This window comes from Actinospineispora eucalypti (assembly GCF_039543365.1).
In the GTDB taxonomy this organism is placed as follows: domain Bacteria; phylum Actinomycetota; class Actinomycetes; order Mycobacteriales; family Pseudonocardiaceae; genus Pseudonocardia; species Pseudonocardia eucalypti.
In genome coordinates this window covers 339589-396716 of sequence record NZ_BAABJP010000007.1, presented here as the reverse complement: position 1 = coordinate 396716, position 57128 = coordinate 339589, and the positions used below count along the sequence as shown (strand labels likewise).

General features: G+C 72.9%; 49 protein-coding genes, 1 tRNA gene and 2 pseudogenes (2 of these 52 only partly in view). 24 read left to right on the top strand and 28 right to left on the bottom strand.

The annotated features are described in order from the left end of the window. Both ABEB12_RS09405 and ABEB12_RS09400 read left to right on the top strand, forming a co-directional pair. Positions 1–226 carry the 3' end of a helix-turn-helix domain-containing protein gene (locus ABEB12_RS09405; protein WP_185066653.1) on the top strand. The gene continues 626 nt to the left of window position 1, outside the view, so the window shows 226 of its 852 coding nt (coding positions 627–852); the start codon falls outside the window, past its left edge; it ends in the stop codon at positions 224–226. 4 nt (positions 227–230) lie between these two features. Further along, positions 231–629 (top strand): VOC family protein, encoded by a 399-nt coding sequence (locus tag ABEB12_RS09400; RefSeq protein ID WP_185066654.1) that lies wholly within the window; start codon positions 231–233, stop codon positions 627–629. A 581-nt stretch (positions 630–1210) separates the two neighbouring features. Here the strand turns inward: ABEB12_RS09400 and ABEB12_RS09395 are convergent. Continuing rightward, a complete protein-coding gene (locus ABEB12_RS09395) occupies positions 1211–1789 on the bottom strand; it encodes a mycothiol transferase (RefSeq protein WP_185066655.1) in 579 nt (192 codons plus the stop codon). Between the two features lie 33 nt (positions 1790–1822). Between ABEB12_RS09395 and ABEB12_RS09390 the strand changes: the two genes are divergently transcribed. Next, positions 1823–3016 carry an MFS transporter gene (locus tag ABEB12_RS09390; protein WP_185066656.1) on the top strand — a complete coding sequence of 398 codons (1194 nt, stop codon included), beginning with the start codon at positions 1823–1825 and terminating at the stop codon, positions 3014–3016. A 5-nt stretch (positions 3017–3021) separates the two neighbouring features. Here the strand turns inward: ABEB12_RS09390 and ABEB12_RS09385 are convergent, their stop codons facing one another. Next, on the bottom strand, positions 3022–6354 hold the full coding sequence (locus ABEB12_RS09385; protein ID WP_185066657.1) for a S41 family peptidase: 3333 nt from the start codon (positions 6352–6354) through the stop codon (positions 3022–3024). Positions 6355–6404: 50 nt separating this feature from the next. Between ABEB12_RS09385 and ABEB12_RS09380 the strand changes: the two genes are divergently transcribed. Then, positions 6405–7571: a PQQ-dependent sugar dehydrogenase gene (locus ABEB12_RS09380; protein ID WP_185066658.1), complete on the top strand. Its 1167-nt coding sequence runs from the start codon at positions 6405–6407 to the stop codon at positions 7569–7571. 50 nt (positions 7572–7621) lie between these two features. Here ABEB12_RS09380 and ABEB12_RS09375 read toward each other — a convergent pair whose 3' ends face one another. After that, entirely contained in the window at positions 7622–8347 is a 726-nt protein-coding gene (locus ABEB12_RS09375; protein ID WP_185066659.1) for a hypothetical protein, read from the bottom strand. A 430-nt stretch (positions 8348–8777) separates the two neighbouring features. Here ABEB12_RS09375 and ABEB12_RS09370 point away from each other — a divergent pair, with 430 nt between their 5' ends. After that, the gene (locus ABEB12_RS09370; protein WP_185066660.1) at positions 8778–10046 is read left to right on the top strand and encodes a hypothetical protein; all 1269 of its coding nucleotides are present in this window, start codon (positions 8778–8780) and stop codon (positions 10044–10046) included. Positions 10047–10265: 219 nt separating this feature from the next. Here the strand turns inward: ABEB12_RS09370 and ABEB12_RS09365 are convergent, their stop codons facing one another. Genes ABEB12_RS09365 through ABEB12_RS09355 form a run of 3 tightly spaced genes read right to left on the bottom strand, consistent with a single transcriptional unit; the run spans position 10266 to position 12617 of the window. After that, positions 10266–10958, bottom strand: a complete 693-nt coding sequence (locus ABEB12_RS09365; RefSeq protein ID WP_185066661.1) for a PIG-L family deacetylase — start codon at positions 10956–10958, stop codon at positions 10266–10268. Positions 10959–10973: 15 nt separating this feature from the next. Beyond that, entirely contained in the window at positions 10974–11624 is a 651-nt protein-coding gene (locus tag ABEB12_RS09360) for a TetR family transcriptional regulator (protein WP_185066749.1), read from the bottom strand. Positions 11625–11681: 57 nt separating this feature from the next. After that, the gene (locus ABEB12_RS09355) at positions 11682–12617 is read right to left on the bottom strand and encodes a fatty acid desaturase (protein ID WP_185066662.1); all 936 of its coding nucleotides are present in this window, start codon (positions 12615–12617) and stop codon (positions 11682–11684) included. A 214-nt stretch (positions 12618–12831) separates the two neighbouring features. Here ABEB12_RS09355 and ABEB12_RS09350 point away from each other — a divergent pair. Next, positions 12832–12903, top strand: a tRNA-Gln gene (locus ABEB12_RS09350). 2 nt (positions 12904–12905) lie between these two features. Here ABEB12_RS09350 and ABEB12_RS09345 read toward each other — a convergent pair. The 4 genes from ABEB12_RS09345 to ABEB12_RS09330 form a co-directional block, all read right to left on the bottom strand. After that, positions 12906–13571 carry a hypothetical protein gene (locus ABEB12_RS09345; RefSeq protein ID WP_185066663.1) on the bottom strand — a complete coding sequence of 222 codons (666 nt, stop codon included), beginning with the start codon at positions 13569–13571 and terminating at the stop codon, positions 12906–12908. 117 nt (positions 13572–13688) lie between these two features. Continuing rightward, entirely contained in the window at positions 13689–14606 is a 918-nt protein-coding gene (locus tag ABEB12_RS09340; protein WP_185066664.1) for a DUF4142 domain-containing protein, read from the bottom strand. A 14-nt stretch (positions 14607–14620) separates the two neighbouring features. Beyond that, positions 14621–15955 (bottom strand): ferric reductase-like transmembrane domain-containing protein, encoded by a 1335-nt coding sequence (locus ABEB12_RS09335; protein WP_185066665.1) that lies wholly within the window; start codon positions 15953–15955, stop codon positions 14621–14623. Between the two features lie 346 nt (positions 15956–16301). Then, on the bottom strand, positions 16302–17942 hold the full coding sequence (locus ABEB12_RS09330) for a glutamate--tRNA ligase family protein (protein ID WP_185066666.1): 1641 nt from the start codon (positions 17940–17942) through the stop codon (positions 16302–16304). Positions 17943–18265: 323 nt separating this feature from the next. On the opposite strand from ABEB12_RS09330, the gene ABEB12_RS09325 reads away from it, so the two are divergent. After that, entirely contained in the window at positions 18266–18547 is a 282-nt protein-coding gene (locus tag ABEB12_RS09325; protein WP_185066667.1) for a hypothetical protein, read from the top strand. 261 nt (positions 18548–18808) lie between these two features. Here the strand turns inward: ABEB12_RS09325 and ABEB12_RS09320 are convergent, their stop codons facing one another. Next, positions 18809–19309, bottom strand: coding sequence for a hotdog fold thioesterase (locus ABEB12_RS09320; protein WP_185066668.1), 501 nt, complete (start codon positions 19307–19309; stop codon positions 18809–18811). A 60-nt stretch (positions 19310–19369) separates the two neighbouring features. Here ABEB12_RS09320 and ABEB12_RS09315 point away from each other — a divergent pair, with 60 nt between their 5' ends. Beyond that, positions 19370–19840 carry a winged helix-turn-helix transcriptional regulator gene (locus ABEB12_RS09315; protein ID WP_185066669.1) on the top strand — a complete coding sequence of 157 codons (471 nt, stop codon included), beginning with the start codon at positions 19370–19372 and terminating at the stop codon, positions 19838–19840. Positions 19841–20180: 340 nt separating this feature from the next. On the opposite strand, the gene ABEB12_RS09310 is transcribed toward ABEB12_RS09315, so the two are convergent. After that, positions 20181–21278 carry a hypothetical protein gene (locus ABEB12_RS09310; RefSeq protein ID WP_185066670.1) on the bottom strand — a complete coding sequence of 366 codons (1098 nt, stop codon included), beginning with the start codon at positions 21276–21278 and terminating at the stop codon, positions 20181–20183. A 5-nt stretch (positions 21279–21283) separates the two neighbouring features. Continuing rightward, positions 21284–22174 (bottom strand): DNA methyltransferase, encoded by an 891-nt coding sequence (locus ABEB12_RS09305; RefSeq protein ID WP_221499084.1) that lies wholly within the window; start codon positions 22172–22174, stop codon positions 21284–21286. Positions 22175–22254: 80 nt separating this feature from the next. Here ABEB12_RS09305 and ABEB12_RS09300 point away from each other — a divergent pair, with 80 nt between their 5' ends. The 3 genes from ABEB12_RS09300 (at position 22255) to ABEB12_RS09290 (ending at position 25911) form a co-directional block, all read left to right on the top strand. Further along, entirely contained in the window at positions 22255–22956 is a 702-nt protein-coding gene (locus ABEB12_RS09300; protein WP_185066671.1) for an alpha/beta fold hydrolase, read from the top strand. A gap of 314 nt (positions 22957–23270) precedes the next feature. Next, the gene (gene glmU / locus ABEB12_RS09295) at positions 23271–24914 is read left to right on the top strand and encodes a bifunctional UDP-N-acetylglucosamine diphosphorylase/glucosamine-1-phosphate N-acetyltransferase GlmU (RefSeq protein ID WP_185066752.1); all 1644 of its coding nucleotides are present in this window, start codon (positions 23271–23273) and stop codon (positions 24912–24914) included. A gap of 16 nt (positions 24915–24930) precedes the next feature. Next, positions 24931–25911, top strand: coding sequence for a ribose-phosphate diphosphokinase (locus tag ABEB12_RS09290; RefSeq protein ID WP_185066672.1), 981 nt, complete (start codon positions 24931–24933; stop codon positions 25909–25911). A 255-nt stretch (positions 25912–26166) separates the two neighbouring features. Here ABEB12_RS09290 and ABEB12_RS09285 read toward each other — a convergent pair whose 3' ends face one another. Continuing rightward, positions 26167–26313 (bottom strand): hypothetical protein, encoded by a 147-nt coding sequence (locus tag ABEB12_RS09285; RefSeq protein ID WP_185066673.1) that lies wholly within the window; start codon positions 26311–26313, stop codon positions 26167–26169. A gap of 1639 nt (positions 26314–27952) precedes the next feature. Here ABEB12_RS09285 and lysA point away from each other — a divergent pair. The 7 genes from lysA to ABEB12_RS09250 all read left to right on the top strand — a co-directional run bounded on the left by lysA (position 27953) and on the right by ABEB12_RS09250 (position 33759). Further along, positions 27953–29293, top strand: a complete 1341-nt coding sequence (gene lysA, locus ABEB12_RS09280) for a diaminopimelate decarboxylase (RefSeq protein WP_185066674.1) — start codon at positions 27953–27955, stop codon at positions 29291–29293. Positions 29294–29457: 164 nt separating this feature from the next. Continuing rightward, positions 29458–30084 (top strand): 50S ribosomal protein L25/general stress protein Ctc, encoded by a 627-nt coding sequence (locus ABEB12_RS09275; RefSeq protein WP_185066675.1) that lies wholly within the window; start codon positions 29458–29460, stop codon positions 30082–30084. Then, entirely contained in the window at positions 30053–30664 is a 612-nt protein-coding gene (pth, locus tag ABEB12_RS09270) for an aminoacyl-tRNA hydrolase (RefSeq protein ID WP_185066753.1), read from the top strand. Before ABEB12_RS09275 ends, pth begins: the two co-directional genes overlap by 32 nt. A 209-nt stretch (positions 30665–30873) precedes the next feature. Further along, entirely contained in the window at positions 30874–31839 is a 966-nt protein-coding gene (locus ABEB12_RS09265) for an MsnO8 family LLM class oxidoreductase (RefSeq protein WP_221499085.1), read from the top strand. Between the two features lie 21 nt (positions 31840–31860). After that, a complete protein-coding gene (locus ABEB12_RS09260; protein ID WP_185066676.1) occupies positions 31861–32073 on the top strand; it encodes a hypothetical protein in 213 nt (70 codons plus the stop codon). Continuing rightward, positions 32070–33053: an amidohydrolase family protein gene (locus ABEB12_RS09255; protein WP_185066677.1), complete on the top strand. Its 984-nt coding sequence runs from the start codon at positions 32070–32072 to the stop codon at positions 33051–33053. Before ABEB12_RS09260 ends, ABEB12_RS09255 begins: the two co-directional genes overlap by 4 nt. Positions 33054–33117: 64 nt before the next feature. Next, positions 33118–33759 carry a pyridoxal 5'-phosphate synthase gene (locus ABEB12_RS09250; RefSeq protein ID WP_185066678.1) on the top strand — a complete coding sequence of 214 codons (642 nt, stop codon included), beginning with the start codon at positions 33118–33120 and terminating at the stop codon, positions 33757–33759. Here ABEB12_RS09250 and ABEB12_RS09245 read toward each other — a convergent pair. After that, positions 33745–35415 (bottom strand): long-chain-fatty-acid--CoA ligase, encoded by a 1671-nt coding sequence (locus ABEB12_RS09245; protein WP_185066679.1) that lies wholly within the window; start codon positions 35413–35415, stop codon positions 33745–33747. The genes ABEB12_RS09250 and ABEB12_RS09245 overlap by 15 nt on opposite strands. 33 nt (positions 35416–35448) lie before the next feature. Between ABEB12_RS09245 and ABEB12_RS09240 the strand changes: the two genes are divergently transcribed. Beyond that, complete coding sequence (locus tag ABEB12_RS09240; protein WP_185066680.1) at positions 35449–36801, top strand: M20/M25/M40 family metallo-hydrolase; 1353 nt, start codon at positions 35449–35451, stop codon at positions 36799–36801. 313 nt (positions 36802–37114) lie between these two features. Here ABEB12_RS09240 and ABEB12_RS09235 read toward each other — a convergent pair whose 3' ends face one another. From ABEB12_RS09235 to ABEB12_RS09225, 3 genes are all read right to left on the bottom strand, one after another. Further along, a complete protein-coding gene (locus ABEB12_RS09235) occupies positions 37115–38002 on the bottom strand; it encodes an acyl-CoA thioesterase domain-containing protein (protein WP_185066681.1) in 888 nt (295 codons plus the stop codon). A gap of 125 nt (positions 38003–38127) precedes the next feature. Further along, entirely contained in the window at positions 38128–38940 is an 813-nt protein-coding gene (locus tag ABEB12_RS09230; protein WP_185066682.1) for an alpha/beta fold hydrolase, read from the bottom strand. Between the two features lie 8 nt (positions 38941–38948). Further along, a complete protein-coding gene (locus tag ABEB12_RS09225) occupies positions 38949–39347 on the bottom strand; it encodes a DoxX family protein (RefSeq protein ID WP_185066683.1) in 399 nt (132 codons plus the stop codon). A gap of 185 nt (positions 39348–39532) precedes the next feature. On the opposite strand from ABEB12_RS09225, the gene ABEB12_RS09220 reads away from it, so the two are divergent. After that, on the top strand, positions 39533–40756 hold the full coding sequence (locus ABEB12_RS09220; protein WP_185066684.1) for an MFS transporter: 1224 nt from the start codon (positions 39533–39535) through the stop codon (positions 40754–40756). Here the strand turns inward: ABEB12_RS09220 and ABEB12_RS09215 are convergent. From ABEB12_RS09215 to ABEB12_RS42065, 6 genes and pseudogenes are all read right to left on the bottom strand, one after another. Further along, entirely contained in the window at positions 40727–41929 is a 1203-nt protein-coding gene (locus ABEB12_RS09215; protein ID WP_185066685.1) for a serine hydrolase, read from the bottom strand. The genes ABEB12_RS09220 and ABEB12_RS09215 overlap by 30 nt on opposite strands. A 59-nt stretch (positions 41930–41988) precedes the next feature. Continuing rightward, complete coding sequence (locus ABEB12_RS09210) at positions 41989–43992, bottom strand: ABC-F family ATP-binding cassette domain-containing protein (protein ID WP_345702685.1); 2004 nt, start codon at positions 43990–43992, stop codon at positions 41989–41991. Position 43993: 1 nt separating this feature from the next. Next, the gene (locus ABEB12_RS09205; protein ID WP_185066687.1) at positions 43994–45016 is read right to left on the bottom strand and encodes a 4-(cytidine 5'-diphospho)-2-C-methyl-D-erythritol kinase; all 1023 of its coding nucleotides are present in this window, start codon (positions 45014–45016) and stop codon (positions 43994–43996) included. Between the two features lie 10 nt (positions 45017–45026). Next, a complete protein-coding gene (gene rsmA, locus ABEB12_RS09200) occupies positions 45027–45887 on the bottom strand; it encodes a 16S rRNA (adenine(1518)-N(6)/adenine(1519)-N(6))-dimethyltransferase RsmA (protein WP_345702731.1) in 861 nt (286 codons plus the stop codon). A gap of 7 nt (positions 45888–45894) precedes the next feature. After that, a pseudogene (locus ABEB12_RS42070) lies at positions 45895–46161 on the bottom strand (transglycosylase family protein); the annotation flags it as partial. Positions 46162–46536: 375 nt separating this feature from the next. Further along, positions 46537–46659, bottom strand: a pseudogene (locus tag ABEB12_RS42065) (ubiquitin-like domain-containing protein); the annotation flags it as partial. A 625-nt stretch (positions 46660–47284) separates the two neighbouring features. Here ABEB12_RS42065 and ABEB12_RS09190 point away from each other — a divergent pair. Then, complete coding sequence (locus ABEB12_RS09190; RefSeq protein ID WP_221499088.1) at positions 47285–50191, top strand: ABC transporter transmembrane domain-containing protein; 2907 nt, start codon at positions 47285–47287, stop codon at positions 50189–50191. A 60-nt stretch (positions 50192–50251) separates the two neighbouring features. On the opposite strand, the gene ABEB12_RS09185 is transcribed toward ABEB12_RS09190, so the two are convergent. The 3 genes from ABEB12_RS09185 to metG all read right to left on the bottom strand — a co-directional run bounded on the left by ABEB12_RS09185 (position 50252) and on the right by metG (position 53867). Continuing rightward, complete coding sequence (locus ABEB12_RS09185; protein ID WP_185066689.1) at positions 50252–50938, bottom strand: DUF559 domain-containing protein; 687 nt, start codon at positions 50936–50938, stop codon at positions 50252–50254. A gap of 308 nt (positions 50939–51246) precedes the next feature. Continuing rightward, entirely contained in the window at positions 51247–52083 is an 837-nt protein-coding gene (locus ABEB12_RS09180; protein WP_185066690.1) for a YchF/TatD family DNA exonuclease, read from the bottom strand. Beyond that, entirely contained in the window at positions 52080–53867 is a 1788-nt protein-coding gene (gene metG / locus ABEB12_RS09175; protein ID WP_185066691.1) for a methionine--tRNA ligase, read from the bottom strand. Before metG ends, ABEB12_RS09180 begins: the two co-directional genes overlap by 4 nt. An 89-nt stretch (positions 53868–53956) precedes the next feature. Here metG and ABEB12_RS09170 point away from each other — a divergent pair, with 89 nt between their 5' ends. Continuing rightward, a complete protein-coding gene (locus ABEB12_RS09170; RefSeq protein WP_185066692.1) occupies positions 53957–54505 on the top strand; it encodes a dihydrofolate reductase family protein in 549 nt (182 codons plus the stop codon). A gap of 51 nt (positions 54506–54556) precedes the next feature. Here the strand turns inward: ABEB12_RS09170 and ABEB12_RS09165 are convergent, their stop codons facing one another. Further along, positions 54557–55324, bottom strand: coding sequence for a VOC family protein (locus tag ABEB12_RS09165; protein WP_185066693.1), 768 nt, complete (start codon positions 55322–55324; stop codon positions 54557–54559). 103 nt (positions 55325–55427) lie between these two features. Here ABEB12_RS09165 and ABEB12_RS09160 point away from each other — a divergent pair, with 103 nt between their 5' ends. Continuing rightward, positions 55428–56618, top strand: a complete 1191-nt coding sequence (locus ABEB12_RS09160; RefSeq protein WP_185066694.1) for an esterase-like activity of phytase family protein — start codon at positions 55428–55430, stop codon at positions 56616–56618. 506 nt (positions 56619–57124) lie between these two features. Beyond that, positions 57125–57128, top strand: the beginning of a protein-coding gene (locus ABEB12_RS09155) for an LLM class flavin-dependent oxidoreductase (RefSeq protein ID WP_345702683.1). The gene runs 1016 nt beyond the window's last position; 4 of the gene's 1020 nt are visible here — the first part of the coding sequence; it begins with the start codon at positions 57125–57127; its stop codon lies beyond the right edge, outside the window.

Below are 57128 nucleotides of genomic sequence, written 5' to 3'. Positions count from 1 at the left end.
GAGCCCGAAGCAGACGGCCAGGGTGGTCCGGTTCGGCCGGGCCGCCGCACTGGTGCGCACCCGCCCGATCGGCGGGTTGGCCGAGGTGGCCTACCGGTGCGGCTACTTCGACCAGGCGCACCTGACCAACGAATGGCGCGCGCTGGCCGGTTGCACGCCCAGCGTGTGGATCGCCGAGGAACTTCCCTTTCTCCAAGACGACCCGGGCCTCGCCGAACCATCCTGACCGCATGACCACTCCACAGCCGACGGTGTGGCCGGCGCTGCGCTACGACGACGCACCGGCCGCGATGACCTTCCTGACCGAGGTGCTCGGCTTCCGCGAGGCGCTGCGGGTGCCCGACGACACCGGCGACATCGCGCACGCCGAGCTGCGCTGGCCGGAGGGCGGCGCGGTCATGCTCGGCTCCACCAGGCACCGGGACGGCCTGCACGGCGAGATGCGCGCGGGTGTTTGCTCGGTTTACGTGGTCAGCGACCGGGTGGACTCGCTGTACCGGCAGGTCAAGGCCGCCGGCGCGGACGTGGCCAACGAGCTGGAGGACACGGACTACGGGTCGCACACGTTCACCGTGCGCGACCCCGAGGGCAACCACTGGACCTTCGGCACGTACCGGGGCGCTCCTTAACGTGCGTTGGGTACGGGGTCGGGTTCTAGAGACGCTTGGACGGCGCGGCTGGGGACCGCCGCGGTTCGGGAGCGGCCTCGTGCGTCGGGCACGGGTTGGGTCCAAAGAAAGCTTGGACGGCGCGGCTCAGGAGCGCCACGGCTGGGAGCGGCCTCTGGCGTGGGCACGGGGTTGGTCCGAGAACGCTCGGACGGCGCGGCTCCGCGCCTCGCGCGGCTCCGGAGCCGCCGCTCGCTACGGAGCGTGAGCGCAACCCGCCCGGCCGAGCGCCTCTTTCGCCGAGCGCAAGCTCAGTCCCCTTTGATCATGGTCGCCACCGGACTCAGCCAGCACTCGATGCGGAGGACCCCGTCCTACCCGCCAAATCCGAGCCCTCACGAGCACACTGAGTAACCGAGTAAACGAGTAGCCGAGGGCGCCGAGATCTACCTCAGGGGTGTCGCGGCCATGATCAAAGCCCGCTCAGGTAGATGTCGACGGGACGGAGCCGCCGCCAACCGGCCGGAACGCGCGGGCCGGCACCCAGGCCAGCACAAAACCCGGCCGCGGCCGTCCAAGCGATCTTGAAACCCGCGCCCTGCCTAGCCGGCGCTCGCCCGGCGGGCCGCTTCCTCGAGGCGGGTGAGGTGGGCGGTCCAGTACTCCTGGTCCCCGGGCGCCATGTTGTCCCGGTCGGGCCGCGAGCCGACCGACCCGTCCAACCCCTCGCGCAGGATGTCCGCGTGCCCGAGGTGCCGGTTGGTCTCGGCGACCACGTGCACCAATATTCGGTGCAGAGTTACCTCGGTCCGCTCCGGCGGCCACCAGGGAACCCGGCCGACGGCGTGCGGTTCCAGTTCGTCGATGGTGGCGTCGGCGTGCGCCCAGGCCCTCCGGTACAGGCCTGTCACCCACTCCCGGGACTCGTCGGCCGTCGCCCACAGGTCGTCGTTGGGGTCGGCGTCCTCGGCGGTCCAGGGCAGCGGCTCGGTCGCCGGGCGGCCGAAGACCAGCCCGAAGTAGCCGAACTCGATCGTCGCCAGGTGTTTGACCAGGCCCAGCAGGTTGGTGCCGGTCGGGGTGAGCGGGCGGCGGATGTCGTACTCCCCGACGCCCTCGAGTTTCCACAGCATGGACTCCCGGGCGGTCCGGAGGTACTCGTGCAGGGCTGACGCGGTCATGCGGGAAATCGTTCCACCAACGAGAATCGCGGTATGGCACTGCCCGACGAGCGGCACCGGCGGCGGGCCTTGCTGGCGCTGTGCACCACCGAGATCACCAGCTGGGGAGTGCTGTACTACTCGTTCCCGGTGCTGCTGGGACCGGTGACCGGCGCGACCGGCTGGTCGGCCGGCGCCACGCTGAGCGCGTTCTCCGCCGGGCTGCTGGTCTCCGCGATGTGCGCGGTGCCGGTGGGCCGGGCGCTGGACCGGTACGGCCCGCGCCCGGTGATGACCACCGGATCGGTGCTCGGCACGGCCGCGCTGCTCGGGGTGGCCGCCGCACCCGCCCTGCCGTGGCTGTTCGCGGCCTGCGCGCTGGTCGGGGTGGCCCAGTCGATGCTGCTGTACCCGCCGGCGTTCGCCGCGCTGACCCGCTGGTACGGGCCGGCCCGGGTGCGCGCGATCACCGTGCTCTCCCTGGCCGGCGGCCTGGCCAGCACCGTGTTCGCGCCGCCGACCGCGCTGCTCGCCGAAGCAGTGGGCTGGCGGTGGACGTTCGTCGCCCTGGCCGCCGTGCTCGCCCTGCTCACCGGGCCGCTGCACCTGTGCTTCCTGCGGCTGCCCTGGACACCGGCGCACCGGCGGGAGCGGGCCGAGGGCGGGATCAAGCAGGTGCTGCGCACCCGGCCGTTCCTGCTGCTGGTCGCCGCCCTGACGCTGGCCTCGTTCGCGTTCTACGGCGCCACCCTGAACCTGGTGCCGCTGCTCACCGGGCGCGGCGTGGACAACACGGTGGCCGCCACGATGCTCGGCCTGGTCGGCGCCGGCCAGGTGCTCGGACGGCTGGGCTACCCCACCCTCACCCGGCTCACCGGCGCCGGCGGGCGCACCGCCGCCGTGCTCGCCGTCGGTGCGCTGACCACCGCCGCGCTGGCCGCGGTGACCGGTCCGCTGGTCGCCGTCGGCGCCGTCGCGCTGGCCGCCGGGGCCACCCGGGGCACCTACACGCTGCTCCAGGCGACCGCGGTCAGCGACCGGTGGGGCACCGCCGCCTACGCCACCCTGACCGGCATCGCCATCACCCCGGCCACGGCGGCGATGGCGGTGGGGCCGGCCGGCACCGCGCTGCTGGCCGAGCGGCTGGGCAGCTACCCGGCCAGCTTCTACCTGCTCACCGGGTTGTTGCTGGTCGCGGCGGGCATCGCGCTGGGCACCAAGGTCACTCTCGAGCGCGGAACGCGCTAGGCCGGTCAGGCGCGCGCGGGAGACCGAGGTGGGAGCGGGGCCCGGGCCCGGGAGGGCCGGGTGGCCGGGTCGGGAGGCGTCGCGGCCGGGCGCTCGGCCAGCGCGGCCAGGGCCAGGTCCACGGCGGCGGCGAGCTGCGGGTCGCGGCCGGTCACGTGGTCGTCCGGGGTCGTCACCACCTCCACGTCCGGCGCCACCCCGCCGTTCTCCACCTCCCAGCCGACGTTGTCGAACCAGGCCGCGTACCGGGGCTGGGTCACCAGGGTGCCGTCCACCAGCCGGTACCGGCTGTCGATGCCGATCACCCCGCCCCAGGTGCGCACCCCGACCACCTGGCCGATGCCCATCCGGCGGAACGCGGCGGTGACGATGTCCCCGTCCGAACCGGAGAACTCGTTCGCCACCGCGACCACCGGGCCGCGCGGCGCGTCCAGCGGGTACGTGGTCGGCTGGCCGTGCCGCACCACGTCCCAGCCGATCACCCGCCGGGCCAGCTTCTCGATCACCAGCTGCGAGGTGTGCCCGCCCCGGTTCTCCCGGACGTCCACGATCAGGCCCTCGCGCGCTGTCTCCCGGCCGAGGTCGCGGTGCAGCTGCGCCCAGCCGCTGGCCACCATGTCCGGCACGTGCAGGTAGCCCAGCCGCCCCTCCGAGCGGTCGGCCACGAACGCCCGCCGGCTGGCCACCCAGTCCTGGTAGCGCAGCTGCTCGTCGTCGTACAGCGGCAGCACCACCACCCGGCGCAGCACCCCGTCCGGGCCGGCCGCCACGGTCAGCTCGGTCGGTTGGCCGGCCGTGCCGACCAGCAGCGGGGCCGGACCGGTCACCGGGTCGACCGGCCGTCCGCCCACGGCGAGCAGTACGTCACCCGCCCGCACGTCCACCCCGGGGGCGGTCAGCGGGCTCACCGCGCGCGGGTCCGACGACTCGCCGGGCAGCACCCGGGCCACCCGCCAGCGGCCGTCCTCGGTGCGCTCCAGGTCGGCGCCGAGCAGCCCCGGCCGGGCGCCGGTGCTTCCGGAACCCGGCGGGGTGACGTAGGCGTGCGAGGTGCCCAGCTCGCCCTGCACCTCCCACAGCAGGTCGACCAGGTCGTCGTGGCTGCCCACCGCCTCCACCAGCGGCCGGTAGCGGGCCAGCTCGCCGGCCCAGTCCACGCCGGCCATGTCGGCCACCCAGAAGTGGTCGCGCATCAGCCGCCCGGCCTCGTCGTACATCTGCCGCCACTCGGCGGTGGGGTCCACGGTGAGCGCGATCCGGCTCAGGTCGATGTCGAACTCGTCCGCGCTGTCGTCACCGGGCTTGTCCGAGCCGGACCGGTCGGTGCGCAGCACCCGGAGCGAGCGGCGGTCCCGCACGGCCAGCCGGGTTCCGTCCCCGCTCACCTCGAACCCGTCCGCCGGGTCGGCGATCCGGTCGTGCCGGCGCCGGGCCAGGTCGTAGCGCTCCAACACCGGGCGCGGCCCCTCGGTGCCCTCGGCCAGCCCGTCCCCGAGCACCCCGGTGGGCGTGGTGCGCAGCCACAGCAGGCAGTCCTTGCCGGCCCGCAGCCGGTAGTACCGCGCCTCCCCGACCGGCAGCGCGACCACCCGCTCGGGCAGCCCCTCGGCGTCCACCACCAGCTTCGGCGGGGCGTCCTTCTCGTCCTTTTCCTCGCCCTTGTCCTCGTCCTGCTCCTCGGTCTTCTCCTCCGCCTTCTCCGAGGGAGGGGTGTCCTCGGAGCCGTCCGCCGGGCGCCCCTCCGGGGACGGGCCGAACGGGGACGGCGTGCGCGCGGCCAGCGGCACCAGGAACGGCCGGCAGCCGTTCGGGAAGGACAGGTCGAACGAGTGCGCGTCGTAGATCGGGTCGAAACTGCGGTAGGACAGGAAGGCCAGGTACTTGCCGTCCGAGGTGAACACCGGCGAGGTGTCCACGAACCGGGTGGGCGTCACCGCGATGGGCACCGGCGGGGTGTCCCCGTCCCACTCCGACGGCCGGGCGATCAGGATCCGGCGCAACCCGGCCTCCACCGGGTCCGACCAGGCCAGCCACTCGTTGTCCGGGGAGAAGGCCAGCCCGGACACCTCACCGTCCGCGCCCCTGGCCAGCTCGCGCAGCTCCCCGTCGGCCACCCGGAACACCAGCAGCCGGCCGTCGTGGCAGGCCAGCGCCACGGTCTGGCCGTCCGGGGCGCAGGCCACCTCGAGCACCCGGCCGATCTCGCCGGCCCCGTACCGCTCCGGCGGCGGGGGCGGCGCGTTGTCCGGGGCGCGCAGCGGGGCGATCTCCAGCGCGTCCTCCCCCTCGGCGTCGCTGATCCACACCGCGCGGTCGGTCCCCAGCGGCCGGGCCAGCCGGGTGCGCACCCCGTCGGTGGCGGCGAGGGTGCGCGCCGGGCCGTCCCGGTGGGTCAGCCGGTGCACGGTGCCCCGCACCCCGACCACGCTCAGCCGCCCGGAGTGGTCCGGAACGGCGGAGACCACGTGCCGGTCCGCGCTGATCTGGTAGCGGGCGCGCGCGGTGCGCGGGCCACCCAGCCGGACGTCCAGCCGGCGGGGCGCGGCGTCCAGCGAGTCCAGCAGGTACAGCTGACCGGCCGACTCGTAGACCACCCGGGTGCCGTCCGTGGTGGCGTGCCGGGCGTAGAACTGGGGCTCCCCCGGGGCGCCGTGGTCGCTGTGCCGGCGCAGGTCAGTGCCGTCCGGGGCGACCGAGTACAGGTTGCCCCAGCCCTCGTGGTCGGCCAGGAACGCGATCCGCCCGCCGACCAGCATCGGCGCCTCGATGTTGCCGTCCAGCTCGGGCAGCAGCCGGACGAACCCGGCCTCCTGGCCGGCCCGCCACCACAGCTTGCCGGCGGTGCCGCCCCGGTAGCGCTTCCACCACGCCGGCTCGCGGGACATGACCGCGCTGAGCAGCACCGCCCCCTGCTCGCCGATGGCCAGGTCGGCCACCGGGCCGAAGGGCAGGCGACGGGCCGGCCCGCCGTCCACCGGCACCGCCCGCGCCCAGGTGCGGCGGCCCGACGGCTGCTCGGCGGCGCTGATCGCGATGACCTCGTCCCGGTCGGTCCAGCCCAGCGTCAACGTCTTGGCATCGCCCCAGTAGGTGAGCCGGGTGGCCAGGCCGCCCTCGGTGTCCGCCACCAGCGCCTCCGGCGCGCCGTCCCGGTAGGACGTCCACGCCACCCGGGACCCGTCCGCGTGCAGCCGGGGATTGCGCACCGGCTCCTGGTCGGCGGACAGCCGGTAGGCCCGCCCTCCGTCCACCGATCCGAGCCAGATGTCGTTCTCCGCGACGAACACCAGGGTCGAGCCGCGCACATGCGGGAATCGCAGGTAGCTGGGCGAGTTCATGGCCAGACGGTAATAGGGCGGCCTCGGCGGCCGGACGGCAGGATGAACCCATGAGGCGCGCTGTGTTGATCGCCACGTCACTGGTCGCTCTCGGGCTGGCCGGCTGCGGGTCGCCGCCGGCCGCCGGGACGCCGTCGCCCCCCTTGCGGGTGAGCACGGTGGCCGACGGGTTGGACCACCCGTGGGACGTCGGCTTCCTGCCCGACGGCCAGCTCCTGGTCACCGAGCGCGGCGGGCGGATCTCGCTGCTCTCCGGCGGCGCGCCGGGCGCTTCGGTGCGGCCGGTGACCGCCGACCTCGCCGACCTGCACGCGCGCGGCGAGGGCGGCCTGATGGGCCTGCTCGTGCACCCCGACTTCGCCAGCAGCCGCCGGTTCACCACCTGCCAGACGCACACCGAGGGCGGCCGCCCGGCCGACATCCGGCTGGTCACCTGGGAGCTGTCCGCCGACGGCGCGACCGCGCGCCGGGTGCGGGACCCGCTGGTCGGCGGGCTGCCGCTGAACCCGTCCGGCCGGCACTCCGGCTGCCGGCCCGCCCTGGCCCCCGACGGGTCGGTGCTGGTCGGCACCGGCGACACCGCGCGCGGTGCGTTCTCCCAGGACCGCACCAACCTGGGCGGGAAGGTGCTGCGCATCGACCTGGCCACCGGCGGCCCGGCGCCCGGCAACCCGTTCGCCGGCTCGGCCAACCCGAACGAGCGGCTGGTGTACAGCTACGGCCACCGCAACGTGCAGGGGATCGCCATCCGGCCCGGCACCGGCGAGGCGTTCAGCACCGAACACGGTCCCACCATCGACGACGAGGTGAACCTGCTGCGCTCCGGCGCGAACTACGGCTGGGACCCGTCCCAGGGCGGCACGGTCGGCGGCTACGACGAGGACGTGCCGATGACCGACCTGCGCCGCTTCCCGGGCGCGGTGCCGGCCCGGTGGAGCTCCGGCCAGGAGACCGAGGCCATCGCCGGCGCGGAGTTCCTCGCCGGCCCCCGGTGGGGCCCGCTTCAGGGGGTTCTCGCGGTGCCCGCGCTGAAGGGTTCGAAACTGCTGCTCATGACGTTGGGACCGGACGGCGTGGTGACCTCGGTGAGCACGCCGTCCCAGCTGAACGGCACCCACGGCCGCCTGCGCTCCGCGCACCTGTCCCCCACCGGCGACCTCTACCTGACCACCGACGACGGCGACAACGACCAGATCCTCCTGGTCACCCCCGGCTGAGCGCGACGCCCGCCGGCTTTCGTCGGCGGTCGAGCCGACTCTGGGTGTGGCTAGCCGGCGGCGGTTTCGCGGGAGCGGTCCGTGCGGTCCCAGCCGGACCAGTCCTGCTTGGCCCCAGGATCCCCGGAGGACCGCGGGCCGGGCTCGGGCGGCTCGGCGTCCCTGTCCTCGTCCTCGTCGAACTCGGACCAGTCGAACTCGTCGCCCTCGTCGTCCCGCTCGGTCGACGCCGCCGGTGGCGGCTTGGCCGACGGTGGCGGCGGGGGTGGCGGTGCGGCCGGGGGCCGTGGCGGCTTGGGGGCGGGCGGCTTGGGGGCGGGCGGCTTGGGGGCGGGCGGCGGCGGGCGGCGGTCCTCGCGGCCGGAGTCCCGGGACGGGCCGATGGACCGGGCCTCCGCACTGAAGAACTCGTCGTCCGGGTCCTCCAGGTCGGCGACGCTTTCACTCTCGGATAAGCGCGGCGGCGGCTGGTACCGGTTGGTCGGCTGGATGCCCTGCACCGGGCGCAGCGAGGACGGCGGCGGGTCGCCCGGCAGATGCGGCAGCCACCGTTCCGCGCCCTCGTCCGCGCCGGTGGCCGGCGCCCACAGGTCGGAGGAGTTGAAGGTGGCCGAGTCCGGTCCGCCGAACGGGTTGGCCAGCGGCGGGTGGTACCCCCCGCTGTTGCTCACCGACTCGCGGGGACGCTCCGGCGGTGGCCGGCGTTTCGCGGAATCGGGGGTGACCGTCCCGGTCGGCTCGGCCGCCGCCTTCGGCCCGACCGTCCTCGGTGGCATCCGCTGCTCCCGCTCCGGCGCTCCCGGCCGGCCGGGTCCCCGGCCCCGCGGCCCGCTCGGCGGGAGCGACGGCCGACGCGCGTCGCCGGCCGGCGGGAGCGGCCCACCAGGGTCGGCGGTGGGCGGCATAGGAGGCCGGCCGGGCTGGGCCGACGAACCGTGGGGACCACCCGACGGAGCCGGAGGAACCGGCGGACGGCCCGGTTGAGCCGGGGGCCGGACCGCTTCGCCGCCCGGGCGGGAGCCCGTTTCCACCGGGTCGGGCGTCGGCCTGACCGGCGGACCGGTGGGACGCCCCGCGTCGGGCCCGGACGGCGAACCCTGGCCCCGACCGGCAACGCCAGCGGGTCCAGCTCCGGCGGCACCGGCCGGAGCAGTGCCTCCCGCACCGCGGGCCGGCCCGGCGGCGAGAGGCCCGGAGGGCGATCCCGTGCCGCCACGGCCGGAGGGCGTGCTCGGCGGGTTGGCGGGCCGGGCGGCGGCGCCGGGCCGAGGGTCGCCGCCCCGGGACGGAGCCTCCGGACCACGAGCCGGCGGCGGCCCACCGGGCGGCACCGGCTGGCCCGAGCCGGGCGGCACCGCGCGGGTGGGCGCATCGACCACTCCGCGAGCGTCCGGTGCGGGCGAAGCGGCCTTGCGTTCGCTCCGGTCGCCCGGCTTCCCGCGCTCGCCCGCCGCCGGGGCCTTCCCCGGCTTCGCCGCCGAAAGGTCGAGCTTGGACGTCATCGGATCAACAGCCGGCTTCGCCGCCGACAAGTCCATCTTCGACGTCGCCGGATCAACGACCGGCTTCGCAGCCGACAAGTCCAACTTCGACGTCATCGGATCAACAGCCGGCTTCGCCGCCGACAAGTCCATCTTCGACGTCGCCGGATCAACAGCCGGCTTCGCAGCCGACAAGTCCAACTTCGACGTCGCCGGATCAACAGCCGGCTTCGCCGCCGACAAGTCCATCTTCGACGTCGCCGGATCAACAGCCGGCTTCGCAGCCGACAAGTCCATCTTCGACGTCATCGGATCAACGACCGGCTTCGCAGCCGACAGATCCAACTTCGACGTCACCGGATCGGCCGGCGCCGGCTCGGCCGGTATCCCGGCCTTTCGCCTGGCCGAGCGGGAGGACTTGGCGGACCGCCGGCCGCGCTTGGCCTCGGCGCGGGTCGGCTCGGCGTCGGCGCCCGCCGAGGCCGGCTCCGGCGGACCCTCGTCGGTGACCACGGGGACCACCTCGGTGGGGGCGTCGTCCGGATCCTCCTCGACCGCGTCCTCGAGCATGTCCCGCCGGCGCCGGGCGCTGCGTTCCACGGCGGCGGCGACCACCACGGAGAGCATCAGCCCGAACAGCAGGGTGGCGGCGAACACCTTCCAGCCCGTGGTGCGCACGGGCGGCCCGACCACCGGCTTGGCCGGGGTGTCCAGCCGCATCCGCGAGCCGGCCGGCACCGACCGTTCGAGCTGGTGCTCGTCCAGCTTCTTGGTCAGATCTCCGCCGACCCGGTTGACGTCCTGCAGCGCCTTGTCGGCGGAGTCGGCGTCCGCCCGCACGGTGATCATGGAAGACCCGGGGCGGGCGGTCACGGTGAGCGGCGGGTGCACGTTCCGGGCGCGCCCGGCGCCGGAGGGTTGGACCTCCTCGGCCAGCTGGGCCGCCATCGTGGCCGCGTTCGCGTACCCGCCGTTGGCCGGGCCGTTCACCTGATGGGAGGCGGTCGCCGTGTAAACGGCCGGCATTTGGGTATAAGCGAGCCAGGAGACGCCGACGGAAAGCAGCGCCAGCGGGAGGAGGACATACCACCGCCGAGCCGCCATTCCGAACGCGGCGAACACGCCCACCCGCCACACCTCATTTCGGGTCGACTACAGACGCAGAGAGTACCCGTTTGAACACACCCGGTAGCTCGAGGGCTCGAGCAATCCTTCAGCCTGCCGAAAGACCGTAGGGGCTCTCCGTGCTGGACACGCTAAGCGGGGCCAGCCCGAGTACCAAACGGGTGACATGGAACGCCTCCGCATATCGCGCGCGGCACTGTACCCCACGCAGCCTGGCCAACCCGGCCAGAGACTCGGCGTCGAAGGTGGGGCGGTCCCGCTGCGAGCCGTAGTGCTCGAGCATCTTGTCCACCTTCTCCCGCAGCACCGGTTCGGCCAGCGGCGAGTAGAGCCGGGGTTGATGCAGGTCACCCTCGTGCTGGGCGATCTCGTAGCCGAGCACCAGGTGGTCCGGGAAGGCCACCGGAACCAGCTGGGCGACCACCCGCCGGTCCGCGTGGCCGTCGCGCTCCGAGGGCGCCAGGATGAGGCCCGGCTCGGCGCGCACCCGCAGGTCCTCGAGCACCCGCTTGACCCGTTCCCAGCGCGGGGTGAGCTGGCCCTGGGGCAGGTCCAGGACGCTCACCCGCAGCCGGGCGCCGGGGCAGAAAGCGGCCAGCGCGGCGCGTTCCTCCTCCTCGCGCAGGCTCCCGCCGCCGGTGAAGACCACCGCGTCGATCATCGTCCCGGGATGGGCCCGGCACAGTTCGAGCAGCGTGCCGCCGCAGCCGACGACGATGTCGTCGCAGTGGGCACCGATCAGCGCCACACCGTCCAGCCGCTCGGGAAGCAGGGTCAGCACGTCGGGAACAGTAACTCACTCCGTCGGGGGATGTTCCTCACCCATCCGCGAAAGTCCGAACCACGCCAGGTTCACCAGATGGGCGGTCACCTCGTCGCGTCCGGGCCGCCGCTCCTCCAGCCACCACTGACCCACCTGGGCGACCATCCCGACCAGAGCCTGGCTGTAGAGCGGGGCGGTGGCCGGGTCCATGCCGTGGCGGGCCAGCTCCCGCGCGAGCACGTGCTCCACCTGCCCGGCGATGTCCCCGAGCAGGCTGGAGAACATCCCGGAACCACCGGTCGGCGGGGTGTCCCGGACCAACACCCGGAAGCCGCTGGTGTGCTCGTCCACGTAGCCGAGGAAGGCCGAGGCGGCGCGCCGCAGCAACTCTCGGGGGTGGCTGCCCGGCGGAGCCGGCACCGAGCGGGCGCCCAGTTCGGCGCCCTCGGGAGATACCGGCGGGTCGGCGAGGGCGGTGGCGAACCGGTCCAGCAGCCGCCGGGTCTCCCGGTCGACCACCACGGCGTACAGGCCTTCCTTGCCGCCGAAGTGCTCGTACACCACCGGCTTGCTCACCCCGCCGCGCTGCGCCACCTCCTCCACCGAGGAGGCCGCGAAGCCACGCTCCGCGAACAGCTCGCGGGCCACCTCGATGAGCTGTTCGCGGCGCTCGCCGCCGGTCATCCGGACCCGCGCGCCCGAGCCGGACGCCCCGGCGCGCGTGCCCGGCATCAGCTCTGGCTACTTGGTGCTCAGCTTGGCCAGCCGGGCCGGGGTCGGCCAGCGCACGTCCCGCGCCCAGCCGAACTTCTCGAACATCCAGATCAGCCGGGCGGAGATGTCGATCTGGCCGGGCAGCACGCCGTGCCGGGCGCAGGTCGGGTCCGCGTGGTGCAGGTTGTGCCAGGACTCACCCATGCTCAGGATGGCCAGCGGCCAGAAGTTGCGGGACCGGTCGCGGGACGCGAACGGCCGCTTGCCCACCATGTGGCAGATCGAGTTGATCGACCAGGTGACGTGGTGCAGGATGCCCATCCGGACCAGGCCGCCCCAGAAGAACCCGGTCGCCGCGCCCCACCAGGACCAGGTGACCAGCCCGCCGATGAGCGCCGGGAGCACCAGGCTGGCCACCACGAACCAGGTGAAGTTCTTGCTCACCCGCATGATCGCCCGGTCGGCGAGCAGGTCCGGGACGAACCGGCGCTCGTTGGTCTCCGCGCGATCGAACAACCAGCCGAAGTGGGCGTGGATGAAGCCCTTGACCACGGCGGCCGGCGAGGTGCCGAACAGCCACGGCGAGTGCGGGTCACCCTCCTTGTCGGAGAAGGCGTGGTGGCGCCGGTGGTCGGCCACCCAGCGGATGACCGAGCCCTGCACGGCCAGCGAGCCGGCGATGCCGAGCACCACCCGCAACCAGGTCCGCGCCTTGAACGACTTGTGGGTGAAGTGCCGGTGGTAGCCGACCGTCACGCCCAGGCAGCCGATCACGTAGAACGCGACCATCATGGCCAGGTCGTGCCAGTAGACGATGCCCCAGGCCCAGGCCATCGGAATGGCGGCGAAGAACGCGAGCATCGGGACGATGACGAATATGTAGATCAAGACGTGTTGCCAGGTCGGTCGCTTGCCTTCGACGATCGGCATGGGGCCTGCGACGGCCTCGGCGGTGCTGGCCATGGAAGAGGGTCACCTCGGAGAGTCGGTGCGGTCGGATTCGCGGTCGCATCCGGCTACGTCTGGCGTAACCTACGCCAGCGTAAGTTAGGTGAGCCTGCGCCGTAACCCCGGGGCAACGATTCACGGCGTGTCTTTGCCCACCGGTGTGTCGGCCCCATCCCCTCGCCGCTCCCCATTTGAGCAGTGAGAAGATGGAGCCGACCGACACACCCGATCCGCCGTGGTGTAACTGGCAGCACATCGGATTTTGGTTCCGATAGACCAGGTTCGAATCCTGGCGGCGGAGCGCTACCTGCGTGGCCTGGTAAGGAACAGTACCTCGGTGCAGATCGGCTCGAAGCCGCTGGCCAACAGGGTGCGCAGCACCCGGCTGTCGTGCAGCGGGGCCGAGCCGAACAGCATGCTCCGGTCCGGCACGCAGACCTTCGCGGCGGAGAGCAGCTCGCGGCCCACCCGGCCGCCACCGCCCTGGTCCACCCGGATGTGCACGTCCCACCGGCCGCCGGGACCGTGCGCGAGGGCAAAGCGGCCGGCGGAGCCGGTGCCCTGGTAGCTGAAGCAACTCACGTTGTCCCGGTAGGCCGCCCAGCCCGGTTCGGGCTCGCCACCCTCCTCGACCTTGCCGTGCAGGTAACCCGACCGGTGCGAGGCCGAGGTCAGCAGGCTGGAGTAGGTCGGCGGGTTGCCCAGCCGCTCGGCCAGCTTCTGGACGAAGCCGAAGATCCCGCCGGTCACGTTGGCCGGGTTCCCCGACGGGGTGATGCTCAGGTTCTCGTCCACCCAGTCCTGGGGTACGTCGGCCGCCACTTCCACGTGGCCGGCGAAGAACGCGACCATGTCGCACGGCCCGCTCATCGGCCCGACCACCACTGCCCGGCCGTCGGCCGCGGGGAACGACCCGTGCGCGGCGGAGTGCACGGTATCGGAGAGTGGATGCTGCACGCTGACGGTCATATGGATAAGCCCCCTTGATCGCTTTACAGGGCGGCACGCCGGCGCCGCCCCGAGCTACCCCCCGGTAGCGATTCAGAACCTGTGAAATATATCACAGTGCAGTAAGTTAGGGGACGGTTACCAGCCGCGATTGCCGGCCTTGCGCCGCAGCTTGGGCGGCCGGCGTTCCAGCGTGTCCTCCGGTGAGGCGGTCCGTTGGGTGGGGATCAGGCGGGGCCAGGTCGGCGCGCGCAGGGAGTCGGTGCGCCGGGCGCGGGGGCGCACCGGCGGAACCGGGAAGGACGGCGTTCTGGGTCCGGCCCGGCGGCGGCTCATGCCGCGCAGCGCGGCGGCCGCGACGATCACCGCGAGCCCGAACAGCATCAGCGTGACCGGCAGGTCGAAACCGCCCACCGAGACCAGCCGGGCGGCCGGCGCGGTGGTCGGCGGGAACAGCGAGTAGTCCACGATGCCGGTGCTCTCCAGGTACGTCATGTGCCGGGCGATGAACCCGCTGGCCTGGATGGCGAACTTGCGGACCACCTCGTTCTGGGTGCCCGAACGCACCCCCTCGACCAGCGGCATCACCTCACCGTGGGCCGAGCGGACGATGTTCACGAAGGTCTTGTCGTAGGCCCCCGTCGGCGCGTCGGTGATCTGCCCCATCCACACCTTCTGCTGGTCGGACGGCTGGCTGGGCAGCACCACGCCAAGCTTCGCGGACGCCTCCCGCAGCGCGGCGTCCAGCTGCGCGTGCTCGACGCCCAGCTTGCGCCCGACCTCGCGGACCGCGGGGCTGGTGGCGCGCTGCGCGGCCTGCTCCCCCATCGGCCCCTCCCACAGGTTGGCCTGCCGGACCTTGATCAGCATGTCCCGGTCGGAGGAGTTCAGCGGACCCCACTGGGTGCTCTGGGTTCCCCCGCCGAACAGCGAGGAGAACGACTGCGGCGCGGACGGCGAGCGCCCGGCCAACACGATCGACACCAGGATCGCCACCACCGCGCTGCCGAGCACCGCCCAGCGCACGAAGCGGGCGGCGCCGTTCTCGGAATGCACTTCAGGTTCCCTTCTCAGACCATCTCGAACTGCTCGGTATGGATCCGAGCCCGGTCGATACGCAGCTCCTCCAGCGCGGTGACCACGTCGGTCACCATGGCCGGCGGGCCGCAGACGAAGTACTCGAGCTTGCGGCGGGCGCCCCGGGAGGGCAGCACGTCGCGCAGCAGCGCGCCGTCGATCCGGCCGGTGCGCCCGGGCCACTCCTCCGGCGGGTGGCTCAGCGTCTCCACCAGGGTCAGCCGCAGCTGCTGGCCGATCAGGCGCAACTCGTCGCGGAAGAGCAGCTCGTCCACCGTGCTGGCGCCGGAGACCAGCAGCACCTCGCGGGTGTCCCCCCGCAGCGCCAGCGCCCGCAGCATGCTGATCATCGGCGTGATGCCGACCCCGGCGGCGACCAGCACCAGGCCGGCCCGCTTCTCCCGCCCTTCCCAGGTGAACGACCCGTACGGGCCGTCCACCCAGACCGGGTCACCCGGCCTGAGCTTGGCCAACCCGCCGGTGAAGTCACCCACGTTGCGCACGGTGAACTCCACCGACTCCGTGCCGGCCGGAGCGGACGCGATGGTGAACGGGTGCTCCTCCGCGCCGACCCACCGCCCCACCCGCAGCCACGCGAACTGGCCGGGCGCGTAGGGCATGGACGAGGTGTCGAACCCGTGCCGGGGGCGGCGCGGCCGGATCACCAGGGTGTTCACGTCACCGGTCTCGGCCCGCACCTCGTGCACCTCGTAGGCGCGGTGGGCGTCGAAGCTGGGCCGCCACACCCAGCGGTGGCTGAGTACGCCGAGCACCAGCGCGGCCAGCAGGCCGAAGGTGATGCGCAGCGGCGGGTCGTTGACCAGGTGCCGCAGCCACCACACGTGCAGCCCGGTGAGCACCACCACCGAGCCGCCCAGTGCCAGGTGCACCCACCGCCACAGCGCGTACCGGTGCCGCACCCGGTGCCGCAGCACGGCCAGCCCGGTCAGGGCGACCAGGCCGACCGTGGCGCCGATGCCGGCCCGCGATGGCATGGACCACTGCCGGGGGTCGAACAGGGTGACCGCACTGGGGGCCGACGCCAGCACCAGCACCACGTGCAGTACCACCATCAGCAGCAACAGCAGGCCCAGCAGCCGGTGCACGCCGAGCACCGCCTCGATGCCGAGCGCGCGGGTCAGCGAGCGCAGCCGGGAGGGGGTGATCACCGCGCAGACCAGCAGCCCGGTGGCGAGCACCCCGCTCTGCACGGCCAGTTGGTTCAGCAGCGGGTTGTCACTGCCGTTGACCAGGCTGAGCAGCGTCGGGGCAACCATGACCGCCAGGAACGCGACAGCCCAGCACAGACGAGCCTTGCCGGGGAGCATGCGGCGACCATAGGGCGGCCCGCGCGGCGGCAAACCCGGCCTGAGAGGCCGAACGGTGAACTGTCGACCTCGAGCACATGCCGCGCGCCGAGCACCCGCCGACTGCGCCGATCGTCGGCCGGGCACTGCTCCGTCCGGCGCGCTCTCCGCTCAGGTTCGCCTCTCCGCCGGCCGTCGCCGGACCGACGCCACCGCCCGGCGCCGACGTCCACCGCTCACCGACCGATCACCGACGCCCGGCGCCGACGGGGAACCACACCGCCGCCCGCCGCGGGCGCCCACCCGCCTCGCCTGCGCACCCGCCTCGCCTGCGCACCCGCCTCGCCTGCGCACCCGCCTCGCCTGCTCAGCCGGCGAGTGCCCGCACCCGCCTCGCCACCTCGTCGGCGCCCAGCGCGCCAGCCACCGCGTGCAGGTCGGGACTCCGGGGGGAGCCGGTGAGCGCCACCCGGAGCACGTTCGCGGCGTCCCGCAGCATGCCCGGGTAGGCGTCCGGATCCTTCTTGTAGGCCTTCGGGTTGGGCGCGAAACCGTGCCGGGCGGCCAGCTCGCGGATCTGGTTGAACCAGGTCGGCTGGTCGTCCGACCAGGAGTAGTTGTCCGCGAAGTCGGCGGCCATCTTGCGCACCAGCGCCACGTCCAGACCGCCCAGCCGCTCGTCGGCCGGGTCGGTCACCGGGGTGAACAGCGCGCCGAAGAAGAACCCGTACAGCTGCCGGAAGTCCGACCAGCGCACCAGGTCCTTGCGCGGGTTCTCCACCCCCACCCGCTCGACGTCCACCGCCCGCTCGGCCAGCTCGCGCTCGCTGGCCAGCACCTCGACCAGCTCCGGGTCCCGTTGCCGGGCCCACTCGGACACCGCGTCCAGCACGGTCGGCCCGTCCAGGGTGGCGATGTGGTCGGCGCTGATGTCGGCCAGCTTGACCATGTCGACCAGCGGCCCGGCCACCCCGAACTCGGCCAGCCGGATCGGCTCGGCCAGCGCCTGCTCCAGCGGCAGCTCGGCCAGCCGGCCGTTGGCCAGCCCGCGCAGGTAGTACAGCACCGCGGCGGCCGGGTAGCCCGCGTCCAGGTAGAAGTCCACCGAGGCCTCGGGGTCCTTCCGCTTGGACAGCTTCCGCTTCACCCCGCCCGGCTCGGTCTTCATCAGCGGCGCGATGTGCGCGTAGCGCGGCGGCGGGAAGCCCAGGGCCTCGAACAGCTGCAGGTGCAGCGGCACCGAGGAGATCCACTCCTCGCCCCGCAGCACCAGGTTGACCCCCATCAGGTGCTCGTCCACCGCGTGCGCGAAATGGTAGGTGGGCAGCCGGGGGCTCTGCGCGGAGCTCTTCAGGATCACCACGTCGTTGCGGTTCGCCTCGTGCTCCAGGTGGCCCCGGATCGCGTCGTCGAAGCCGACCCGGCCCTCCACGCCCGGCGAGCGGAACCGGACCACGTACTCCTCGCCGGCCTCCAGCTTCGCGGCGACCTCCGCCGGGTCGGCGTCCCGCCAGCGCGCCCAGCTGCCGTAGTAGCCGGTGGGCAGCTTGGTGGCCCGCTGGCGGCGGGTGATCTCCTCCAGCTCCTCGCGGGTGCAGAAGCACGGGTAGGCCCGGCCCTGGCGCATCAGCTCGCGCACGTAGCTGAGGTAGATCCGCTCGCGGGCGGACTGCAGGTACGGGCCGTACGGGTCGTCCCCGCCCTCGTCGGGCCCGATGCCGAAGTAGGCGAAGGCCCGATCGAACTGTTCCGCCGCATCGGCGACCAACCGCGCCTGGTCGGTGTCCTCCACCCGCACGAAGTAGACGCCGCCGGAGCCGTGCGCCACCTCCTTCGCCACCATCGCGGTGTAGACGCCGCCGATGTGCACGAAGCCGGTCGGGCTGGGCGCGAACCGGGTCACGTAGGCGCCTTCGGGCAGCTCCCGGGGCGGGTAGTGCTCCTCCCAGTGGGACGGCTCCGGCAGATCGGCCGGAAAGAGGCTGTCGACGACGCTGCGCTCGAGCATGGGTTGCGTGATCTCCACTGGGCGTTCCGGATGGTGCACGGGCCACCGAGGCGCGGCCGCCGGGCGGGGCGCGCCAAACCTGTTCCGTGCCGGTTGTCGACGATACCGGGTGGCCGGCGCGCCTCTCCCCCGCCCGACGGCCGCCATCCCCCGATTCGTGATCATCAGGACATGAGGGCCGGTTTGGGCGCGCCGGAGCGGCCCTGATGCCCTGATGATCATGGAATGTGCCGGTTGGGGTGCGGTGCCGGTTCAGGGCGGCTTGGACGGCGCGGCTGGGTGGTCTGCCGTGGCTTGGCTGCGGCCCGTTGCGTTTGCCCTCGGTGCTGGTGGCCTTGGCGCCGGCCGCCTCGGTGCTGGCGGCCTCGGGCCTGGTGCCGGTGGCCCTGGTGCCGGTGGCCCTGGTGCCGGTGGCCCTGGTGCCGGTGGCCTCGGGCCTGGTGGCCCTGGTGCTGGTGGCCTTGGCGCTGGCGACCCTGGTGCTGGCGGCCTCGGGCCTGGCAGCCCTGGCGCCGGTGGCCTTGGGCCTGATCACAGGCCGTGACTGGGTTCAGCGAGAGGTTGATCGCCATCTCTGGCGGTTCAGCCGCGAAAATCGACGCTGAACCGCCAGAATCGACGATCACGCCCGAGGCGCGACGAACGGGAGCCGGGTTGGTGCCGGCCAGTCGTTACCCCGTGTAGCCGAACGCGACGCGGCGGCACAAAAGCCGCGGCAGACCGCCCAGCCGCGCCGTCCAAGCCGCTTTGCAACCAGCACCGCACCCAACCGGACCGATCTGGGAGATCAGCATGACATCAGGGCCGCCTCATCCGCCCTGAACCGACCGTCATGCCATGGTGATCATGAAACCGGCGGGCTGCGACTACCCGCGCAGGATGAGGGCGCTGCTGGTGGCGTGCGCGTACTGCCGGCCGGCCGTGTCGCGCAGCTCGGCCTGGGCCAGCGCGGTCCGCCCGCCCAGGTGGAGCACGGTGCCGGTGCAGCGCATCGGGCCGGTGTCCAGGGTGATCCGGCCGAGGAACTTGGTGGTCAGGTCCAGGCTGGTGTAGCCGACGCCGGCGGGCAGCATCGAGTGGACCGCGCAACCCGCCGCCGAGTCGAGCACGGTGGCGTAGATGCCCCCGTGCACTCCGCCGAGCGCGTTGTAGTGGAACTCCGCCGGGGTGAACTCGAAGACCACCCGGCCGGCGTCCGCCTCGACCAGGCGCAGGCCGATGGTCTCGACCAGCGGCGGGCCCGGGATGGTGCCGTCGATCCAGCCGCGCAGCACGGTGAGGCCGTCCCGGCCGACCAGTTCGGCGGCCACGGCGTGCGGGTCCTGCCAGTGGTGGGTGCGCTCGCGGGCGGTCAACTGCTCGGTCACCTGGCCGAGGGTGCACGAGCTGGGTCCTCAATGGCAACTGAACTCGGTATGATGTCGGTCATGCACTTTCGCGAACTGGAAAGCGGCGTGTGCTCCATCGCGCGCACCATGTCGGTGATCGGGCAGCCCTGGACGATCCTGGTGCTGCGCGACCTGTTCAACGGCATGCGCCGGTTCGACGACCTGGTCGATCACCTCGGCATCGCGCGCAACGTGCTCACCCGACGGCTGGCCGCACTGGTGGACGCCGGCATCGTGGAGAAGCGCAGCTACCGGGAGCCGGGCCAGCGCGCCCGCCAGGAGTACCGCCTCACCCCGGCCGGCTGGGACCTGCGCCCGGTGCTGGTCGCGCTCATGGACTACGGCGACACGCACCTGGCCGGCCCCGAGGGCGCCCCGGTGCGGCTGACCCACGCCGACTGCGGCGGCGCGGTCCGGGTCGCGCTGACCTGCGAGAACGGCCACGCGCTGGAGCCGGAGGACCGCCTCCGCCCGCGCCCCGGCCCCGGCGCCCAGGCGAAGAGCGCCTGATCGGGCACCCCGCGCCCTCGGGTGCGGTTGAGGTGCGGTGCGCCGGTACGACGGACGGCCCGGACGGGCACGGCTCGGGCCTGCTGGCGACCTCGGCACGGCCCGTTTCGGCTCGCCTGCCACGGACAGTTACGAACGTGCCGTCGTGAGGCTGAGTTCGCCGCCTTCCGTTCGTCGCGCCAGGGATCAACATATCGCCACGCCCGGTCACAGTCAGTGACCAAAGCCCGCGAACGAACCCAACGCAACCGGCCGTGCCCGAGCGGCACACAACGCAAACCCCGCCGTCCAAGCCGTCCTTCGAACCGGCACCGCACCTCAACCGCACCCGAGAACCTGATCAGGGGCCGATCAGGGCGGGGAACGGGGCCACGGTGAGCATCTCGTCCAGCGTGGCCAGGGTGAACACCCGGCCGTCGGTGTCCCGGACCACCGGGCCGAGGGTGTCGTTCACCCGCGCCCAGCCCATCCCGCCGAGCACCGCGATCAGCGGCACTCCGCCGAGGCGCACCGACTCGTCGCGCAGCCGCTCGAAGCGCAGCGCCTTGTCCCGCGCGGTACCGCCGTTGTTGGTGGCCTTGCACTCCAGCATCGCGCGCAGCGCGCCAGCGCCGTCGTAGACCACGAAGTCCGGCGCCGGGGTCACCTGCACCTCGAACCGGTCCGCGATCTCGCCCTGGTTGTGTGCCCCGGTGCGGATGAAGCTGATCCCGTGCTCCGCGAACAGCGCCTCCACCGCGTCCTCGATCAGGTTCCCGCGCCGGCTGGACGTGGCGTCCAACAGCTGCCGGAACGACCCGCCGTAGTGCCGCTGGTGCAGGAACAGCGCGAACGGCACCCCTCCGTCGGCGAACTTGCGCACCGAGGCCCAGCCGTCGGCGGTGTCCGGCTTGTCCTGCTTGCTGCGCAGCTCCCCGGCCGGCTCGCCGAACAGGGTGCCGTCCATGATCCGGGTCAGCGTGCGCGCCACCACCTGCACCTGCCCGGCGGAGGCCGGAATCCCGCGCCGCTCCATCGAGTCGACCTTGCTGGCGGACACCGGCGGCAGGCCCAGCGGGCCGCCGACCAGCGCACTGGCGTGCCCGAACTCCTCCTTGGTCAGCCCGGCGATGGTGCGGAACACCAGCAGCGTGCGCGGGTCCATGGTGAGCACGGCGGCCAGCTCGTCCTCGCCGACCGAGGCGAACCCCTCGGTGGCCGCGTGCGCGGCGTCGTAGACCAGCTGGAAGTAGTCCGGCTCGTAGAACGGCGCCGGGTGGATGTAGGCGAAGTCCGGGGCCAGCGCCGGCACGTACACCGCCCGGGCCACCTCGGCGAAGATCCGGCTGTGCTCGACGGTTCCGTGCCGCTGCGGCACCAGCCGGAGACCGGCCACCCGGCGGTCCCAGCTGCTCGCCGCGACGATCTCCTCGACGGTGTCCTCCGGCGTGTGGGCCATCCGCGTCAGCCCACGTGCTGGAGCGAACCCGGCACGTCGTCCGGGTCGTCCTCGGCGATCCGCCGGTGCGCCTCGGCGACGAACCGGTCGTGGATCTCGATGCCGGCCGCCCGCCGCCCCAGCCGCCGGGCCACCACCACGGTGGTCCCGCCGCCGGCGAACGGGTCGATCACCACGCCGTCCTTGGGCGAGCCGACCCGCACGAAGAACTCGGCCAGGCCCTCCGGCATGGCCGCCGTGTGCGCCACGCCCCGGTGCTGGTTGTAGGTCTGCGGCACGCTCACCACGTTGCCCGGGTCGGCCCCGCCGTGCAGGTAGGTCTTGGTCCGGTCCCGGCCGAAGCCGGCCTCGGTGTTGCGCCGGCCCAGCCGGTCGGACTTGCGGCGGGCGATCTCCGCCGCGTCGGCCCGGTACGGCACCCGGACCGCGTTCAGGTCGAAGTACGGCTTGCCGCCCTTGGCGAAGTGGTAGACGTACTCGAAGCTGTCCTTGGTGCGCGGGCCGAACCGGCCGGGCACGGCGTTCGGCTTGGCCCAGATGTAGGTCTCGATCCACCGCCAGCCGGACTCCTGCATGGCCAGGACCAGCTGGTACACGTACGGGTGGCGCTGCCCCTTGAGCGGGCCCCGGTTGGCCACCCGGTTCTTGATGTTCAGGAACAGGCTGCCGGTTTCGGTGGTGGCCGCCCGCATGGCGTCGGCGAACGGCATGAACCAGGACACGTAGCGGTCCGGGTGGATGCGGCTGTAGGCGCGCGCATCGGCGTAGGGCGGGCTGGTGAAGAACAGGTCCACCGACTCGGCCGGCAACCGGGGCAACCAGTCCGCCGCGTCCCCGCACACCACGCCTTCGGCGAACAGGCGCGGCAGGACGTCATCGGCGGGGAGCGGGGGCACTCCGGGATGTTAGCGGGCGCCCATGACGCTCTGCGCGAACCGGCTCGCCCCGGCGGGCCCCGGAGTGCTGGACTCGCCGGATGAAGCTTCTTTTCGTGCACGGGGCGTGCGTGGTGGACGGGGAATGGTGGTGGCACCGGATGGTCGGGCCGCTGGCGCGGGCCGGGCTGGCCACGGCGGCGGTGGAGCTGCCCAGCTGCGGGCCCAGGGACGGCGACGGGCCGCTGGGCGACCTGGCGGACGACATCGAGGCGGTGCGGGTAGCGGCGGCCGGCGACGAGCCGGTGCTGCTGGTGAGCAGCTCCTACGGCGGCATGGTGATCACCGGCGCGGCGGCCGGGCTGGGCAACGTGCGGCACCTGGTCTACCTCAGCTCGATGCCGCCGGACGCCGACCAGCCGGTGACCGCGCTGGCCGACCCGGCCGGGCCGTCCTGGCTGGAGCCGGAGCCGGGCGGCACGGCCGTGCGGCTGCGCGCCGACCTGACCGACGAGGACTTCCGCGCGCACTTCCTGGCCGACTGCGACCCGGCCGCCGTGCGCGGCGCACTGGACCGGATCGGCCGGCAGTCCGCCGCCGCGCTGACCCAGCCGCCCGGCGCGGCCGCCTGGCGGGAGCTGCCCAGCACCGCCGTGATCTGCACCGAGGACCGGGCCACCCCGCCGGACCGGCAGCGCCTCTGGGCCGCCCGCGCCGGCCGGGTGCTCGAGCTGGCCGCCGGCCACCACCCGTTCCTGTCCCGGCCGGACGAGCTGGCCCGACTCATCGCCGGAGTCATCTAGCGCGGAACGCGCTGGCCCGAGCGGGCGCCCAGTTCGGCGCACGCGGAAGTTGCCGGAGCGCACAGCCCGGCGGCCAGATCAGGGCCGCGAACCCGGTCCCTTTACGCTACTTCCGGGCCACGACGCGCCACGTGATGGCTGAGGCTTGACAAAACTGCAGCACCGTATCGGGCTACTGAACGTAACCGTCCGCAGCGACCGGGCCGGGAGAGGGGGAAACCGGGGTCACGGGAAAGTGGCCGGCCGGTCCGGCCCTACCATGCTCCGGTCCAGCGGACGTGGCACGAGCAAGCGACGAGGCGGGGGGAACCGCGATGCTGGAAGGTAGCAGGAACGGCACAAACGGGCGGGCGGGTGACACTGGTGACTACTCGGGACACGCGTTGACGTCCGGAACGGGCGCCCTGGACGCCCCCAACCCGGCCGCCGTTGTGGTGCTCGCCGCCGGCGAAGGGCGCCGCATGCACTCCGCCAAGCCCAAGGTGCTGCACGAGATCGCCGGCCGGGCGCTGCTCGGCCACGCCGTGCACGCCGCCGCCGCACTGGCCCCGGAGTACCTGGTCGTGGTGGCCGGCCACGGCCGTGACCAGGTGCGGGAGTACCTGGCCGGGCTGGCCGGCGAGCTGAGCCGCTCCGCGCTGCTGGCCATCCAGGAGGAGCAGAACGGCACCGGGCACGCGGTGGACTGCGCCCTCGAGTCGCTGCCCGCACTGAGCGGGCCGGTCATGGTCACCTACGGGGACGTGCCGCTGCTGGACGCCGCCACGCTGCGCGGGCTGCTCACCGAGCACGCGGCCGCCGGCAACGCGGTCACCGTGCTCACCGCCGAGCTGGAGGACCCGACCGGCTACGGCCGGGTGCTGCGCGACGGGGATGCGGGACCAGGCGGACCGGTCACGGCGATCGTGGAGCACCGCGACGCCACCCCGGAACAGTTACTGATCAACGAGATCAACTCCGGCGTCTACGTCTTCGAGGCCGACGTACTGCGCGACGGCCTGGCCACGCTCGCCGCGTCCGCGCAGGTCAACGCCCAGGGCGAGCAGTACCTGACCGACGTGCTCGGGTTCGCCCACGCGGCCGGGCGGCGGGTCGGCGCGCTGCGCTGCACCGACCGCTGGCAGGTGTGCGGGGTGAACGACCGGGTGCAGCTGGCCGAGATGCGCGCCGAGCTGAACCGGCGGCTGCTGCAGGGCTGGATGCGCGCCGGGGTGACGGTGGTCGACCCGGCCACCACCTGGGTGGACGTGCGGGTGCGGCTGGAGCGGGACGTCACGCTGCTGCCCGGCACGCAGCTGCACGGCACCACCACGGTGGCCGAGGGCGCCCAGATCGGCCCGGACAGCACGCTCACCGACTGCTGGATCGGCGCCGGCGCACAGGTCACCCGCACCCACGGTTCCGGCGCGGAGATCGGCCCCGAGGCCAGCGTCGGCCCGTTCGCCTACCTGCGTCCCGGCGCGCGGCTCGGCGCCTCGGGCAAGATCGGCACCTTCGTCGAGGTGAAGAACTCCGACATCGGCGCGGGCACCAAGGTGCCGCACCTGACCTACGTGGGCGACGCGAGCATCGGCGAGCGGTCCAACATCGGCGCCTCCTCGGTGTTCGTCAACTACGACGGGGTGACCAAGCACCGCACCATCGTGGGCTCCTACGTGCGCACCGGCTCGGACAACACCTTCGTCGCCCCGGTCACCGTCGGGGACGGCGCATACACCGGCGCGGGCGCGGTGATCCGTCAGGACGTTCCCCCCGGCGCGCTGGCCGTTTCCGCCGGTGATCAACGCAACCTGGACGGCTGGGTGACCCGGCGCCGGCCGGGCACCCCGGCCGCGCTCGCGGCGGAGCGGGCGGCCGCCGAGGAGCCCGAGGAGACACCCGACGCAACGCCGCGCCGAGCGGCGAGCGACACTGTAGGTACCCACACCGCGCCGAGCGGGGGACGCCAAGTCGGGTAGGAGGGCTGGTACCAGCATGTCGGCCATGTCGACGATTCCCAAGAAGAGCCTGATGTTCTTCGCGGGGCGGGCACACCCGGAGCTGGCCGAAGAGGTGGCCAAGCACCTGGACGTGTCGATCACCCCGCAGACCGCGCACGACTTCGCCAACGGCGAGATCTTCGTGCGGTTCGAGGAGTCGGTCCGGGGGTGCGACGCCTTCGTCATCCAGAGCCACACCAACCCGATCAACGACTGGCTGATGGAGCAGCTGCTCATGGTGGACGCGCTGAAGCGCGCGTCGGCCAAGCGGATCACCGCCGTCATGCCGTTCTACCCGTACGCCCGCCAGGACAAGAAGCACCGGGGCCGCGAGCCGATCTCGGCCCGGCTGGTCGCGGACATGTTCAAGACCGCCGGCGCGGACCGGATCATGACGGTTGATTTACACACCGCGCAGATCCAGGGCTTCTTCGACGGCCCGGTGGACCACCTGTGGGCGATGCCGCTGCTCGCCGACTACATCCGCGACTCCTACGCCGACCGCGACATCGCGGTGGTCTCCCCCGACTCCGGCCGGGTTCGCCTGGCGGAGAAGTGGTCGGAGAGCCTGGGCGGCTGCCCGCTGGCGTTCATCCACAAGACCCGGGACCCGCGCCGGCCGAACGAGGCGGTGGCCAACCGGGTGGTCGGCGAGATCACCGGCCGCACCTGCATCGTGATCGACGACATGATCGACACCGGTGGCACCATCGCCGGCGCGGTGAAGGAGCTGCTCGCCGACGGAGCCGCCGAGGTGGTCATCGCGACCACGCACGGCGTGCTCTCCGGCCCGGCCAAGGAGCGGCTGTCCACCTGTGGCGCGCGCGAGGTGGTCGTCACCAACACGCTGCCCATCCCCGAGGAGAAGCGCTTCGAGGGGCTCACCGTGCTGTCCATCGCCCCGCTGATCGCCCGCGCGATCCACGAGGTGTTCGACGACGGCTCGGTCACCAGCCTCTTCAACGGCAACGCCTGAGGACGCACTTCACACCGCGGCGCACGCCGCGGTCAGAATTACGCTGCGTAACAGCCGCGTGGCGGGTCGACCCTATTCGGTTCATCGACATCGACGTCCGTCTGGTTTGATCCCGGCCGGGCCAGACTGGTGTCGATGTCGACGAACGGCATCCCGCGTCCGGCCCTCGACGCCGCTCGGAGCTGTCACGATGCGTGATGGAACGCCGGGCCCGGCCGGACGGACGACGCCGAGGTCGCGGGAACTCCCAAGGATTCAGCTGTCGGACTGCTCGTCGTCCTCGTCGTCCTCGTCGTCCTCGAGCAGCTCCTGGGCGTCGTCCTCGATCTCTTCCTCGGACATGTCGGCCCATCGTTTGAGGGCGCCGGACTCGAGCTTGCGCGCTTGCCGTTCATCGGCCACGGAGTGGGGGTCACCTCGCTGTTCGGACGTGGATGACGCCCCCCGAGCGCGTCACGCGCCACCGGCTTCGACTGGCGCGGGCGCCTAAGCTAGCGGCGCTTCGCGGGTCTAGCAATGATCTTGAGACGCAAGTGACAACTGTGCCGTCTGAGAATTCAATCACCACGTCCCAATTCTCACTTTTGTCCCACAGGACGCAAGTGCGACGAATTCCGGGGTTCCGGCGGAAATGCGGAATGTTGCGATATAGCAAATCACGACGACTAGTAATCATTAGCGCCAATGATCGAACAATCATGCGCACAGCTGCGGGAAATCGATCTCAGTAATCGGCTCATTACGCATCGTGAACAGGCCGCTGAATTTCCAAACACATACCGCGAGGTCACAGTTTCGTGACAGGGCTAACGTTGTGTTAAGGAAGGGCCGATTGTTTCCCCAGGCGACACCATTCGGGTGAGCCACCGAGCTGAGGAACGGACCAATGGCTGACTCCGAACAGACCTCCGGAGCCGCGTGCGACGCGCCGGCCAGCGCCCCGGCCAAGACCAAGAAACCCCCTGTCAAGCGGGTTCGCCAGGGCAAGTCCGGCAAGGGCACGCCGAGCATTCCGGCGCAGCGGGGAGAGATGCAGGTGCCCCCGCCATTACGTGATCAAAATGGCCGATTTGCCCGGCACCGGCAGCTGGAACCGCTGCCCGATCTTGCCGGCGCAATGGCTCAGGTGCCCGGCGGCCTGGGCGTCGCTCTGCCGTCCGAGTTCGAATTCGCCGGGGTAAAGTGGACCTTGGCGGACGCCGCATTCGATGGATCACCTATAGGATTTCAACTCGCCTTCGAACTCGCCCACGGCGTCCGCAAGACCTCTTCCGGAACCCTCGCGGCGAGTCACTCGGAAGCGATCTCGACGACTCGCTCCCTCCCCGGCAAACCCGCGCCGGACTCCCCCGTCGCCCTCCGGGCCGATCCCCCGGCGAACCTCCCCGGCGACACCACCACGACCTCCCCCGCGACCCCCGCCGCCGTCCCCGACGACTCCCCCACGATTCCCCCCGCCGTCCCCGACGACTCCCCGACAGCCCCCACCGCCGTCTCCACCGCCGCCCCAAAGACCTCTGACACCGTCCCCGGCCCCACAACTCCGTCCGACGGGCTTCCCGGCGGTTCCGCCGCCGACTCCGCGGCCCTCCCCGGCTCCCCGACAACTCCCGCCGCCGGCGCTCCGGGACCTCGCCACGGCAAACTCCGCGCCACTGCCACCACCGACGCCGCCGGGCGGCGTGTCCCCGGCGAATCCCGGGCAAACCCCGACGCCGAGGCCCGCCCCGCCGGCCCCCCGGCCTCCCCACCCACCGAGCCGGTCCCCGACCCCTCCGTGGCGGCCGCGACGGTTCGCCTGCCGACTCCGTCGACCCCCGCGACCGAGCCCGGGCCCAAGGCGGCGGACGCCACTCCCACGGCCTCGTGATCCGGCGCCGGCCGTGACCCCGGCCACCTGATCGTCAAGAACCCGCCAAGAAACCGGGCCGGGCGCGCAAGGATCGGCTCAACCCTCCGGGCGAGCGGAGCCGGCGCGGCGTAGCAAGACCTGCGAGGCGCCGGCACCCGCCGGCGCAACACTCGCAACCCGGAGGACCCGGTGACCCTCGGCGACCTAGTCCCATCCCTGCGTACCTCGTTGAACGCGCGACTGGAGCCGAACCTCTGGCCACTCACCGCGCGCGCCGACTGCGCCGGCGAGCTGACCCTCGCCGGCGTGTCGGTGGGCCACCTGGCCGCGTTGCACGGCACCCCGACGTACCTGCTGGACACCGAGCACGTCCGCGACCGGTGCCGGCGCTACCGCGCCGCGCTGCCCGGCACCGAGGTGATCTACGCCGGCAAGGCCTTCCTGTGCACCGGGATGGCCCGGCTGGTCGCCGAGGAGGGGCTCGGCCTGGACGTCAGCTCGGCCGGCGAGCTGGCGGTGGCGCGGGCGGCCGGATTCCCGGCCGAGCGGATCGTGCTGCACGGCAACGTGAAGACCGCCGAGGACCTCAAGGCGGCGACCACCGCCGGGGTCGGCCGGGTGGTGATCGACTCCACCGACGAGATCGACCAGCTGGCCGCGCTGACCCGGCACCGGCAGGACGTGCTGATCCGGATCGCGCCGGACATCGACGCGGGCACCCACCGGGCGGTGACCACCGGGACCGCCGACCAGAAGTTCGGCTTCCGGGTGGCCGACGGCACCGCCGCCGACGCGGTCCGCCGGGTGCTCGAGCAGCCCCGGCTGCGCCTGGTCGGGCTGCACTGCCACCTGGGCTCGCAGATCTCCTCGGTGGCGCCGTACGAACGGGCCGCGGAGCGGATGATCGGGCTGTACGCCGAGCTCGGCCGGCGGCACCGGATCACCTTCGACCAGCTCAACCTGGGTGGCGGGCACGGCATCCGCTACACCGACGCGGACCGCGCGCTGGACCTGGCCGCCTACGCCGAGCGGGTCCCCGCCGCACTCCGCGCGGCCTGCGCCGCGCACCGCGTGCCGCCGCCCCGGCTGTCCGTGGAGCCGGGCCGGGCGATCGTCGGCGGTGCCGGGATCGCGCTCTACCGGGTGGCCGTGGTGAAGCGCCGGCCCGGCGGCCGCACCTTCGTCGCGGTGGACGGCGGGATGAGCGACAACCCCCGCCCGGCGCTGTACGGCTCCCGCTACCCGGTGCGGGTGATCGGCCGGCCGCTGCGCGCGGCCTACCGGCCGGTCACCGTGGTCGGCCGGCACTGCGAGGCCGGCGACGTGCTGGCCGAGGTGCCACTGCCGGAAGACATCCACCCCGGTGACCTGCTGGCCGTCCCGGCGGCCGGGGCCTACCAGTACTCGATGGCGTCCAACTACAACATGGTCGGCCGGCCGCCCGTGGTCGCCGTGGCGGACGGCGCCTCCCACCCGCTGCTGCGCCGCGAGTCGGAGGCCGACCTGCTGGCCCGCGAAGTATGCGAATGACGCCCTGACGTATGCTGTGCGGGTTGCCTCGGCGAGGGCGGTCGCTCCCGACCGCCGTGATCGACGCGGTTGACGGCTCTGGTCCGGTTTGATCAGACACGTCAACGTGTCGCGCCGAGGCCGCCGAGACCTTTTGCAGATTCGTCAGTTCGAGGAGTACCCCCGTGGCCGAAGCACGCATCCAAGCCGAAACCCGCACCGAGTTCGGGAAGGGCGCGGCCCGCCGGGTCCGACGCGCCGGGCAGATTCCGGCGGTGCTCTACGGCCGGGGCAGCGAGCCGGTGCACCTCGCCCTGCCGGCGCTGGAGTTCGCGCGCACCCTGCGCGAGCACGGCCGCAACGCGGTGCTCACCCTCGCCCTGGACAGCGGCCCGCAGCTGGCGCTGCCCAAGACCGTGGTCACCCACCCGATCCGCAACTACATCGAGCACGTCGACCTGCTGGTGATCAAGCGCGGTGAGAAGGTCACCGTGGAGGTCCCGGTGCACGTCATCGGCGACGCCGCGTCCGGCACCCTGGTCACCCAGGAGCTGGACCGGCTCGAGGTCGAGGCCGACGTGTCCAGCATCCCGGAGTCGCTGGAGGTCTCCGTGGAGGGCCTGGAGGTCGGCACCCAGATCCAGGCCGGCCAGGTACCGCTGCCGGACGGTGTGGAGCTGCGCACCGACGCCGAGTACCTGGTGGCCAACGTGGTCGCCTCGCCGACCGCCGAGGCCATGGAGGGTGCCGTGGATGCCGAGGGTGCTGGTGTGGTCGAGGATGCGCCTGAGACTCCCGCTGAAGAAAGCTGACCCGGCCGGCACCGCGCTGGTCGTAGGCCTGGGCAACCCGGGCCCCAAGTACGCGGACACCCGGCACAACGTCGGCTTCGCCGTGGTCGACCTGCTGGCCGACCGGGCGGGCGCGAAGTTCCGCCCGCACAAGGGCGTTGCCGACGTGGCCGAGGGCCGGCTGGCCGGCGCCCGTGCGGTGCTGGCCAAGCCCCGCTCCTACATGAACGTCTCCGGTGGCCCGGTCAGCTCGGTGGCCCGCTACTACCGGGTGCCGCCGACCGAGCTGATCGTGGTGCACGACGACCTGGACCTGGGTTTCGGCGTGATCCGGCTCAAGCGGGGCGGCGGCGAGGGCGGCCACAACGGGCTGCGCTCGATCAGCCAGTCACTGGGCTCCCGGGACTACCTGCGCGCCCGGTTCGGCATCGGCCGCCCTCCGGGCCGGATGGACGCCGCCGACTTCGTGCTGCGCCGGTTCTCCTCGGCCGAGCGCTCCGACGTGGACCTGGCCGTCGACCTGTGCGCGGACGCCGTGGAGGCGCTGCTCTCCGACGGCCTCGAGGCCGCGCAGAACAAGTTCCACGCGCTGTCTGGTTAGGACGTGACCCGCGGATCTATGCCGAGCGAGCGGTGATCCAGACGGATGCATCGCAAGGCGGACGACGAGCTCATAGCGGAGCTATGGGCGAGGAGGACAACGCCGCGAGGCGTTCGTCTGGGCGCCGCGCAGCCGGCTGAATGATCTGCGGGTCACGTCCTCGTCTCACCGGGGAATCCCGGTGGCGGCGGCGGGCGTTCCGTCCGGTGATGTTCGGGAACGTGCGGTTGTCGCTGTTGGACCGGTCGCGGACCAGGGCCGATGAGCCCGACGCGGCCGCGTTGCGGCACACCGTCGCCCGGGCCCAGCGCGCCGAGCGGCTGGGTTACCACCGGTTCTGGGTGGCCGAGCACCACGCGGTGCCCGGCATCGCCGGCGGCAGCCCGCCGGTGCTGATCGCGGCGGTGGCCGCGCGCACCGAGACGATCCGGGTGGGTTCGGGCGGGGTGATGCTGCCCAACCACCAGCCGCTGGTGGTGGCCGAACAGTTCGGCATGCTGGATGCGCTGTACCCGGGGCGCATCGACCTCGGTGTGGGCCGGTCACTGGGCTTCACCCCGCCGGTCCGCCGGGCGCTGCGCGCCGACGACTCGGACACCTTCGCCGAGGACCTCACCGAGCTGCTCGGTTACCTGGACGGACGCGCCCCGGTCACCGCCCGGCCCCGGCTGGAGCGCCCACCACCGGTGTTCGTGCTGGCCACCGGCCACGGCCTGGAGCTGGCCGGGAACGCCGGGCTGCCGGTCGTCATCGGCGGCCCGGTGCTCTGGAACTCCGAACTGGTCGACCGGCTGGCCGACTACCGCGCCCGGGCCGGCTCGGCCGGATACCTGATGATCTCGCTGGACGTGCTGGTCGCCGACTCGGTCTCCGCCGCGCGGGAACTGGCCCTGCCGGAGGCATGGGCGCTGGCCGAAGCGCGCACCGTCGGCGCCTTCCCCGCGCTGGCCCCGCCGGACGGCTCGCGGGTGCTGACCGGGCGGCAGCGCTCGGTGGTCGAGTCCGCGCTGGACCGGACCGTCCTGGGGGACGAGGTCACGGTGTCCGAGCGGCTCGAGGAGCTGTTCGCACGGACCGGGGCGGACGAGCTGCTGGCCAGTACCTCGACCTACGGGCTGGCCGAGCTGGCCGAGTCGGACACCCGGTTGGCCGCGCTGTTCGGGCGGCCGGTCTAGGGCGCATCCACCGGACACGCCTTGGTTCGGGATCAGCACCGTGCGGCGCCCAGCCTGCTCGGGCTCGGTCCAGGCGCGTTCCACGTCGGCGAGCGGGACCCCGACGAGTCTGACGACCGCGGGACCGTCGGCGTGCTGTCCACGCGCGACCGCGACCGGCTCAGCCGGCTGGCCACCCGCATCGCCGAGTCCTCCCTTGCCCCGGCGGCTGGGCGGGCAGGATGGCGGCCGTGACCCTCATCGCGATCGAAGAACACTGGATGCTGCCGGAACTGACGTCCGCGCTGGAAGCCATGCCGGCGCGACTTCGCGACGAAAGCCTCGCCTTCAACGAGATGGGCGACAACCGCCGGCGCCTGGAAGACATGAGCGCCGGCCGGCTGGCAGAGATGGACGCCCAGGGAATCGACGTGTCGATCCTCGCCCTGACGCCGCCGGGAGCCCAGCCGCTGCCGCCCGGGGACGCCGTACGCCTGAGCCGCACCGCGAACGACATCGCCGCCTCGGCCGTCGGCAACCATCCGACCAGGTTCCGTTCGCTCTCCACCTTGCCCATGTCGGCCCCGGAACGGGTCGCGGCGGAGCTCGAACGAGCCGAGAGCCTGGGTCACGTGGGCACCATGGTCTACGGCCGGTCCGGCGATCTGTTCCTCGACGACCCGGTGTACGACGACTTCTTCTCGGCCGCGGCGCATCTCGGGCAACCTGTCTTCATCCACCCCCAACTGCCGTCGTCCGCACTGCGCGACGCCTCGTACCGCGGCTTCGACCCGATGACAAACCTCGCCCTCGCCACGTTCGGTTGGGGCTGGCACCTGGACGCCGCGACCGCGGCGCTGCGGCTGATCATCCGGGGCACCTTCGACCGGCATCCCGACCTGCGGATCGTGCTGGGCCACTGGGGCGAGATGCTGCTGTTCTGGCTGGACCGGGCGGACAGCCTTTCCCGCATCGCCGGCCTGCAACGATCGGTGTCCGACTACATACGGTCGAACTTCTTCATCACCACGTCCGGGATGCTCAACCCGGCGCTGCTGAACCACGCGCTGTCGGTGACCTCCGTGGACCGACTGATCTTCTCCACCGACTACCCGTTCCAAAAGCCGACCCGGGAGGAGATCGGTTCCTTCCTCGGCCGGTTCGCCTCCGACGAGGACCGCCGCAAGTTCTCCTCGGAGAACGCCTCGGCCCTGTTCCGGCTCGGCCTCGCCTGATGGAGGGGGAGGCCCACGCCCGCGCGAACCTGGCCGCCGAGCCGCGATCACTAGAGTCCCGAACGTGAGCATGCTGCGCGGTTGGCCGTCCTTTCCCGACCAGATGCCGGACTTCCCCACCGACGATCCGCCGGCCCAGCCGCACCACCTGTTCCGGGAATGGCTGGAGGACGCCGGCCGGCACCTGCTCGCGCCGCACGCGGTGACCCTGTCCACCGTGGACGCCGACGGCGCACCGGACGCCAGGGTGGTCATCCTCAAGGACTTCGACGGCACCGGCTTCGCGGTCGCCACCAGCGCGGACAGCCCGAAGGGCGGCCAGCTCGAGGCCAACCCGGCCGCCGCGCTCACCTTCTTCTGGCCCGGCCGGGGGCGGCAGGTACGGGTACGCGGCACCGCCGCGCCGTGCGCCCCGGAGGTGTCCGCCCGGGACTTCCGGGAACGCTCGCCGGAGTCCCGCACCGAGGCGTTCATCGGGCACCAGTCCGAGGTGCTGAACGACCCGGCCGAGCTGCGCGCGGCCGCCGAACAGGCCCGCCGCCGCATAGCCGAGGACCCGGAGCTGGTCGCGCCCGGCTGGACCCGCTACCTGGTCACCCCGAACAGCGTGGAGTTCTGGCAGGCCAGGCACGACCGCCGGCACATCCGGCTGCGCTACCGCCGCGACCCGGCCGGCGGCTGGCGCACCGAACTACTCTGGCCGTGAGTCGAGCAGGTCCTTGGTGGCGGCCCGGCGGAGCTTGCCCGACGGGGTCTTGGGCAGCGAGCCGGGGGCCAGCACCTCCACCCGGGCCGGGCGGGCGCCGATCGCCGAGAACACCTTCGCGGTGACCTCTTTGCGGATCAGCGACTCGGCCTCGGCGTCGCCCGCTCGTCGGGACTCCACCGCGACCAGGAAGGACTCCCGCTTGCTCGCGCCGACACCGCTGCCCGCGTCCAGCCGCACCGCGACCGCGTTGCCCGCGCGCACCCCGTCCACCTCGCCGGCGGCGCGCTCGATGTCGGTCGGGTAGATGTTCCGGCCGCCCATGATGATCACGTCCTTGAGCCGGCCGCAGACCACCACGATGCCGTCGGCCAGGTAGCCCTGGTCGCCGGTGTCCAGCCAGCCGTCCGCGTCCTGGGTGGCCAGCGGGCCGTCCACGGTCAGGTAGCCGGGGGTGACCGCCTCGCCGCGCAGCTGGATGCCGCCCACCTCGCGATCGCCGAGCACCCGGCCGTCCTCGCCGACCACGCGCGCCGAAAGGCCGGGCAGCGGCGGCCCGAGCAGCGGGAACCGGCGCGCCGGCCGATCACCCGAAGCCGGCACCGCACGCTTCTCCGCCTCCAGAGCCTCTGCGTCAATAATGTCCACCCGCAGGCCGGTCTCGATCGGCGCGAAGGAGACGCCGAGCGCGGTCTCCGCCATGCCGTACGCGGCCACCACGCACTCCGCGCGCAACCCGAAACGGGCGCCGGCGTCGGTGAACGAGGCCACCGCGTCCGGGTCGATCGGCTCGGCGCCGTTCAGCGCGAACCGCAGCGTGGACAGGTCCAGCGAACCGTCCTCGGCCCGGCCCAGCTGCCGGCCCAGCACCGCGTAGGCGAAGTTGGGCGCGGCGGTCACCGTGCCGCCGTAGCGGCTGATCAGGTCGGCCCACAGCAGCGGCCGGCCGAGGAAGTCCGCCGGGGTGACGGTCACCAGTTCCAGGCCCACGGCCATCGGCACGGTCATGAACCCGACCATGCCCATGTCGTGGAACAGCGGCAGCCAGGACACCATCACGTCCCGGTCCACCCGCAACTCGGAGGCCTGCACCATCGCGGTCAGGTTGGCGTACAGGTTGCGGTGGGTGATCCGCACCGCCTTCGGCTCGGCGGTGGAGCCACTGGTCAGCTGGAGCAGCGCGATGTCGTCCTCGCTGTGCGGCACGTCCGGCAGGGCCGGGCCCTCGGCGATTCCCTCGCCGAGCTCTGCGATCGGCCGGACGGTGATGCCGCGCTCGGTGAGCACGTCGGCCAGCGGGTCGAACGGCGGCCCGAGCAGCACCAGCCCGGCGCCGATCATGTCCAGCACCTTGACCGTGTCGGCGGCCCACTCGGCCAGGTCGGTGCGCGGGGTCGGCTGGTGCAGCATGGTGACGCTGCCGCCGGCCAGCCAGATGCCCTGCGCGGCCGGCGCGATCAGCGCGGGCTCGCCGGCCAGGACGGCGACCGAGGTCCCCGGGGTCAGGCCGTTGCCGGCCAGGTCGGCGGCCATCCGGCGGGCCACGGCGTGCACCTCGGCCCAGGTTCGGCGCACCGGCTCACGGGGTTCGCCGGTGGTCATCCCCCTCGGCGATTCGGCGGCGCTGGTCAGCAGCAGGTCCAGGAAGCGGCTCACGGCGGAAGCCTACGGGCGAGTAGCCTCGGGCGCGTGCCCGACTTGCGCAGCGCCGTGCGGAACGCCCTCCCTCCGGCCCGGTCCGACCTGGAGAGCCTGGTCAAGATTCCCAGCATCTGGGCCGACCCGGCGCACCGGGACGACACCCGGCGCTCCGCAGAAGCGGTGGCCGCACTGGCCAGGGACGCCGGGGCGGCCAGCGTGGACATCGTGGCCGCGCCGGAGGGCGCCCCGGCGGTGCTGGCGCACTGGCCCGGCCCACCCGGCACCCCGACCGTGCTGCTCTACGCGCACCACGACGTGCAGCCGACCGGCGGCGACGAGCACTGGACCAGCCCGCCGTTCCAGCCCACCGAGCGGGACGGCCGGCTGTACGGGCGTGGCGCGGCGGACGACAAGGCCGGCGTGATGATGCACCTGGCGGTTCTCCGGGCGTTCCGCGAACTGCGCGGCGGCCCGCCGGTGGGCGTGACGCTGTTCATCGAGGGCGAGGAGGAGTCCGGCTCCCCCACCCTCACCCAGCTGCTCGCCGAGCACCGCGACCGGCTGTCGGCGGACGTCATCGTGATCGCCGACTCGGGCAACCCGGCCACCGACGTGCCGGCGCTGACCACCAGCCTGCGCGGCCTGGTGGACTGCACCGTCGAGGTGCGCATGCTGGAGCGGCCGGCCCACTCCGGCGTCTACGGCGGCCCGCTGGGTGACGCGCTCACCGCGCTGTGCCGGCTGTTGGCCACGCTGCACGACGACAAGGGCCGGGTGGCGGTGACCGGCCTGGTGCACAACACCTCGGACGCCCCGGACCTGGACGAGGCGCAGTTCCGCTCGGACGCGGCCGTGCTGGACGGGGTGGACCTGCTCGGCACCGGCAAGCTGGTGGAACGGCTCTGGCAGCAGCCCGCGGTCGCGGTGCTCGGCGTGGACGCGCCCCGGGTGGCCGAGGCGGCGAACGTGCTGCTGCCCTCGGCGCGCGCGGCGGTCAGCCTGCGCATCGCCCCTGGCCAGGACCCTGCGGTGGCGCAGCGCGCGCTGACCGAGCACCTGGTGGCGCACGCGCCGTGGGGCGTGCACGTCACGGTGACCCCCGGCGCCGCCGCGGCGCCGTTCGAGCTGGACGCGGTCGGCACGGTGTACGACGTGGCCCGGCGCACCTTCGGCGAGGCGTACGGCAACGCGGCGGTCGAGGTGGGCATCGGCGGGTCGATCCCGTTCATCGCCGAGTTCGCCCGCACCTTCCCCGGCGCGGCGGTGCTGGTCACCGGCGTGGGCGACCCGGCGAGCCGCTGGCACGGCATCGACGAGAGCCTGCACCTGGGCATGTTCGAGAAGGCCGTACTGGCCGAGGCCCTGCTACTGGCCGAACTGGGCGAGAGCACCGGCGCGTAGTCCCGTCCCCACCCTCCAGGACGGCCGGCCGGTTGCGCTGCCCCTGGGCACCCGGCCCCACCCTTTCGCTACGCACCGCAATTGCCGGAGCAACGTCCGAACGTGCCTGAGCTACCGTCACCCCACCGAGAGTCGGCTCAGTCCCCTCCGATCATGGAATTCACCGGACTGAGCCAGCGCTCGACGAAACTACCCGCCCGAGCCGGATCGCAGTCTGATCACGATCCGTAACCGAGGCACGGAAGCGGGGCGACGCTCGAGACGCCGGTGGACCGGCCTGGGCTGGGCCGAACAGCCGCAACGAACCACCCGCTCAGCCTCGGCCGGCGCTTCGGAGGACGAAGTCGCCGACCGCGATCGTGCGGTCGGCCTGGCGCAGCTCGGAACGGGCGAAGTACGTCCGCCTGGTGGCATGGGAGAGCGAGGCCGCGGGGGTGATCGGTGCGCCGGTGCCGGCCGGCGCGGCGAACGCTACGTGCCCGGACACCATCCGCAACGGTCCGTCCACGGGCACGGCCGAACAGGCGGCGGCGTGGGCCAGGGCGAAGATCACCCCGCCCTGGACGGTGCCGCCCCGGTTGAACATGGCCGAGCTGGGCCGCCAGCCCGCGCCGTTGCGGGACAGCTCCAGCAGCCGCTCGATCCAGGACCGGTCGCCGTCCGGCGTCTCCGCCGCGCGCAGCAGGTCCCGCAGCACCGCCCGCTCCTGCTCGGTCAGCCCCTCGGCCGGGATCGGGTCCACCGACGGGGCCTCCCACCGGCGCGTCCACGGCAGCGTGCGGGCCTTTTCGGCCGTGTCGCGCACCACGAAGCTGCCCAGCGCGCTGCCCACCACCCGGTCCCCGCTGACCAGTTCGCCGCGCGCGTCGGCCAGCCCGTCCGCCGGCTCGCCGGGCCAGGCCCGCACCCGCAGGTCGGCCGGCACCACCGGCTCGGACAGCTGCACGGTGAGGCTCACCGTGGGGATGCTCTGCCCGCCGGCGTAGCGGGTGCGCAGGGCGGCGGCCAGCGCGAAGTCGGCCAGCATCGCCGCGTCCGGCATGCCCAGCGGCACCGCCGGGCGCGGCCGGTCCGGCGAGTACCGTAGCTCCACCGCCGCCTCGGTCGGCCACACCGGCCCCATGCCGAGCAGCACGGCCAGCGGCGGTGCCCCGTTGGCCCTGGTGACCGCCAGCGCGGTGCGGATGTGTTCGTCCAACATTGGAGCCTGCCCCGCGGATCCTTCAGCCGGCTGCGCGGTGCCCAGATGGCGCCTCGCGGCGTTGTCGTCGGTCGACATAGCTCCGCTATGCCTCCCTCCTCCGCCTTGCGATGCATCCATCTGGATCACCGCTCGCTCGGCATAGATCCACGGGGCAGGCTCCAAGCCGCCAGGAAGTCGTTGACCAGCTTGCCCGCCTCGTCGCGGCACTCCTCGAAGTAGGCGTGCCGGGCACCGGGGAACAGCTCCAGCCGGGCGTCCCGGATGCCCTCGACCAGCAGGTCGGCGTTGGCCGCCGGGTTCAGCCGGTCGTCGGTGCCGTGCAGCACCAGGGTCGGCGCGGTGATGTCGGCGAGCACGGCGGAGGCGTCGTGCCGGGCGCTGGCCACCAGGTGGTGGTGCCGGGCGTGCCGGGGCATTCGCGGGTCGCCGAGGGTGCCGTGCGGGCCGGGGTGGGTGGCCAGCCATTCCGGGGTGTACATCAGGTCCAGCAGCGCCTCACGCGCCCTGGCCGGGTCGGGGTCGGCCAGGGACCGGCGCACCTCCTCGGTGCGCTCCACCGCTCGCGGGCCTCCGGGCGAGGTGCAGCCCAGCACCAGCCGGCGCACCCGGTCCGGGTGGCGGGCGGCCAGCCACTGGGCGACCCGGCCGCCCATCGAGGTGCCGTACACGTCGGCCCGTTCGGCGCCCAGCGCGTCCAGCACCGCGAGGGCATCCACGGCGAAGCCCGGCGTGCTGTACGGCACGTCGGGCTTGTCGCTGTCCCCGGTCCCCCGGTAGTCCAGCGTGACGGTCGTCCGATGCGGCTCGAAGTCCCCGCGCACGCCCTGCCACCACTCGTGGGTGCAGGACTGCCCGGCCAGCAGCAACAGCGGCGGTCCCGTTCCGGCGGTCTGGTAGGCGATCAGGGTTCCGTCCGGGGCGGTCGCTCGGGGCACACCCGACCCTAACGGCCGACCTTCACGATCCGCCGGACCAGGTCGTTGCGCAGGTACAGCGGCAGCCACACCAGCACCCCGACGTAGATCGGGAACAGCAGGGTGGAGAACAGCGGCGCCTCGATGCGCAGCTGGGCGCACAGCGCGCCGCCCAGGTAACCGGTGAGCAGCACGGCGCCCAGGATCGCGGTGCGCGGCACCAGGTACAGCACCAGGCAGACCAGCAGCGTGCCGCCGATGATCCGCACGCTGGAGTCCGGGAAGCCCATCTGCACGGTGGCGTCCACCACGAAGGGCAGCCGGATCAGCTTGGTGACGGAGTCGAAGAGCAGGAACAGGGCGGTCAGCACGGTGATGACCACCGCGGTGACGGTGGCGGCCCGGCTCGGCTGGTGGGTGGTGGTCATGATGTCGGTCCCTTCCGGTCGGTGGAATGCGGTGGAATGAACGGGCAGACCGGCCACCGACGGAAAACTAATCGGGCGCCCCGCCGGCTGTGAGGTAGGTTGCCGACGTGAGCTCCCCGGAGGCGTCCAGACGGTAGCGCGTATCGCGCTGCCCTCTGTAACCCTCCTGATTGGGATCCCCAACAATGCCCGTAGTGGTATTCGTGCTGGCTGCCGCCGTTTTCGCGCAGGGCACATCGGAGTTCATGCTGTCCGGCCTGCTCGCCCCGATCGCCGCCGACCTCGGCGTCTCGGTCGGCGTCGCGGGCCTGCTCACGTCGGTATTCGCGGTCGGCATGGTGGTCGGCGCGCCGGCCATGGCGATGGCGGTCGGCGCGGTGCCCCGGCGCACCGCGCTGATCGGGTTTCTCGGGCTGTTCGGCGCCAGCCACGTGTTCGGCGCGCTCACCCCGGACTTCGGGCCGCTGCTGGCCAGCCGGGGTGTCGCGGCGATCGCCAACGCGGGCTTCCTGGCCATCACGCTGGCCAGCCTGCCCGCGCTCGTTCCGCCCGCCGCGCTCGGGCGGGCCACCTCGGTGATCCTGTCCGGGGTGACGCTGGCCTGCATTGTCGGCGTGCCGGCCGGGACCGTGCTCGGCCAGCTGCTCGGCTGGCGCGCCGCGTTCTGGGCGATCGCCGTCCTCACGGCGGCCGCACTGGTCACGCTGGCCCTGCTCACCCGCCGCACGTCACGGTGTCTCCCGTGTGCGCCGAACCGGGCGCACACTCGGCGAGCGCGTTCCGCGCTGGACGTCTCGGCCGAGGGTCCCGCCCGCCGGGAGTGGCGGACGCTGCGCCGGGCCGGGCTGCCGGTGGTGATCACGCTGGGGGTGCTGGTCAACGCCGCGACCTTCGCCGGCTTCACCTACCTCGGCACGCTGGCCGGGACGCTGTCCGGCGGGTTCGGCGTTCCGGTGGCGCTGGCGCTGTTCGGGGTCGGCTCGTTCGCCGGGGTCACCCTGGCCGGGCGCTACGCCGACCGCTTCGGCCGGCGACTGCTCACCCTTGGCCTGCCGGTGCTGGCCGGGGTGTGGCTGGCCGCCGCCCTGTTCGCCGGGCGGTCGCTGGCCGGGTTGCTGGTGTTCGCGCTGGTCATCGGGGCGAGCGCGTTCGGCATCGGGTCCACGCTGATCGCCGCGATCGTCCGGGCGGCCAGCCCGGACGCGCCCCGCATCGCCGGCGCGGTGGCCACCACCGCGTTCAACGTCGGCGCGGTGATCGGCCCGGCGGCCGCCGGGCTGGTCGTGCACCAGGCCGCGCTCGCACCGAGGGCGTTCTGGATGGGCGTGGCGTTCACCGCCGTGTCGGCGGCGCTCGCCCTGGCCCGGCCGCGCGCGTTGTCAGGCGGAGAGGGCGCCCGGCCGCTGTAGCGCGCGGAAGGTCCGCACGCACAGCCGGGACAGCCGGACCAGGGCGAGGTCACCCATGGCGTTGGACAGCGGGTAGACGCGGTTGCTCACGAACGCGGCGGACAGCCCGGTGGCCGGGTCGGCCCACGCGCCGGAGCCCGCGTAGCCGTAGTGCCCGAACGCGGTCGGCATCCGCACCCCGGGCACGAAGGCCTGGTGATAGCCCAGCCGCCAGTACATCGGGAAGCCCAGCGCCAGGTCCGGCACCCGGCTGCGCGGCGGCCGGGCCAGGTCGTGCACGGTGCCGCCGGTGAGCAGGCGGCGGCCGTTCACCGCCCCGCCGTTGGCCAGCGCGCCGTACAGCGTGGCCAGCGACTCGGCGGTGAACAGGCCGTTGGCCGAGGGCATCTCGGTGTCCAGCACCGGCGGGCAGGGTGGCCGGAAGACCTCGTTCACCCCGGGCGAGAGCATCGCCTCGGCGATCCGCCGGTGCGGCAGGGTGATCGGGAACGGCAGGGCGACGAACCGGGCCAGCAGGTCCGGCATTGGCCGAAGCTCGCCGATGGTCGCGGCCACCCTCTGGCTGTCCGGGTCGGGCCGCCCGATGTGCAGGCCGTCCACGCCCAGCGGCTCGGCCAGCTCGGTGCGCACCAGCTCGGCCATGCCCTTGCCGGTGATCGCCCTGGCCAGGCCGGCGCACAGCCAGCCGAAGGTGATGGCGTGATAGGCCGAGGAGCCCGGCCGGTGGTCCGGGGCCTGCGCGGCCAGCCGTTGCTCGGCGGCCCGGTGGTCCAGCAGGGCGTCGGCGTCCGGCGCGATCGGGGCCAGCCGGTCCAGGCCGGCCTGGTGGCGCAGCAGCTGCCGCACGGTGATCCGGTCCTTGCCGCCGGCCGCGAACTCCGGCCAGAACGCGGCCACCGGGTCGTCGTAACCGAGCAGTCCCCGGTCGGCCAACCGGTGGATCACCGTGGCGGCCACGCCCTTGGTGGTGGAGAAGGACAGCGCCAGCGTGTCCCGCCACCAGCCGGCCCCGGTGGCCGGGTCGGCCACGCCGCCCCAGATGTCCACCAGCACCCGGTCCCGGTGGCGCAGCACGAACGAACCACCGCCGCGCCCGGCGACCCGGAACAACCGCTCGAACAGCTGGGCGACCGGCTCGAAACCCGGCTCGACATTTCCCTGGCAGACCCGCACCGGGCACCTCCGTCACGTCCTCGGGACGGACCTAAGTTACCGGCAGTAGGATAATGTGATCAACCCTCGGCGGTTTCCGCCGCGAGCAGCCACTCCTCCTCCACGGTGGCCCGCTCGGACACCAGCGCGCGCAGCTCCGCGTCCAGTTCCAGCAGCTTGGCCGGCTCGGTGGCGGCCTCGGCCAGCGCCTTGTGCAGCGCCGTCTCCCGGTCCGCGAGCACCTCCAGGCGGCGCTCCAGCCGGCGCGCCTCCTTCTGCGCGTCCCGTCGGGCGGCGGCGGAGGTCCCCGGCGGAGCCGGGCTGGGTCGGGCGCCCGGTTTGGCGCCCGACGGAGTCACCGGCGCGGGCGAATCGGCGGCACCCGGCGACGCGCGCCGGGCTCGATCTCCCGCGGGCGCCGAACTGGGCGCCCGCTTGGCCAGCGCGTTCCGCGCTAGGTACTCCTCGATGCCGCCGGGCAGGTGGGTGATCCGGCCGTCGCCGAACAGCGCCACCACCGTGTCACACACCCGCTCGATGAGGTACCGGTCGTGGCTGACCACGACCATGGTGCCCGGCCAGCCGTCGAGCAGGTCCTCCAGGCGTTGCAGCGTGTCGATGTCCAGGTCGTTGGTCGGCTCGTCCAGCAGCAGCACGTTGGGTTCGTCCATCAGCAGCCGGGTGAGCTGCAACCGGCGCCGTTCGCCGCCGGAGAGCTCGGCCACCGGGGTCCACTGCCGGCTGGCCGGGAAGCCCAGCCGCTCCAGCACCGAGGACGCGGACATCTCGTCGCGGCCCAGCCGCACGTAGTTGGCCACCTGCTCGACCGCCTCGAGCACCCGCAGCTCGCCCGGCACGTCCCGCAGCTCCTGGGTCAGGTGGGCCAGGCGCACGGTCTTGCCGGTGACCAGCCGGCCGCCGTCCAGCGCCCGCTCGCCGGCCAGCGCGCGCAGCAGCGTGGTCTTCCCGGAGCCGTTCACCCCGACCAGGCCGATCCGGTCACCGGGACCCAGCCGCCAGGTCACCCCGTTGAGCAGCTCTCGGCCGGCCACCCGAAGGCTCGCGTCCTCGAGTTCCAGCACGGTCTTGCCCAGCCGGGCCGAGGCGAACGCCATCAGCTCGGGCGCGTTGCGCGGGTCCGGTTCGGCGGCGATCAGCGCCTCGGCCGCCTCGATCCGGAACCGGGGCTTGGAGGTGCGGGCCGGGGCGCCGCGGCGCAGCCAGGCCAGCTCCTTGCGGGCCAGGTTGCGTCGGCGCTCCTCGGCCGCGTCGGCCTGCCGGGCCCGTTCCGCGCGGGCGTACACCCAGTCCGCGTAGCCACCCGTGTACGCCTCCACCCGGCCGTTCGCCACCTCCCAGGTGCGGTCGCACACCGCGTCCAGGAACCACCGGTCGTGGGTCACCACGACGACCGCGCGACGCCGGTTGACCAGGTACTCGGCCAGCCAGGCGATGCCCTCGACGTCGAGGTGGTTGGTCGGCTCGTCCAGCACCACCAGGTCCGCCTCGCCGTCGGCCGAGCCGATCAGTGCGGCGGCCAGCGCCACCCGGCGGCGCTCGCCGCCGGACATGCCGTCCACGGAGCGCTCCAGGTCGGTGCCGATGCTCGTTCCGCGTCCGCTCCTCTCGGTGCCGATGCTCGTTCCGCGTCCGCTCCTCTCGGTGCCGATGCTCGTTCCGCGTCCGCTCCTCTCGGTGCCGATGCTCGTTCCGCGTCCGCTCCTCTCGGTGATCTCCAGACCGGCGAGCACCTCGCGCACCTGGGGGTCGGCGGCCCACTCGTGCTCCGCGCCGGTGGCGCGCCGGCCGAGCACCACGTCCCGCACCCGTGCGCCGGCGGGCAGCTCAGTGTTCTGGGTGACGACGGCGATGCGCAGGTCGCGCTGCCGGCTGACCCGGCCGCCGTCCGGCTCCCGGGTACCGGTGAGCACCTCCAGCAGCGTGGTCTTGCCGCCGCCGTTCAGGCCGACCACGCCGATCCGGTCACCGGCGGCCACGCCGAGCGACACCCGGTCCAGCAGCACCCGCGCGGCGTCGCCGGGGACGTGCGCGGTCACCGACTCGAAGTTGATCAGATTTGGCATCTCAGGCGCGGGCCGGGGGAAGGCGGGGCGGCGCGGGGGGCGCGCCGTTCGGGCCGGTCTCGTCCTCCACCAGCCGCGCGCCGGGCACCGGGCCGTGGGCCACCCGGACCGCGCGGCACACCCCCACCCCGGCCAGCTCGGCCGCCACGCCGATCGCGGCGTCCTGGTCGGCGCAGAGGAACGCGCAGCTCGGCCCGGACCCGGACACGATCCCGGCCAGCGCACCCGCCTCCACGCCGGCGCGCAGCGTGCGGCGCAGCGTCGGCTCCAGGCTCACCGCCGCCGCCTGCAGGTCGTTGGCCAGCAGCAACGCCAGCTGGCGCGGGTCACCGGAGGCCAGCGCCTCTAGCACCGGCTCAACCCCGCCCGCCCGGGGCGGCACGGTCGCCGAGGCCGCGGGGGGGCGGGCGGGACGAGAGAGCCCGCGCAGCCGGTCCAGCTCGCGGAACGCGTCCGGTGTGGACAGGCCCCGGTGGTGCAGCGCGATGACCCAGTGCTGGCTGTGCCGGGAGAGCACCGGCACCAGCCGCTCGCCCCGGCCGGTGCCCAGCGCGGTACCGCCGTGCAGCGCGAACGTCACGTCGCTGCCCAGCTCGGCGGCCAGTTGGCCGAGTTGGTCGCGCGGCAGGTCCAGCTTCCACAGCGCGGAGAGCCCGACCAGGGTGGCCGCCGCGTCCGCGCTGCCCCCGGCCATGCCGCCGGCCACCGGGATCTGCTTGCGCAGCACCACCCGCACGTCCGGCTCCCGGCCGGCCAGCTTGGCCAGGGCCAGCACCGCGCGCCAGGCCAGGTTGCGCTCGTCGGCCGGCACCGCGAGCGGGCCGTCGTCGTTCGCGCCCTCGCCGTACACCTCGACGCCGGGCTGGTCGGTGGCCGCCACGGTGACCTCGTCGAACAGGCTCACCGCGTGGAACACCGTGGTCAGGTCGTGGTATCCGTCCGAGCGTGGGTCACCGACGGACAGGTGGAGGTTCACCTTGCCCGGAACACGCACGGTGACCGGTGGCGGGACGACTGCGAGCACGAATGTCACTCTACGTGCGTGCGTCGCTAGGCCGATCGGCGGAGGCGGCGATACGGGCAAAGTCGGCGATGGTCAGCCGCTCCGCGCGGTCGGTCGGATCCACCCCGGCGGCGCGCAGCCGCCGCTCGGCCGCCGACGGCGATCCGGCCCACCCGGCCAACGCCCCGCGCAGCGCCTTGCGTCGCTGCCCGAACGCCGCGTCCACCACAGCAAACACCTCCTTGCGGGTGGCCCCGCCCGCATCCGGCGGTGGCTGCCGCTCGAGCGCCAGCAGCGCCGAGTCCACCCCGGGCACCGGCCAGAACACCGTCCTGGGCACCGGCCCGGCCCGGCGAGCGTGGGCGAACCAGGCCAGCTTCGCGGTCGGCGCGCCGTACTCCCGGCCACCCGGCGAAGCGGCCAGCCGGTCCACCACCTCGGACTGGATCATCACCAGCCCGCCGCGCAGCGAGGGCAGCCCGGCGAGCAGGTGCAGCACCACCGGCACGCCCACGTTGTACGGCAGGTTGGCCACCACCAGGTCGGGAGCGACCGGCAGCTCCTCGGCCCGCACTGCGAGCGCGTCCTCGGTGAGCACGGTCAGCCGGTCGACCAGGGCGGGCGCCCGGTCGGCCACGGTGCCCGGCAGCGCACCGGCCAGCACCGGGTCGATCTCCACCGCGACCACCCGCGCCGCGTGCGGCAGCAGCGCCAGGGTGAGCGAGCCGAGCCCGGGACCGACCTCCAGCACCACGTCGTCGCTCCCCACACCGGCCAGCCGGGCGATCCGGCGGACCGTGTTGGCGTCGTGCACGAAGTTCTGCCCGAGCTTCTTGGTCGGCCGCACACCCAGCCGCTCGGCCAGCGCGCGCACCTCGGCCGGCCCGAGCAGGCCGGCCTCAGCGGGGGTCGCCGCCTCGGGACAGGCCGAGCTTGCGGGAACAGGCCGGCCAGGCCCCGAACCCGCCGCGTCGGCTCCGGACGTTCTCGGCAACCGCGATCTGCTCCTCCCGGCTGGCCTGGTGCGGCAGCGCCGCGTACCGGGCGCCGCCATGCGCCCGCCAGGTCCGCACGTCGAACTGAAGGCCACCGTAGTAGCCGTTACCGGTGTTGATCCGCCAGTTCCCACCGGCCTCGCACTTGGCAAGCTTGTCCCACACCGATCCGAGGGCCACGCCCGGGGCCGGCGGAACCGCTCCCGGCGCCCCGGGCGGCAACGCTTGCGGCGGTGCTTGCGGCGGCGGTGCTTGGGGCGCGGGCCGGGCGGGAGGCTCGGGCTCGAGCACGGGCGGCGCGAGGGCCGACCCGCCGAACGGGGTGAGCCGCACGCTCAGGCCGGTCAGCGGGATCCGGGTGTCCGGCGGGACGCTCAGCTCCCCCGGCTGGGCGTCCATGTCCAGCACGTACAGCGCGTCGTGCACCGACCGCTCGGTGGTCCACACCGTCCGCTGCCGGCCGTGGCTGACCAGGGTCAGCTCGCGCGCCCGGTTGAACGTGATCAGGTCGCCGTCCGCCAACTCGGTGTCCCCGGTGGGTTCCAGCCGGTCCCGCTCGCCCGGGGTGAGTCCCGCCGCGCGCACCGCGCCGAGCACGTCGGTCGCCTGGGTGCGCACGGTGCGGTCCTCGCCGTCGACGGTGACCGTGACGGTCTTCGGCAGGCCCACCGCGAGCCCCACCGCGACCAGCGCGACCGGCAGCCAGATGGCCACCAGGACCAGCCCCCGACCGCCACGGCTCACGGTCACGGAACGCTAACCGGCCGGCCACGGGCCCGTGGCCGTTTGGCGTTCGGTGCCCCGAACGGAGTACCGCCGGTCATCGCGTTACCGATCTCGTGTCCGCCACATTCACGGCCCTGACGTGGCCCATTTCCGCGCATTACTCCTTTTGCCTAAAACCGCTGCTCCTGGGCTGTTCGAGTGGTCCCACAACATTCGCGAAACGAATTCGCCGGGCCCGCTGATTAGCTACACAACGGCCACCCCGAGGCCGTGACCAAAGACCGAGAGGATCGTTTGCATGAGCAGCTTCCGAATTGTGATCTCCGGCTCGAGCCGGGGTCGCCGGCGCGACGACGACGATGACTGTGACCGCCGCCGGAGGCGCCGTCGCCGGGACGACGACGACTGCCGCCGCCTGAAGCGTCACCGCCGGCGCTGCGACGACTGACCGCGGTGAACAGCACCGGCTCCGCCAGTTTGTCCCGCGCGCGCCGAACTGGGCGCGCGCTCGGCAAGCGCATCCCGCGCTAGAACTCTCCGCTGGCGGGGCCGGTGCACCCCAACCCCGATGGGCACACACAGACGCGGCCGAACTCCCCGAGAACCCGAACCCACCGACAACCCCGACGACCCCGACAACCCCGAGGCGCCGAACCCGACCTCGCTCCCCAGTCCGCTGGTGGACCTGGCCCCGACGGCCAGCATCCGGGCGATCTTCCGCCGGTTCTGGCCGGACACCCAGGGCTTCCGCCGCCGGATGGCCCTGAGCCTGCTGCTGGTCGCCGTACCGCCCGGGCTCGCCGCCGCCGGGATCTGGCTGTTCAAGATCCTGGTGGACGACGTGCTGACCGCCCGGAACATCTCCCTGTTTCCAATGGTCGCCGCCGCATTCGTGGCGATCACCATGCTCGAGGGCGTCGTCGGGTTCTTCGACGAGTACCTCAATGCGTGGGTCGCCGAACGATTCGTGCTGAACCTGCGCGGAAGAGTCTTCGGGCACCTGCAACGGCTTTCCCTGACATTCTTCGAGAAACGTCAGACCGGTGATCTGCTCGCCCGGTTGACCGGCGACGTGGCGGCCATCGAGCAATTGATGCTGTCCGGCCTCAACCAGGCGCTGACCTACGTATTCCAGATCCTTTTCTTCGGCGGCGCGCTGTTCATCCTGAACTGGCGGCTGGCGCTGGCCGCGCTGGCCGGCGCGCCGATCCTGCTGCTGCTGGGCCGGTTCTTCGCCCGGCGGATCAAGGCCGCCTCCCGGGAACGCCGCCGGCGGTCCGGCTCGATCAGCGCGGTCGCCGAGGAGAGCCTGAACAACACCGCGCTGGTGCAGTCCTACGACCGGGCCGGCATGGAGTCCGCCCGGTTCCACCGGGAGAACCTGGGCAGCTTCACCGCGCAGATGCTGGCCACCAAGCTGGAGGCGCTGTTCAGCCCGTTCACCGACCTGTTGGAGGCGGCGGGCGCACTGCTGGTGATCGCCCTCGGCCTGCGCGAGCTGATCGCCGGGCGGATCACCCTCGGCGGGCTGCTGGTGTTCATCGGCTACCTCACCCAGCTGTACGGGCCGATCACCGGCTTCGGCGACCTGGCCAACACGATCTTCGCGGCCAGCGCCGGCGCGGAACGGATCATCGAGGTGCTGGACGCCGAACCCGACGTGACCGACCCGGCCGACCCGGTCCCGCTGGGCCGGGCGCGCGGCGCGGTCCAGGTGCACCGGCTCGGCTTCCGCTACCCGGACAGCGCCCGGCCCGCGCTGGCCGAGGTCAGCTTCACCGTGGGACCCGGCGAGACGGTCGCCGTGGTCGGGGCCAGCGGCGCGGGCAAGTCCACCCTGCTGCACCTGTTGCTGCGGCTGTACGACCCGGGGGCCGGCGCGGTCACCCTGGACGGCGTGGACCTGCGCCGGATGCGGCTGTCCACGCTCCGCCGCAACCTGGCCGTGGTGCTGCAGCAGACCCTGGTCTTCGACGGCACGGTGGCGGAGAACATCCGCTGGGGCAAGCCGGACGCCACGCCCGCCGAAGTGGTCGCGGCGGCCCGCGCGGCCGACGCCGACCAGTTCATCACCGGCCTGCCCGGCGGCTACCACGCCCGGATCGGGCAGCGCGGCATGATGCTCTCCGGCGGCCAGCTGCAACGCATCGCGCTGGCCCGGGCCATGATCCGCAACGCGCCGGTGCTGCTGCTGGACGAGCCGACCACCGGCCTCGACGCGGTCTCCACCCAACGCGTGCTCGACCCGCTGCGCCGGGCGATGGACGGCCGCACCACCATCGTGATCTCGCACAACCTGCTCACCGTGGCCGACGCCGACCGCATCGTCTACCTCGACCGCGGCCGCGTACGCGGCTACGGCACGCACCCGGAGCTGATGGCCAGCTGTCCCGGTTACGCCCGCCTCTACCGCCTCCACCACCCCGACGCCGCCGTCCCGTTTCGTCCCACGCCCCACCCGAGGCGCACTCCGGCGATCCACGCCAACCCCGCCGCCCGCCCGACCCCACACCCCCGCCCGACACCGCACCCCCGCCCCAAGCCCAGATCCGCACCCGGGCCCGAACCGGTGCCCGCGACCCACACCCCGCCCCCACGCCCGCGAACCGCGAGACCGGCCCCGATCGCCATCTCCGGATCGCGCCAACTCCCCGACGCCACCCGACCCATCATCTCCGGACCACACCCACTCCCCGAACCCGTCCACACCGTCACCTCCGGACCACACCCACTCCCTGAACCCGTCCGCACCGCCACGTCCGGACCACACCCACTCCCCGAACCCGCCCGACCCGCCACCTCCGGACCGCACCAGCTCCCTGAACCCACCCGACCCGCCACGTCCGGACCGCACCAGCTCCCCGAAACCATCCGACTCGCCATCACGGAGCCCCCCATGTCGCCCAAGCACGCCCGAACCCCCAGCTCAGGAGCGCTCTCGCTGCCCAACCCCGCCCGGAGAGCAGACTCCGGAGCGCACGCGCGATCCGAACGCACCCGCAACACCACCTCCCGACCGCACCCACTGCCCGAACCCACCCCACACACCACCTCCGGACCACACCCGCTACCCGAACCCACCCCACACACCACCTCCGGACCACACCCACTGCCCGAACCCGCCTGGACCGTCAGCTCGGGATCGCACTCGCTGCGCGACTCCACCCGCACCGCAAACTCGGGAGCACCCGAGACGCCGCGGCCCGAACCGCTGTCCCCCGCCGGACACAACGAGCCCGCGCCAACACCCAGGCACCGCACCGAGCCGGCCACCAATGCCATACCGGCCCAGCCCTCGCCACGGGCGACGCCGGTACCGCTGACCCCGTTCGAACCCGAAACACGTCCGGTACCCAGCCAACTCCCGACGGCCGAGGGCCGCCCCTCCCCCTACCCACGCCCGCGCCCGCCCTCGGAGCCGATGCCGCTGCGCAACGAACCCGACTGGCTCTTCTCCGCCGAACCAGGGGCCTGACCGGCCCAGCCGGCCGTCGAGTGCTGGCCCAGTCCGATTTCGATCAAGAAAACACCGGACTCAGCCAGCACTCGGTGAGCGGCGGGCGAGCAGGGCACAGACCTTGCTCGCGGTTTGGTGGATGGCCCGCAGGTCGTTGTGGCCGAAGCGGAGGGTTTGCCAGCCGTAGCCGGACAGCCGGGTGTCACGTTCCCGGTCCCGTTCCCAGCGCCGGCGCTCCAGGTGATTGCGCCCGTCGTACTCGATGGCCAGCTTCGCCGAGGGGTAGGCCAGGTCCACCCTGGCCAGCACGAAGCCGTACTCATCGAGGATCTTGTACTGGACTTCGGGCCCGGGCAGGCCCTCCAGCACGAGCCCGACGCGCAGCCGGGTCTCCGCCGGTGACTCGGCCCTCGGGTCGGCCAGCTCGATCACGCGATCCAGCCGCCGGCAGCCCCGAGCTCCTGGCGTCTTCGCCCGACAGGTCAGCAGGTCCACCGGACGGAACGCGCCGAGACGGGCCAATGCGTCCACCGCCACCACCGCTTCCACCAGGTCCAGGCGTCTGGCGAGGTCCCAAGCGGTGCGTGCGGCGGTCGTCACGAGGCAGTTGTGCGCCTCGGCCACATCGGCGGGTTCGATGCGGTCGCGGCACACCCGCAGGCCTGGTTGGGCGTCCAACGCGTGTGGCAGAGCGACCTCGGCCGGTGCCCACTCCGGCGCGCAGTCGGCGCCGAGCATCGTGGCGGCGGAGTATCCGACGAGCACGCCACCTCGGTCACGGACCAACAGATACGCCGCCCGGGAGCGCGCGAACAGGTCCAACGAGGCAGTTGCGGGTGAGTAGACGTCCGGGAACACCCGCCGAAACCGTCCGCCATACAACTGATGCCGAGTGAGCACCCCGGCGCGAATCGCCTCGCTCCCCCGAAAAGGCCCCTCCAGCACTCACCAACCCTGCCCGACCCGCCCGCTCGACGTGGCCGTTTCGCCAAATCCGCGTCCAGTGCTGGCCCAGTCCGGTTTCGATCAAGAAAACACCGGACTCAGCCAGCACTCGGCGGGTGGGAGACGCCTTAGGGGATGCGGAAGATTCGGGTCGCGTTGCGGCGGGTGGCTTCGGCGAGGTGTTCCGGATCGGTGGCGCGCAGTTCGGCCAGGCCGCGCACGGTGTACGGGAGGGCGTAGGGCTCGTTGGCCTTGCCCCGGTGCGGGTGCGGGGTGAGGAACGGCGCGTCGGTCTCCACCAGGATCAGTTCCTCGGGGGCCAGCACGGCGGCCTCGCGCAGCTCGCGCGCGTTGCGGAAGGTGACCGTGCCGGCGAACGACATGTGGTAGCCGGCGTCCGCGCAGGCCCGGGCCAGATCCGGGCCGCCGGAGAAGCAGTGGAAGATCACGCCGGCGGCGGGGGCGCCCTCCGCGCGCAGCACCGCGAGCACGTCGTCGTGCGCGTCCCGGTCGTGGATCATGACCGGCTTGTCCAGCCGCTTGGCCAGGTCGATGTGCCAGGCGAACGCCTCGCGCTGCTCGGCCGGCTCGGCGCAGCCGTCCAGCTTCCCGGGCCAGTAGTAGTCCAGCCCGGTCTCCCCGACCGAGACCACGCCGGGCGACGCGGCCAGCTTCTCGATCTCCATGCGGGCCGCGTCGTCCAGGGCGTTCGCCCTGGTCGGATGCAGGGCGACGGCGGCGGACACCCTCGGATCGGCGGTGGCGGTGACCACCCAGCGCGCCGAGTCCAGGTCGTCCGCCACGGTCACCGCGCGGCCCACCCCGACCGCCTCCGCCCGGTCCATCGCCGCGCGCACGTCCTCGACGGTCACGCAGCCGCAGGCGTCCAGGTGGGTGTGCGCGTCGATCGCACCGATACCCGGCAACGGCTCCGGAGCCGGCGCCGGCTCCCGCCGCGCCGTCACCGGATCGGCGCCCACTCCGGGCCGGTCTCGCCCAGCTTCGGGTCCAGCTTGCTGAACAGCGGCGACGGCTTCTCCAGCGGCCGGCCGACCTCTACCGGCCTGGACTCCCACCGCGCCTGCTCGCCGGCGTAGTCCCCGGTCAGCACCGGGTAGTCCGGCCCCTCGCCGAGCTCGGAGACCTCCCGGATCTCCGGCTGCGCCGCCCACACCCCGGATCCGCCCAGCGCCTGGTGCACCTGCTGCGCCGAGTGCGGCAGGAACGGCGTGAGCAGGGTGTTGGCGTCGGAGACCACCTGCAGCGCGGTGTGCAGGACGGTGTCGCGGCGCTCGGGCTGGTCCTTGAGCTTCCACGGCTCGGAGTCGGAGATGTACTTGTTCGCCGCCGAGACCACCCGCATCGCCTCGCCCAGCGCCTGCTTGAACCGGCTGCGCGCGAGCAGCCCGCCGACCGTGTCGAACCCGGCCTTCGACGTGGCCAGCAGCGCGTGGTCGGCGTCGGTCAGCGTGCCCGGGCGAGGGATCGCGCCGACGTTCTTGTGCGCCATCGAGACGGACCGGTTGACCAGGTTTCCCCACTCGTTGGCCAGCTCGAAGTTGATCCGCCGGACGAACTCCTCCCAGGTGAAGTCGGTGTCCTGGTTCTCCGGGCCGGCCACCGAGATGAAGTAGCGCAGCGCGTCCGGGCCGTACTCCTTCAGGAAGTCACCGACGTAGATCACGGTGCCCCGCGAGGTGGAGAACTTGGAGCCGCTCATGGTGAGGAACTCGGACGAGACGATCTCGTCCGGCAGGTTCAGCGTGCCGAAGGCGCCCGGCGCGCCGCCCTTGTCCCCGGCGCCGTTCTGGCCCAGCAGCAGCGCCGGCCAGATCACCGAGTGGAAGACGATGTTGTCCTTGCCCATGAAGTAGTAGCCGGTGGCCTCCGGGTCGCACCACCACTGCTGCCAGGCGTCCGGGTCGGGACCCCGCCGGGCCCATTCGACGGAGGCCGACAGGTAGCCGATCACCGCGTCGAACCACACGTACAGCCGCTTCATCGGCAGGTCCCGCCAGCCGTCCAGCGGAACCGGCACGCCCCAGTCCAGGTCGCGGGTGATCGCCCTCGGCTTCAGGTCCTCGATCAGGTTGGCCGAGAACTTGAGCACGTTCGGGCGCCAGTCGCTCCGGGTGGCCAGCCACTTGCCCAGCGACTCGGCGAACGCCGGCAGGTCCAGGAAGAAGTGCTCGGTCTCCACGAACTTCGGCGTCTCGCCGTTGATCTTCGAGCGCGGGTTGATCAGGTCCGCCGGGTCCAGCTGGTTGCCGCAGTTGTCGCACTGGTCGCCGCGCGCGCCGTCGTAGCCGCAGATCGGGCAGGTGCCCTCCACGTAGCGGTCCGGCAGGGTGCGGCCGGTGGACGGGCTGATCGCGCCCATCGTGGTCCGGGGCACGACGTAGCCGTTGCGGTAGAGCGCCAGGAACAGGTCCTGCACCACCTCGTAGTGCGTGCTGGTGGTGGTGCGGGTGAACAGGTCGTAGGCCAGCCCGAGCCCCTGCAGGTCCTCCACGATGACCCGGTTGTACTTGTCCGCCAGCTGGCGGGCGGTCATCCCCTCCGCGTCCGCCTGCACCTGGATGGGCGTGCCGTGCTCGTCGGTGCCGGAAACCATGAGTACCCGGTTGCCCGCCATTCGCTGGTAGCGGGAGAAGACGTCGGAGGGCACGCCGAAGCCGGAGACGTGGCCGATGTGCCGTGGGCCGTTGGCATATGGCCAGGCCACGGCGGTCAACACGCGGGAACTCATGCCTACCAGCCTATGCCCGACCCACTAACGGGTTTCAGCGTGGCCGGTACACGCCCGTTTCTGTCAGGGGTTCCTGAGAAGCTGCCAGCATGCGAACCCAGTACTACACCGCCACCAGCATCGACGGCTTCATCGCCGACCGGGACAACTCGCTGGACTGGCTGCTCCAGTTCGGAGACGGTGACGACGACGTCTACAAGAAGTTCATCGCCGAGGTCGGCGCGATCGCCATGGGCTCGACCACCTACGAGTGGATCGTGAACCACCACATCAACGCGGACGCCGACCACCCGCGCCCCTGGATGTACAGCCAGCCGAGCTGGGTGTTCAGCAGCCGCGAGCTGCCGGCGATTGCCGACGCGGACGTCCGGTTCGTGCGCGGCGACGTGCGCCCGGTGCACGCGGCGATGACCGAGGCGGCGGCCGGGAAGAACATCTGGGTCGTCGGCGGCGGCGACCTGGCCGGCCAGTTCCACGACCACGGCCTGCTGGACGAGCTGATCCTGGGGGTCGCACCGGTGTCCCTCGGCGGGGGCGCGCCGCTGCTGCCCCGGACCATCACCAAGGGGATGCGGCTCACCGAGGTTCGCCAGGAAGGCCCGTTCGCGCTGCTCAGCTACCGGCTCGAGCGCGGCTGACCGACGTTGCCGGCGGGCCCGGGCGGCGGTTGCCCGGGCCCGCCGGGCGGGTCAGGCCAGTTCCGCGTGCACCATGAAGGTCGCGCCGAACGGGTCCGCCAGCTCGGCCATCCGGCCGAACGGGGTGTCCTGGGCGGGGCCGAGGACCCGGCCGCCGCCGCGCTCGGCGGTGGCGGCCGCCGCGTCCACGTCGGCCACCGAGAAGTACCCCACCCAGTGGCTGGGCGTGCCCTCCGGGGCGCCGGTCAGGTCGCCGATGCCGCCCACGGGCCGGCCGTCCACGGCGAACGTCTGGTAGGCCGGCGGCGCACCCTCCACCGGTCCGTAGGTGTAGCCGAACACCGAGGCGTAGAAGCTCCGGCCGGCGTCGGCGTCGGTCAGCCGGGCGTCCTCCCAGGCCAGCGCGCCGGGCTCGTTGAAAACCTGCAGGCCGGTGGTCTCGCCGGCCTGCCAGACGCCGAACACCGCGCCCGTGGGGTCGGTGGCGATCAGCATCCGGCCCTTGTCCCCGACGTCGCCCGGCTCCATCAACAGGCCGCCGCCGTTATCGGCGATCAGCTTGGCGGTGGCGTCCACGTCGTCGGAGGCCAGGTAGAGGGTCCAGGCGGCGGGCTGGCCCTCCTCGAACTGGGGGCCGATCGCGGCCGGGGCGCGGCCGTTGACCTGCGCGATGTGGTAGTTGCCGAAGTCGGCACCGGTGTCCACGTAGGTCCAGCCGAACAGCGATTTGTAGAACTCGGCGGCGGCCGGCACGTCCGGCGCGCTCAGGTCGATCCAGCAGGGCGTGCCGGCGGGCCACGGGGTGTCGCGGGTGGGCATGAGCGGTCCTTCCAGGTTTGTGGGTGGCCAGCCAAGCACCGGACCCTGACAAAACCGGGCCCCGGACACCTGATGTTCACCGGGGCCTGAGAACGTCCGGACCATGAGGCAACCGCTCCTCGCCGCCGCGCCCGTGCTCGCCGCGATCATGCTCGCCGGCTGCGCGGGCCAACCCGACAAGCCGGTCGCGCCCCCGGTGACCGTGCTCGCCGACGCCGCCCTCGCGCGCACCCCGCTGGCCACGATCCGGCCGGTGGCCGACGACCACGGCATAGCCCTGGGCGGCATCGGCAGTGACCTCTACCCCGGGGACCGGCCGGACGAGTACTGGTCGATCACCGACCGGGGGCCGAACGGCCAGGTCAAGGTGGACGGCAAGCAGCGGCGCACCTTCCCGGTGCCCGACTTCGACCCGGCCCTGCTGCGGCTGCGGGTGGACGGCGGGACGCTGCGCGTGGAACAGGCCATCCCGATCACCACCACCGACGGCCGGCCGGTCACCGGACTTTCCAACACCCCCGGGCACGACGAGGCACCGTACGACCTGACCGCCCGCACGCCGCTGCCCTACAACCCGAACGGTCTGGACCCGGAGGGCATGGTGCGCACCCCCGGCGGCGAGTTCTGGCTGTCCGAGGAGTACTCGCCCTCGCTGCTGCGGCTGTCCGCCACCGGCACCGTGCTGGCCCGGTACGTGCCGGCCGGCCTGAGCCTGCCCGGGGCGGGTTACCCGGTGTACCCGACGCTGCCCGCCGAGCTGAGCCGCCGGCAGCAGAACCGGGGGTTCGAGGCGCTGGCCCTGGCCCCGGACGGGGACACCCTGTACGCCGCTCTGCAGAGCCCGCTGGACCCGCCGCCCGACGAGGGCCGGGAAGTCCGCCTGCTGGCCTTCGACACCCGGACCGGGCAACCGGGCGCCGAGTACCGCTACCCGCTGGAGGACGTGAACACCTTCGACCCCTCCGCCAAGGGCAAGCAGAACGACATGAAGATCAGCGCGCTGGCCTGGTACGGCCCGGACCGGCTGGTGGTGGACGAGCGCACCGACAAGGTCGCCAAGCTCTACCTGTTCAACCTGGCCGACCAGCGCAAGACCCCGCTGGTCGATCTCACCGCCACCGTGCCCGGGCTGCCCGAGAAGATCGAGGGGATCGCCGTGCGCGACCCCAGGACGATCGCGGTCGCCTGCGACAACGACTTCGGCATGACCGACGGGCCGGACGCGTTCGGCCCCGACGGGCGGTCGCGCGACTCGGGCAAGCCGTCGCGGCTGCTGGTGCTGAGGCTGCCCTAGCGCCGAAGGCGCGTGCGGAACACACAGCGCCGAAGGCGCTGGCCGCGGGTGCGGTCGGTGCGGGTCTTGAAGATCAGCTTGGACGGCCCCGGTTGGGTGATCTGCCGCGATTGAAGTACTGGCCCGTCACGTTGTTCTCGTTTGTCACTTTGGTTTCGTCAGATGCACATGGCAGGGCTTGCAGCAAGATCAAATCCCTATGGTGTACATCTCGCGAAACGCAAGTGACGAGTGGGGCTGTGGCAGGGGAGGTTCACGATCATCAGGCCCTGACGGCCGTTTCTGGTCGACCGAACCCCAACCGGCCCGGCCCGAGCCGCGGCAGACCACCCAACCGGCGCCGTCCAAGCCGATTTCCCCGCCCCCGCCGCACCCGCATCCCACCCCGCCGCGAACGGGCACCCAGGCGAAGACATTCACCGAACAAACCCGAGTTTCAACAGGCCCTAGGCGCGTGCGGGATTTACAACGGGAAGATCTCGGCGGCCGCTGACGTTGCCATCAAGGTGG

Bases quoted from the DNA above. Each gene is read 5' to 3' on its own strand.
- ABEB12_RS09165 (WP_185066693.1), bottom strand. From the start codon at position 55,324: ATGCCCACCCGCGACACCCCGTGGCCCGCCGGCACGCCCTGCTGGATC.
- glmU (WP_185066752.1), top strand. From the start codon at position 23,271: ATGCTGGAAGGTAGCAGGAACGGCACAAACGGGCGGGCGGGTGACACT.
- ABEB12_RS09310 (WP_185066670.1), bottom strand. From the start codon at position 21,278: ATGGCCCACACGCCGGAGGACACCGTCGAGGAGATCGTCGCGGCGAGC.
- ABEB12_RS09330 (WP_185066666.1), bottom strand. From the start codon at position 17,942: ATGCTCGAGCGCAGCGTCGTCGACAGCCTCTTTCCGGCCGATCTGCCG.
- ABEB12_RS09160 (WP_185066694.1), top strand. From the start codon at position 55,428: ATGAGGCAACCGCTCCTCGCCGCCGCGCCCGTGCTCGCCGCGATCATG.
- pth (WP_185066753.1), top strand. From the start codon at position 30,053: ATGCGCCTGAGACTCCCGCTGAAGAAAGCTGACCCGGCCGGCACCGCG.
- ABEB12_RS09355 (WP_185066662.1), bottom strand. From the start codon at position 12,617: ATGGCCAGCACCGCCGAGGCCGTCGCAGGCCCCATGCCGATCGTCGAA.
- ABEB12_RS09220 (WP_185066684.1), top strand. From the start codon at position 39,533: ATGCCCGTAGTGGTATTCGTGCTGGCTGCCGCCGTTTTCGCGCAGGGC.
- ABEB12_RS09190 (WP_221499088.1), top strand. From the start codon at position 47,285: ATGGGCACACACAGACGCGGCCGAACTCCCCGAGAACCCGAACCCACC.
- ABEB12_RS09360 (WP_185066749.1), bottom strand. From the start codon at position 11,624: ATGACCGGCGGCGAGCGCCGCGAACAGCTCATCGAGGTGGCCCGCGAG.
- ABEB12_RS09395 (WP_185066655.1), bottom strand. From the start codon at position 1,789: ATGACCGCGTCAGCCCTGCACGAGTACCTCCGGACCGCCCGGGAGTCC.
- ABEB12_RS09290 (WP_185066672.1), top strand. From the start codon at position 24,931: ATGTCGGCCATGTCGACGATTCCCAAGAAGAGCCTGATGTTCTTCGCG.
- ABEB12_RS09210 (WP_345702685.1), bottom strand. From the start codon at position 43,992: ATGCCAAATCTGATCAACTTCGAGTCGGTGACCGCGCACGTCCCCGGC.
- ABEB12_RS09335 (WP_185066665.1), bottom strand. From the start codon at position 15,955: ATGCTCCCCGGCAAGGCTCGTCTGTGCTGGGCTGTCGCGTTCCTGGCG.
- ABEB12_RS09400 (WP_185066654.1), top strand. From the start codon at position 231: ATGACCACTCCACAGCCGACGGTGTGGCCGGCGCTGCGCTACGACGAC.
- ABEB12_RS09380 (WP_185066658.1), top strand. From the start codon at position 6,405: ATGAGGCGCGCTGTGTTGATCGCCACGTCACTGGTCGCTCTCGGGCTG.
- ABEB12_RS09235 (WP_185066681.1), bottom strand. From the start codon at position 38,002: ATGTTGGACGAACACATCCGCACCGCGCTGGCGGTCACCAGGGCCAAC.
- metG (WP_185066691.1), bottom strand. From the start codon at position 53,867: ATGAGTTCCCGCGTGTTGACCGCCGTGGCCTGGCCATATGCCAACGGC.
- ABEB12_RS09225 (WP_185066683.1), bottom strand. From the start codon at position 39,347: ATGACCACCACCCACCAGCCGAGCCGGGCCGCCACCGTCACCGCGGTG.
- ABEB12_RS09315 (WP_185066669.1), top strand. From the start codon at position 19,370: ATGCACTTTCGCGAACTGGAAAGCGGCGTGTGCTCCATCGCGCGCACC.
- ABEB12_RS09265 (WP_221499085.1), top strand. From the start codon at position 30,874: ATGTTCGGGAACGTGCGGTTGTCGCTGTTGGACCGGTCGCGGACCAGG.
- ABEB12_RS09300 (WP_185066671.1), top strand. From the start codon at position 22,255: ATGAAGCTTCTTTTCGTGCACGGGGCGTGCGTGGTGGACGGGGAATGG.
- ABEB12_RS09385 (WP_185066657.1), bottom strand. From the start codon at position 6,354: ATGAACTCGCCCAGCTACCTGCGATTCCCGCATGTGCGCGGCTCGACC.
- ABEB12_RS09170 (WP_185066692.1), top strand. From the start codon at position 53,957: ATGCGAACCCAGTACTACACCGCCACCAGCATCGACGGCTTCATCGCC.
- ABEB12_RS09345 (WP_185066663.1), bottom strand. From the start codon at position 13,571: ATGACCGTCAGCGTGCAGCATCCACTCTCCGATACCGTGCACTCCGCC.
- ABEB12_RS09375 (WP_185066659.1), bottom strand. From the start codon at position 8,347: ATGCCACCGAGGACGGTCGGGCCGAAGGCGGCGGCCGAGCCGACCGGG.
- ABEB12_RS09390 (WP_185066656.1), top strand. From the start codon at position 1,823: ATGGCACTGCCCGACGAGCGGCACCGGCGGCGGGCCTTGCTGGCGCTG.